The sequence below is a fragment of the Microcoleus sp. A003_D6 genome (assembly GCF_036702825.1).
Taxonomy (GTDB): Bacteria; Cyanobacteriota; Cyanobacteriia; order Cyanobacteriales; family Microcoleaceae; genus Microcoleus.
Genome location: NZ_JAUBWA010000031.1, coordinates 1 through 57083, shown reverse-complemented (window position 1 = coordinate 57083; position 57083 = coordinate 1). Strand labels below are relative to the sequence as shown.

Here is a 57083-nt window from a genome sequence, read left to right as displayed (position 1 = left end):
GCTCGGAATTATTGACGATAGAGCAATTTGGTCTGGGGAACCCGGATTTATCCGCAGTCGTAATTCTCAAATCTAAAATCTAAAATCTAAAATCGATTGACGCGGGCAGGCAAGCATGAAATTACAAAACTTTCTCAACTCTAAAACTAGGTACGATGCTAAAGCGATCGCTGCCGACAACGAACTCAGCCGCCAAATTCAAAGCCGTCTCATTGACCTGGGTTTACTGAAACCTCCAGTAGACGGCATTTTCGGCCCACTTTCTACCGCCGCCCTCCACCGATTTCAAACCTTGATGAAGTGCGGCGAACCGGGTTTTTTGGGAGCAATTACAGCCAAAAAGCTGATCGAAACCAAACCGGCGGACATTCCCACACCTCGCCCGATCCTGAAAACGACCAGAGACACTATTTTTAAGTCAAAACCCCTAGCGTCTTCTCAACTTCAGGACTCAGAAAAGCAAGTAATCCCAGCGGGAAAAGAGTTTGAACTGCTGGCTTTTGTGCCAATTCGCGGTCACATTAGGGTTGCTCTCCGCAACGAATCTTTCAAAGGTTCAGGGATTTGGTATGTTTACGGAGGACACGCTCAAGTTACTCTAGACGGCGTTTTGCTTTATCCTAAACCAAACCCGCCCACTGTCCGACTTGGCATTCCTTATCGATCGCAAATGGATAACTTTTATAATCCTACAGGTGCTTGTAATGTAACTTCCATAGCGATGTGTCTGGACTTTTTGAGAGTGCCGCGGCGCAATAGAAGCGGACAATATGAAGATGAACTCTACGAATATGCGATCGCCAAAGGTTATAGTCGCTGGGACCCCTATGATTTAGCAAAGATTGTTAGAGATTATGGAGCTCAAGATTACTATACCGAGAATGCAACGATTGATGACGTTCAAGATTGGCTAGCCAGCGGAAATCCCGCTGTGATACACGGCTACTTCACGTCTTTCGGTCACATTATAGTTGCCGCTGGCTACGACAGCGAAGGATTCTTCGTTCACGATCCCTATGGCGAGTGGTTCCCCACCGGTTACGACACAAGTGTCAGCGGTGCCTACTTGCACTATTCCTATCGCTTAATCCGCAGCGTGTGTATGGCTGACGGGAATTTTTGGGTTCATTTTATTTCTAAGTAATTGTTAAGAGTCATTAGTCATTAGTCATTAGTCATTAGTCATTAGTCATTAGTCAGTTGATAGTAGTCAGTTGATAGTTGATAGTTGACAACGGTAAACGGGAGTATCTCATTTTTATAAAAAGCATTTGTTTTATTATAGTGCGAGCGTCCCCGCTCGCGAGTACAATACGCGAGCGGGGACGCTCGCACTATAAATACAAAACTGAGATGCTCCAACTGTCAACTGCCAACTGCCAACTGCCAACTGCCAACTGTCAACTGCCAACTGCCAACTGCCAACTGCCAACTGTCAACTGCCAACTGCCAACTGCCAACTGTCAACTGATTTTCATGCTCAAATCCAGCCAAGTCGATCGCGTAATCGGAGCGCTAGTTGAAATATAATCAACTCCAGTTTCTGCTACACTTCTAATTGTTTCTAACGTCACATTCCCAGAAGCTTCGATTTTTACCCGATCGCTCTTTTCGCGAATTATTGCCACAGCCTGCCGCATCAAATCGAAGGACATATTATCTAACATGATAATATCGGCTTTGTGCTGCAAAGCTGTCTCTACTTCGGCGAGAGTTTCGGTTTCAACTTCGATTGTCAGCGGATAGGGGATAGAATTGCGAATTAGGGCGATCGCCTCTGCAATTCCTCCAGCCGCCACAATGTGATTGTCTTTAATCATCACCGCGTCATCTAATCCCATCCGGTGATTGCAAGCACCGCCGACTTGAGTCGCGTATTTTTCCAACAATCTCAATCCCGGCGTCGTCTTGCGGGTATCTACCAATTGCACCGGCAAGTCGGCAATTTTGTCAACATATTTCTGAGTTAAAGTAGCGATGCCGCTCAAACGCATTGCCAAATTTAATGCTACTCTTTCTCCGGTTAGCAGCGCATCGAAATTGCCGGAAATCTCGGCGATTACTTCTCCTTTTTCGCACAGTTTCCCTTCCGGTACTTGTGGGACGAAACTGAGGCCGCTGTCTAAAAGTTTAAATGTGCGATCGGCAATTGGCAATCCAGCAACGACTCCCGCTTCTTTGACAATCCATTTAGCTGTACCCTGGATGCTATTTGCGGGAAATAAAGCCGATGTTGTGCGATCGCCCCTACCGATATCTTCTAGTAGCCAGTTGTGCAATAGGGAGTCTAAAACAATCCAAGGCGGCAATATTGCATTCATATTTTCTTTGTTATTCCTGCTACTAGGAACGATAGTCGATCGGGCGATTTTAGGCAAGTTGCAGAATGATGGTGGTGTGAGTGCGATTTTGGGCGATCGCGATTTGGGTAGAAAGGGAGGGCGATCGGGCTAGATGATGGGGTATTCTGTTGCTGACATTGGGTTTTGGTGCTTTAATGGAGTAGATGGGGCGATCGCGAGAATAAACAATGATACAGCCAGTCATTTTAGAAAAACTAGCAGAACTCCCTGAGTCTCTTCAGACAGAAGTGCTTCATTATATTGAGTTTTTGATAGAAAAGCAGGCTAAAAACTTAAGTCAAGAAAAGCCGACGAAGCGAGGCGGGCTTGGAATTTGGAAAAATAAAATCTGGATCTCTGATGATTTTGATGAACCTCTCGAAGGAAAGTAATTACCGTCGATAATAGTGTAGTATTATGATGGCGAGCCAAAGCGAATAAATCGCCATCGCTTTGATTGAGTATAGTTGTGGCAGGTATCCTATTGACAACGTTGAGTCTTAGTGATTAGATAGAAGCAATCTCAACTCTCATAAAAAATCAGGCTCTTGAAGCCAGTTCCTATGTCTCAGGTATTTGACCGTTTACAAATCAGTGGCTACCGCGCTCTTCAATTAGTAAATCTGTCTCAACTAGGACAGGTAAACATTTTTGTGGGCGATAACAATGCCGGAAAAACTAGCATTCTGGAAGCTATTTCGATTTTATGCAATCCACTCGATCCCTTTCAGTGGCTTGAGGTTTCACAACGCAGATTATATGTCGGTAGATCGTTAATCACACTTCGACCGAACATTGAGGCATTGAAATGGATTTTTTCTCAAAAAATAGGTGCTTCTAATGACGAAATTTACCAAGCTGAAATTCTGATAGAAGCAAATGGGACTACACCCATACATGAATTGAAAGCAAAGCTTGGAGAAATTTATGGTAGTGGAGTAGAAAAAAACAATCAAAAAAGCTTTGATCGAGATATATCTTCTCCAGAAGAAGAGGTGTCTTCTCCTGAAATTGACTCAGTTAGAGCCGGTCTAGAATTAGAAATTGCAGTCAATCTAGCTTCAGCACAACTTAATTTATTCCCCCCTGAAGCAGAACGTGAAATATTTCAGTTTTGGGAAAACGAGCGATTTGTCCAGCGCCGACGCAATAAACCCATCGTTAAAAATGCAACTATATTTCCTTCCTATTCTTCATCGGAACTTATTCTAGAGCGGCTATCACGAATCATCTTGCAAGAAGAAGATGGTAAAAATGAAGTATTAGAATTGATTCGCTCCTTTGACAATAATATTCTTGACATTCAAATACTTTCCCTGCCAACCGCTATAGCCACTCTTTACATAAAACATAAAGAGCTTGGCTTGGCTCCTCTATATGTATTTGGCGATGGATTTAAGCGAGCTTTAGTTATTGCTCTCACTTTGTTGACTACAGCTAATGGTGTACTTCTAGTTGATGAAATTGAGACATCTATCCATGTTTCAGCTCTTGGCAGTGTATTTTCTTGGCTGATTGAAAGCTGTCGCCACCGAGAAATACAGCTTTTTGTGACAACTCACAGTCTCGAAGCTATCGATGCAATGCTACAGCCTGAAATTGCTACAGACAATGTTGTAGCTTTTCGACTAAACCATAATGGACAAGCACCCCAGAGGTTTTCTGGTAATTTGTTGCATAGGTTGCGTTCAGAGCGTGGACTGGATGTGAGGTGATTATGGTTAGGTACTGTTACATCGTTGGAGAAGGCCATCAAGATATTGAATTCTTGATTTGCTTTCTCAAATCTTACGGTTTAAAGCGAGTTAATCTTTTATCTAACCTCGACTCATTTTGGGAGCCACTTGTACCTAAAACATTTCCGATAAATGATGATTTGAGCAAGCGTGTGCCTGTTCCAGTATTTTTACAAAATGCTGAGCTATCAGTTGCTTTGCATAGTGCTAATGGAATCACAGAGTTATCAAATACGATCGAGGAAAGCCTTGCTATAGTGCCATCTTCAGAAATTTTTGGTATTGGTATTTTTCTAGACGCTGATGATGCCGAAACGCCTCAACAAAGATTCGATAAACTAATTCCTCAGTTATCTCCACTTGGCTTGTCCTTACCTTCAACACTGGGCGAAGTGATGAAAGGTTCCCCTAGATGTGGAATTTTTATCGCTCCTAATAACAGTGACTCAGGAACTTTAGAAGATATTTTGTTGGAATGTGCAAAGTTAAACTATCCAAATCTACTATCTATGTCTACTAAGTATGTTTCTGGCATTGATACTAATCAATTAACAAACAAGGACTTGAAGCAGTTAAATAAACCAGCCGGCAAAAATAAAGCAGTGATTTCAAGCATCAGTAGCATACTAAGACCGGGCTATACTCTGCAAGTTTCAATACGCGATAATCGATGGATAGATGAGAAAACAATGGAATTGGATAGCATCAAGCTTGTCAAAAATTTTATTGATGAAGTTATTTTACCCTAACCCCCAAAACACTAAAGCTCTTTTCCGTCGTTGCTGGAAAAGAGCTTTAGTTTATTATTAACCTGGCACTGAGCTATTTTACCGGCAGTGACCCGCCGAGTATCTTCGCCATAGCAACGTTTAACAACCGAGTTCGGGATGGATCGGAGTGGTTCCATTACATCATAAGCGCGATGTTGTTATGATTGTGTTAAAATAATTGACGACTCAAAGAAGCAATTATTATGACTATTCCTGATATTACGATCGCCCTTATTGCAGCCACTTCCTGAATCATTCTTGCCAGAAGTCAGCGACTTCATCGACTTTGTGACGCACAAGCACCAAAATAGAATAGCTGAACCCAAACTCCCAGGCGATATTGCTAAAGCTTGGGCAAAATAGTTCAAGGAGGTCGATCGCTTGGAAGTAACGACTAATCAGCCTGAGAGCGAATATCAGCAACTCCTCTCAACAAGTATCGGCAACAAGGTTTAGAGCTATGATCCTATGCGATGCAGGAGTTTTACAACAAGCAATGGTAGGGTTTAAAATGAAGAGGCTATCAACCTATCCCGTATGAGTGAAACCCTCTACATTGAAACCAGCATCTTGGGCTACCTAACAGCTCGATCGACCAAAAACCTAATCCTGGCTGCCAATATCGAGGTCACAAAAGATTGGTGGGAGTATCGCCGCAGTGCTTTCACACTGTATGTCTCACAGGCTGTCCTAAACGAGGTAGCACAAGGAGACGCAGAGATTGCGGTTCAACGTATGGAACTCCTTCGCGGTGTTCCATCACTAGAATTAAATCGAGCTGTCCGAGACTTAGCCGCACAATTTCTTGCACGCAGCAATCTTCCCCCTAAAGCACATATTGATGCAATTCACATTGCAGCAGCAACCGTTCACGGCTTGGATTACCTGTTAACCTGGAACTGTAAGCATATCGCAAACGCTCAAATCCAGGGAAAACTTGCAGACATCAGTTTTGATTTCGGGTACGAATTACCGATTCTTTGTACGCCTTATGAATTACTAGGAAATTAATTTATGCTGACAGATGAAATCGTAGAAGAAATTCACAAAATTCGTGAAGAGTATGCCAAGTCTTTCAATTATGACTTGGACGCAATATTTGCAGACTTGCAGAAGAAACAAGCTGAAAGTGGCAGAGAAGTTGTGAAATTGCCGCCCAAGCGCCTTCTAGCAGGGCGTTGGAGCAGACGGGGCAAAAATATTGTGTGAGCGTCGTGCAATTTAAAATGGGCGCAGCCTGGTAACGAGTAAGGATTCGCTTACTTTTGTGCTCAAACAGGCTGCGATCGCACTTAAAGAAAAAAACTCCTATCAACTTGGAAAAAATCCGCTAATTTCCTGGCTTCATCTATTTCGATCGCCCTTCCGCTAACAAAAACTTTATCAACCTCTGTTTCCGTTCCCAAAACAGGAATCAAATCGGATTTGTCCAAGTTTCTCGCATCCATTAAATGTTGCAACATTGAGGCTGAATTGCCTGCGGGAATTGGATAATTTTCAGATTAAAATTTTTCAATCAGCGTTATCAAAACCTCCAGAAATAGCTCGGACTCCAGCGATCGCACAGGGCGGTGTTCCAGCTCGCAAGCGACAGCGCTCGCGGCCTCGTTTTCTGCTTCATTTGCGATCGGTTTTGGCTGATACCGAACAAGTAAATCTGTATAAGATTTTGCATCAAAAGTACGGATCATTTTTCCACTCATCCTTAGATTTCCACAGGTAGCGATCGCTATTTATATTTAAGCTACAGTAAAAGCTATATTTTCTAGCACTACATTAGGTATATTTCCACTACCTAAAACCTGCGTAGCATCTAAAACTTCTATCCCTACCAATAACTCATTTTCCCCAATATTTAAAGCAATTTCGTCTGTCAACTGTAAAGTGCGACACTGATGTTTGCCTTCTACAAGTCTGATGTATAGAGCATCTACTTCCGAATCATAACTAATCTTCATAAACTTTTACCTCAAAAATAAAAAGTATATACTGTGATAACGACTAACTCAGTATCAGTCTCAGCAACAATCGGTACTACTTTTTTGAGAGAGTAGAACTTATCCTGCCAATCATTATTATACTGAAAAGTAGCTTGATATTTGTACCTACCATTTTTAGCAGGTTGTCGATTACCTGTTATAATGGTATCAATAATTTCTGATTCATTAGTACCTCTTTCAATCGCTTGTTCCTGGGCATGATTAGTTAATCTAATAGGTTTCACTATATCTTGTCCAATAAATTAAAAGTTTAAATTCCTGATTAACATGGATATTTACAGTTTTCATGCTCTTAAAAAACTAAGTGCATAAACTAATTTTAGTCCAAGGCGGATCGTGGTGCAAGGGCTAGTTCATGAGCGATGCTTTGCTTGGGTAGCGTGAAGCGTCGCTATCGAGTAGGGAATCGCTACTGTTACCATAGAGTTAGTGAATCAGGTTTCGTAATGAAGTACCCACTGCATACAGTTTCTCAACCAGTCTCAGGTAGCGAAGTTAAAAAACTTGCTCATGCCATCAAGAGTGGCGGTGATGTTGCAAATCAAGCTGCTTTGGCTTTAGCTACAAGAATCATCGCTCGTCGCGATCGCCAAAAAGATGATAACTCATAAATCCCCAAAAAACTAAAGCTCTTTTCCGTTGTTGCGGGAAAAGAGCTTTAATTTATTATTAACCTGGCACTGAGCTATTTTACCGGGCAGTGACCCGCCGAGTATCTTCGCCATAGCAACGTTTAACAACCGAGTTCGGGATGGATCGGAGTGGTTCCATTACATCATAAGCACCAGGAAAGCTTTGAAAACTTTTAATCCTGTGTCTGCGTTATGCTTAACATTAAGCTTGATGCACTGCATCTCTTTCGCTCGACTTAATTACATTAGCAAGCTTTCCCCAGTTTGTCAACCCCTTTGTCAAAAGTTTTTTTGCTGAGAAGTTGCACCTTTCTCGCTGAACAGGCAAGATGCCTGTTCCACAAAGAGTAAATTCTCTTGTGGGGTGGGCATCCTGCCCGCCCATCAGCCCAATCACAAATCCAAAAACGCCGCATCCACACCCTGTTCTCTGCGAATCTTCCCGTCCTTTACAAACCACGCCACGACCTGCTTAACTGTTAATTGTTCGATCGCACCTCCAGCTTCCACAGCAATTTGCCTCAACGGTCGCAAAGACGCAACCACCAAATTAGTAAAAAAGTTTTCAAAACTAGCATCAACTTGAATCGACTGTTGAATGCTCCGATCATTCTTAATCCAATCCATCACCTGCTGGTTAGACACATCAGCCACCGGCAAACCAGTCTCCTCAGCAATTTGCTTGAGCACCCTCAAACCATAAATTGCCAATCGAGTCGAAAACTTTTCCTTCGACGACAGAAGCGCCATATCAACTTCGGCGCACTCTTCCGGCTTTAAAAAATCTGCTAGCGGTTCCATATAAAAAAATTGGTAATGAGTAATTGATAATCGGTAATTAGTAATTGATAATTGTTACTACTGTCAACTGCCAACTGTCAACTGTCAACTGTCAACTGACTTCTTCTTAGCAATAGAATAACCGCAGCGATGTTCCCCATCAATAATCCAGTGAGTCCGCTCCACAATACAATCCGGCAAAACCGCCGCAAACATTTCCAACTCATTGCCGCACACGCTCGGAAAAGTTTCCGCAACATTAGAAATCGCGCAGTTGTGTTCCATCAACACAAATCGATCGCCCAAACCAGCGCGATCGTACATTCCCACTTCTACAGATTCTACAGGATAACACTCAGCCATATAACCTTCAGCCCTGCGGAGTTCCATTAACTTAGTCACCCGCTCTTGCAGCGAACCCGAACCCACAAACCTGCGATAGTCCGTAGCCTTGCGCTGCCACTGTTTTCGCAGGATACTAATCACTTGCTCGCGGCCGACGGTTTCCGCCAAAGTATCCAGGAAAGAGACTGCAAAATCGCCGTAACGATTTGGGAAGCGATCGCGCCCCAGACTGGTAAGCTCATAAATATGCTGCGGCCGCCCCATACCAGCCTGAACCGACTGATACTGAATCAGCCCCTCCGCCTCCAAATCCTTCAAGTGACGCCGAATCGCCTGCGGGCTGATATCCAAAGACTCCGCCAACTCAAGAGCCGTCCCCTGACCCCCCTTGAGCAAAAACTGCAAGATATCTTGTTTAGTGGAAGTCTGCTGAGTTTGCATCATCTTCACAAAAAAATATTAATTTGACTTTGACAAGATCGCTATTGTTAATGTAGCTTAAAATATAGTAAAGCAACAAACCTGTTGTTTAACTTAACCGAGCAGTCCAGCAGAACTCGCTCAAGCCCAGACAACCATTGCCCCGTCTGCCATCTTTGAGAGCATTATCTAGAACACTGAACACCCAAAATAATGACTTCTACTTCAGTCAAAACCTTAGTCAACCAGCCCTACAAATACGGTTTCGTCACCGACATCGAGTCAGACACCATCGCCCGCGGCTTGAGCGAAGATGTAGTCCGCCTGATTTCCTCCAAGAAAAACGAACCGGAATTCATGCTGCAATTCCGCCTCAAAGCATACCGCAAGTGGCTGACAATGACCGAGCCCACCTGGCCCCACGTCAACTATCCCGCGATCGACTACCAACAAATTATCTACTACTCCGCGCCAAAACAAAAGCCCAAAAAGCTCAACAGTTTGGATGAAGTTGACCCGACACTGCTAGAAACCTTCGAGAAACTGGGAATTCCCCTCTCCGAACAAAAACGGCTCGGAAATGTTGCCGTTGACGCCGTTTTTGACAGCGTTTCAATTGCGACAACCTTTAGAGAAAAGCTAGCCAAAGATGGCGTTATTTTCTGTTCCATCTCAGAAGCCGTCAAAGATTATCCCGAACTCATAGAAAAATATCTTGGCAGCGTCGTACCAGTCGGCGACAACTTTTTCGCAGCCCTCAACTCCGCCGTATTCAGCGACGGTTCCTTCGTTTACATTCCCAAAGGCGTCAAATGCCCGATGGAACTGTCAACCTATTTCCGCATCAACAACGGAGATTCCGGCCAGTTCGAGCGCACCCTAATTGTTGCAGAAGAAAACAGTTCTGTGTCTTACCTAGAAGGCTGCACCGCGCCGATGTTTGACACCAACCAACTGCACGCCGCCGTCGTGGAATTGGTAACAATGGACAATGCCGATATCAAATACTCCACAGTGCAAAACTGGTACGCGGGCGATGCGAATGGCAAAGGCGGGATTTACAACTTTGTAACTAAGCGCGGTTTGTGTCAGGGAGTCAATTCTAAGATTTCTTGGACACAAGTAGAAACCGGTTCCGCGATTACTTGGAAATATCCCAGTTGCGTGTTAGTCGGCGACAACTCGGTGGGTGAATTCTATTCAGTAGCGCTGACAAATAACAAGCAGCAAGCTGACACCGGCACCAAAATGATCCACGTTGGCAAAAATACTCGCAGCACGATTATTTCTAAGGGAATTTCTGCGGGAAATTCATCCAACAGCTATCGCGGCTTGGTGAAAATGGGGCCGAACGCTAAAGGCTCTCGCAATTACTCTCAGTGCGATTCCATGCTGATTGGGGATAACGCTCAAGCGAATACTTTCCCTTACATTCAAGTGCAGAACCACACTGCTAAAGTGGAACACGAAGCTTCTACTTCTAAGATTGGGGAAGAGCAATTGTTCTTCTTCGCACAGCGGGGAATTTCCGCAGAAAATGCTATTTCGATGATGATTAGCGGTTTCTGTAAAGATGTTTTCAATCAGTTACCGATGGAATTTGCGGCGGAAGCTGATAAGCTGTTGAGTCTGAAACTCGAAGGAAGCGTCGGATAGAAGGAAGAAGGAAGTTCGGCAACGGATTATGTAACGGATGTAACGGATGGAAGAGGGATGTTCGGCAACGAATTATGTAACGGATGTAACGGATTGAAGAAGGAAGAGGAAAGAAAATTTCTCGAAGTTTATTTCTTTTTCTTGACTCCCAAATTCTCACTTCCCATTGATAATTTCGTTTCTATTTAAGGAATCTAAGTCCTTATCCCTTTTCCCAAATTCAATACAATCCTAAAATCATCTGCGTTTATCCGTGTTTATCTGCCTAACATCTGCGGTTCCTTCATCAATTCAGGAGTTAGGCAAAAGTTAAATCGCAACCAGACCAAAAAATCAGAGGAGTTAGGAAAAAAAGAGATGATTGTTGAAAATAGTCAAGTGGTGCTATCCGTCCGCGATTTAACTGCGAATGTGGAAGATACCCAAATCCTGAAGGGTTTGAATCTGGAAATTAAATCGGGTGAAATTCACGCGATTATGGGCCCAAACGGTTCGGGAAAAAGCACTTTATCCAAGATATTAGCTGGCCATCCTGCTTATACGGTAACGGGCGGAGAAGTTACTTTTCTGGGTCAAAATTTGCTGGAATTAGCGCCGGAAGAACGCTCTCTGGCTGGCGTGTTCCTAGCTTTCCAATATCCTTTAGAAATTCCCGGCGTTAGCAATCTGGATTTCTTGCGCGTGGCTTACAATTCTCACCGCAAACATCGCGGCTTGGAAGAATTGGATGCTTTTGATTTCCAAGATTTAATCGAGGACAAGCTGGATATTGTCAAGATGAATGATTCTTTTTTAGGCCGCAGCGTGAATGAGGGTTTTTCCGGCGGCGAGAAAAAGCGGAATGAAATTTTGCAAATGGCGCTGTTGGAACCGAAGTTAGCTATTTTGGATGAGACTGATTCTGGTTTGGATATCGATGCTCTCAAGATTGTCGCCGGCGGTGTGAATCAGTTGTCAAATGCTGAAAATTCGATGTTGGTGATTACTCACTATCAGCGGTTGCTGAATTACATTATTCCTGATTTTATTCATGTCATGGAAGCGGGCAGAATTATCTTGACTGGCCCGAAAGAGTTGGCGCTGGAATTGGAAGAGCGCGGTTATGATTGGGTTGTGGAAGAGGAAGCAGCAGGAGTGGGCGCGCGATGATGAATACGCAAGTTGCTACTAGGGAAATGTTTTTGGCTGATTTGGTGAATCAGTGCGGTAAGTTAGAAGTTGCTAATAGCAAAACTTCGGCTTACGGTTTGCAGGATTTGCGGGATGCTGCGACTGAATACGTGCTTGCTTCGAGTTTTCCGACGGTGCGGGATGAGGAATGGCGCTTTACTGATTTGTCGCCGGTGTTGCAAATTCCTTTTCATATACCCCAGAGCAATCAGTCAACGGTTAAGCTGGCTGATATTATTATGCCTGTGAAAAATCGGGATGATTTACCATTAAGATTGGTATTTGTCAACGGTTTTTATGCGCCGGATTTGTCAACGGTGGAGTCGGCGGTTTTTCCGAATTTGCCACTCGACTTTTACGCAGGTAATCTATCTAATGTACCCGAAAAATATCGATCGCGCATCACCGATGTTTTGAGCAAGCACAAACAGCAAACAGAGGTGTTTACCGCGCTGAATATGGCGGGTTTAGCGGATTCTGCGGTGGTGTTCGTGCCGGCCAATATGTCGATCGACCTTCCGATTCACTTGCTGTTCCTGACAGCGCCAGGTGCATCTCCCACGATGTGTCAGCCGCACTGCTTGGTCATAGCTGAGCCTGGAAGCAATGTCACGCTGGTTGAGGATTACGCAACTATCGGTAATGTCGCTGCATTTACGAATGCTGTAACGGATGTTGTTGTCGGCGAAAACGCCACTGTGAATCACGTTCGGCTTCAGCGGGAAGGTGGAGAGGTTGTTCATATCGGCAAAAGTGCGATCGAGCAATCCCGCAATAGCCGTTATACTTGTCATGCTATCAGCTTGGGAGGCAAAATATCGCGGCACAATTTAGAAGTATTTCAGCGCGGCGAAGCCACTGAAACAACTCTAAATGGTTTAACCGTAGCCTTTGGCGAACAGTTATCTGACACTCACAGTTTAATCGATTTTAATCACCCCCACGGTACAAGCCGCCAATTGCACAAGTGCATTATCGGCAACAAAGCTCGCGCTGTATTTAACGGCAAAGTTTTCGTTCGCAAAGCCGCACAATTGACAGATGCCGGACAATTGAGCCGGAATTTGTTGCTGTCGCCGAGAGCTCGCGTAGACACTAAACCGCAGTTAGAAATTGTCGCCGACAACGTTAAATGTTCCCACGGTGCAACTGTCAGTCAATTAGAAGACGATGAACTTTTCTACTTGCAAAGTCGCGGTTTGGATTTAGAAAGAAGCCGCTATTTGCTAATCGATGCTTTTGCAGCAGAAATACTCAATCAGTTGCCAATTATTGGCGTGGCGAAAATGCTTTCTACCTGCGTGGCTATTCAAGAATAAAAGAATTAGCAACAGGCTAGAAGCCTGTTCCACAACAATCCAGAATTAGCAACAGGCTAGAAGCCTGTTCCACAAAGATCAATATTCATGCTTGTGGGGTGGGCTTCTAGCCCGCCAAAAATCAACAACAGGCTAGAAGCCTGTTCCACAAAGATCAATATTCATGCTTGTGGGGTGGGCTTCTAGCCCGCCAAAAATCAACAACAGGCTAGAAGCCTGTTCGCACAAAGATCAATATTAATTCTTGTGGGGTGGGCTTCTAGCCCGCCCAAAATTAGCAACAGGCTAGAAGCCTGTTCCACAAACATTAAATGTTCTTGTGGGGTGGGCTTCTAGCCCGCCCAAAATCAGCAACTAGCCCGCCAAAAATCATTATTAACTTCAAAAAATATGACACTTATTCAAGAAAAAACACTTGCCTCAAAAGCTCGCGGCGACTTCCCTATTTTGAATGAAAAAGTCAACGGCAAACCGCTAATTTATCTAGACAATGCAGCTACTTCTCAAAAACCCCTAGCTGTGCTCAACGCTTGGCGCGATTACTACGAACAATATAATGCAAACGTGCACCGCGGCGCTCACACTCTCAGCGCCAAAGCGACTGATGCTTACGAAGGTGCTAGAGACAAAGTAGCAGCGTTTATCAATGCGGCTTCGCGGCAAGAAATTGTTTACACTCGCAACGCCACCGAAGCGATTAATTTGGTTGCTTATTCTTGGGGTTTGAGCAATCTGCAAGCCGGAGATGAAATTATTCTGTCGGTGATGGAACACCACAGCAATCTCGTTCCCTGGCAAATGATGGCTCAAAGAACCGGTGCGGTGCTGAAGTTTGTTGAGTTAACGGAAACGAACGAGTTTGATGTGGAACAGTTTAAAACGCTGATTTCCCATAAAACTAAATTGGTGTCAACCGTTCACGTTTCTAATACTTTAGGCTGCATTAGTCCTGTCAAAGAAATCTGCGAAATTGCCCACAGTTTCGGCGCAAAAGTTTTAATAGATGCTTGCCAAAGCGTGCCGCACATGATAGTAGACGTGCAAGCAATAGATTGCGATTGGCTGGTTGCTTCCGGTCACAAAATGTGCGCTCCGACTGGCATCGGTTTTCTGTACGGTAAACTGGACTTGCTGAGAGAAATGCCTCCGTTTTTCGGCGGTGGCGAGATGATTGCTGAGGTGTTTCTAGATTATTCCACCTATGCCGATTTGCCGCACAAATTTGAGGCTGGCACCCCTGCAATCGGCGAGGCGATCGCCCTCGGTGCCGCAATCGACTATCTTAGTAACATTGGCATGGATAAGATTCACGCTGCCGAAGCAGAATTGACCGCTTATATGTTCCAACAATTGCGGCAAATTCCCGAAATCAAAATTTACGGGCCGCAGCCAGACAGCAATGGCGAAGGTAGGGCTGCTTTGGCGGCATTTACTGCGGGAGAAATTCACCCTCAAGACTTGTCTACGATGTTAGATCAGGAGGGAGTCGCGATTCGTTCCGGGCATCACTGCACGCAAGCTTTGCACCGCTATTTGAACGTTTCATCTACGGCGCGGGCGAGTTTGTATTTTTACAATACTCGCGAGGAGATTGATGTGTTTGTGAAAGCGTTGAAAGAGACGATCGACTTTTTTGCTGGGATTATGGGGTAAGTTAATTAGTGATTGAAATGGCTTTTTTTGAACCGCAGATGTCGGCCGATGAACACGGATGAACGCGGATAAAACAATAAAGAAGCAAGAGGAAAAAGTAAAGCTTTGTGAAGAGAGATCGCCCTTTCATCCATCCGCGTTCATCCGCGTCTATCCGCCTGCATCTGCGGTTGCTAAAAAAGCACCCCCTTTTTGATAGTATCTGGGCCTGTGGTAAAATAAAACTAGAGTTTTCTCAGCTCAAGGAGATTTTGAGATGATTGCTACTACTTCAAGTTTAGCCGAACAGAGAACACTGTTAGAAAATATTAGCTGGTCAACCTTTGAAACGCTGCTCAAAGAAATAGGCGATAAGCGAGGTTATCGCATAGCTTACGATGAAGGGAGACTGGAAATTATGAGTCCTTTATACGAACATGAAAATCCCAAGATTAAGTTTGATCGCTTCATTTTCATTTTGGCAGAAGAACTCGGCATTGAAATCAAAAGTGCTGGCTCAATGACTCTTAAGCGAAAACGGGTTCAAAAGGGCATAGAACCTGACAATTGCTATTATATCCAAAGTGAACCAGCAGTCAGAGACAGGGAAGAACTGGATTTAGAAACAGCCCCACCGCCCGACTTAGCAATTGAAATAGATATTACCAGCAGTTCAGTTGATAAGTTTGCCATTTATTCAGCACTTGGAGTCCCGGAACTGTGGCTGTATAACGGGCGAGTTTTGAAATTTTATCAGTTAGTAGAGACTGAATACATTGAGCGCGACTTTAGTATAGCTTTTCCCTTTGTATCGGTAGCGGAAATGGCTGGGTTTTTCACTCGCACTACGATGGGGGAAATGGCTTTGCTGAAATCCTTTAGAACTTGGGTTAAGGGTAAAATATAATATTATGTATATAAGACGGCGGTTTCAACCGCCCACTCTTCTATTAAAGCTCCCTAATTTCAGGATGAACAAACTGATAGCCAGCCGCCTTAATCTTGAGATTCGACACCCTCGCATTATAAGGCCGCACGCTAGGACTTCCATCCCAGGAAACTTTAGGTAGATTGTGAGTTTCAAAAATGCGATCGAGCAATTCACCACTGGATAGCGACACATCCCCGACTAAATTGTAAATTCCCTGCAAGCGATTTTCCAAAGCAAAGGTTAACCCCCCAACAATATCATCTCGATGCACCCAATTAGTAGCATCTTCCCCCCTACCGGGACGAGTGCTCCCGGCCCAGCCTCCAAAGATTTTAACTAATTCTCGCCCCGGCCCATAAATTCCTCCCAAACGGAGAATGCAGACGTGAAGATTTGGACTAGATGCTGCTAATAAAACCCGTTCAGTTTCTGCCATAATTTCACTGTTTGGATTAGCTGGTGCGACGGGCGATTCTTCATTTACCAATTCACCTTGGCGATCGCCATACACAGAATAAGTACCCGTATAAATAACCTGCTTTACTGTCGGTATCTGCTGTAAAACCGATACTAAAGTTGTCGCAGTCTCTAAATAACTCTCCCGATAAGCCTGAGAATTTGGAGCACCTACGCACAGCATAACAGCATCTTGTTCTTGCAATACAGCCGTCATTGCCTCTCTGTCATTTCCCTCGAGCACGGCTACCCGCTGGGCGACACCCTCCAGTTCAACTACTCGGCTCGCCGTCGTAGTTGTCGCCGTCACAGTACAATCAGATGTGTCGCGTAAATGTTGGGCTGTCGCAGTACCCACATAGCCGCAGCCGACGATCGCAACTTTCATAAAAAATTCTCCATTGTGTCATGTTCTCTCAAATTATTGCCTGTTTCTGAAATCATGGCGCGCTGAGTTTTGTGGTAAAATGCAAAGGGTCGTTATCAATCCCAGTAGCATCGTGTCCGAGAGAGATATTTTTGCCACATCCTCAGAAAGCGAACTTTTAGCTTTTTATGGTTCTTTGTTTGCGATCGCAGCCGCCGATGGTTCAGTTGATATTGACGAACTAGATTTGTTGTTTAAAACCATCAATTTAGACAAATTTTCTGACTCTGCAAAGACTCAAATCCAATCATACACAGCCAGTCCCCCATCCCTGGGCGACTGTTTGCAAACACTCAGCGAGTCAGAAGAACCGCTGCGTTTGGGAGTCATGTATTTTTTAATTAACATTGCTGGGGCTAATAAGACGCTGCATCCCGCAGAAAGCGAGGCGATCCAATCCGCAAAAAAACTGCTGGCGGTTTCCGACTTGCAAATCCAAGCCATGCAGGAATTTATCGCAGACATGAAACAAATACGGGAGGCCGCGCCAAATAAAAATCTGGCATCAGCATCCTTCAATTCTGCTGTTTCCCAGCTTAAAACTAATGGCATCCCTCTCGATTTGCTCGACCCAAAAGGAACCACAACAAACCTCAGCAACCCCAAAATTAACTATTCAGATGAAAGTTTTTGGACTAAACTTAAAAACTTTGCTTTAACCGCAGGAAGAGAAGTAGTTGAAAAAGCTTTGATTCTATACTATACGGCTCAGAACCCAAACGTGCCTGCTTGGGCAAAAGGAGTTGTAGTTGGAGCTTTGACTTATTTTATATCTCCTGTCGATGCCATTCCCGATATATTAGCCAGCATCGGATTTACAGACGATTTGGGAGTATTGCTGGCGGCAATAGCTACTGTTTCAGTATACATTAATGCTGATACTAAAGAACAAGCCAAACAAAAAATGAAAGATTGGTTCGGTTAATAATATTATGTCCGCGCGATTAACCCTAATATCCCGGTCTGGCGGGTTTTTAAGATTATCAATTATTGGCAGGTATTGTTGGTGAACCCGCTCCTACAAAAATCGCGATCGCTCGACCGAACACGATCTGAATCGGAATAATATAATCTGAATAATATAGCAGTTGTCAATCGGATAAAATACAGGACACGGCACTGCCGTGTCCCTACCCAATATCTGTAATTCACTCAACTGAAAACTTGATTATTGTGGGTTCTCAGTCTTTAATCGGCTTGCCATCTCGATTGACAATACGGCTTTCACCATCCTTGGCGGTGACATTTTCATAAACCCCTTCATCCCGCTTCACGTACTTGCTGAAACCCGAATTTTTATAATCGGTGTCGGATGTCGGCTTCATCAATCTCGGAGCGCTCAGCAGTCGGCGTACCGGAGCATCTGCGGGAGTGTCCCCGGGTTCGCACTTAGCCAACTCGCACAGTTGGCCCCAAGTCGAAACTTCCAGGTTCATGCTGTGCGAAACTTCTAACTGCTGGTTGTTTTTGGGACAAAAATAATCGTATACAGGCATACTAAGAATCTCGTTTGCAACTACTAAAATTACTAATTGCACTGTTGTTTAGAGTATTATAGCTCAACCTTACTAACAATTCAAGGCAAAAAATCAAACTTTACTATTTTTAACGATTGTTAAAACACTAAATCAGCTATATTATTAACCCAGTGTGCTTGCTCCCGGATGCGATCGAGACAAAGCCCAAAAGTAAGCTACCCTGAAATCCTCTGACTCGATCGCACGATCGCTCGTTTGAGCCCTAGCAACTGCCCGCAAGACTTCCGTGAATGCCGTCAAAGGATCGTCATTTTCAGACTGCACCCAAATCACAGATTCTAAGTTTCAATTTTATTTATTTACTCACCAGCGAGGATTTACCGATGAGCGATTTCAAAGTTACGCCAGAAGTAGAGCTGAACACAGCTCAAATGTTGGAGCGATACCAACTGCAAGATGAGACAAATCTGCGGCGTTGGGCCAAACTGCACGCCATCAACAGCAGTCGCGGTTTCTTCTATCCCAGTGAAGTAGATTTGATGGATCACGCTCACCACCATCTTTACAATTTGGGAATGAGCATTGCTGAGTACCAAAGTCTTTTAGACCGGCGCCGCAGCCATTCCCCGACATCAGGCGACCAAAATAAAACAGTAGCAAGTCAAGTTGCTGACGAAGCATACGATGCCATAGAAACGCTGACAGATCAGTATGCTGAAGCTATTGATTTAATGGGAGAACGTATCGCAGACCATTTCATCGATGAACTCGATTTATCTGTGATGCGGCACCTTTCTCAAAAGGTACAAGACCGCCGCAGTCTCAACGGTCAAGCTAAAAAGCCTAACCGTTTTCTCCAAGTGATTAAAGCCGTGTTGCAACCGAGCAGCGAAAATACGCTTCTGGTTCCCAAAAAAGATGATGACTCTAGTTTAGAATTAGAACAGCATCACCGCCTCGGCTAGCTGCCGATTTTTTTGAAAGACTAAGCGCTACTTAGGAATGAAAAATAAATAAGGTGACTAATAGAGCAATAGTTTACCTTGGATCAAGGCTTCTGGGGTTTAATTGTGCAAGTTATTGATTTTTCATTCCTTATAGAGGTAAGGTGCGCAGTGCGCACCCTACATAATTAGGTTCAGCCCCCAGGAGTATCAAGGCAATAAATTTGCGGTTTTCAATCAGTCTAAGTAACCTGTAAATTATAAATTTCAGACTGGATGCAGATGTATTTTCCGTCGGAATTACCTAAAATATATATTTAATCTCAGCCGTCAATCTAACAAAAGGTAGAGAAATGATTAAATCCTGGATGGTAATTGGAGGCGTCGCCTTTGTAGTAGCTTTAGCCGCTAACATAATCGCGCCCAGCGACATCAAGTGGTTCAACCGCTTGCAGCGTCCGAGATGGCTAGTAATTGAAAAAGCAATTCCCGTAATTTGGACAGTAATTTTTATTTGTGCAGCTTGGTCAGCAGTGATTGTTTGGGAAAAAGAACCGGGTATTCAGGAAACTTGGCTGAGAATGGGTTTGTACCTGCTTTTAGAAATAGTGACTATTTCTTACACGCCCGTTATGTGCAAATTGCGTAGCCTGAAAGTCGGGACAATTATCGGCGGAACGGGGGCTATTTTAAGCGTGCTGCTAGCTTTAAGCGTCTTGCAAGTTTCGCAGCCTGCGGCCCTGTTATTGCTGCCTTACATACTTTGGAGTCCGATCGGCACTTACACCACTTGGGCAATGATGCACTTGAATGCGGCGGATGTTTAGCCTCTCATGGAATTAGTCATTTTAATGGGATTGCAAGCATCGGGAAAAAGCACATTTTTCCGCGACTATTTAGCTGCCACGCACGTTTTGGTCAGCAAAGATTTAATGCGAAACAATAAAAATAAATCGCGCAGACAAATTCAATTAATTGAAAATGCACTGAAAGCAGGTCATTCAGTAGCTGTTGACAATACCAATCCCGAAGTTCTCGATCGCAGGCCGCTGATTGATATCGGTCGCACCTATAATGCCCAAATCATCGGTTACTACTTGGAATCAACAGTCAGCGACTGTTTAGCTCGAAATCAAAAGCGATCGGGCAAATCTCAAGTTCCAGATATAGCAATTTATGCTACTCTAAAAAAAATGGTAGTGCCCAGTTACGGCGAAGGGTTCGATCGGCTGTTTTTTGCCCGCCTATCAGACAACTTTACCTTTGAAGTAAAAACCTTGCCCGCAGAGGAAGTTATTCATGGACAATCAAATATTTGAAAAAAAAATGCGCGAGCTTGAATATTTTCACAGCCTGCGTTTATTGCCGGGAACTCACACAGTAATTCGCGCCGACGGTCGCAATTTTTCAAAATTTACTTCCTCAAGTTTTGAGAAGCCTTTCGACTTAAAATTTCACGAATTAATGGTGGAAACTGCCAAAGCGCTGCTGTCAGAACTAGACGGCATTTACGCTTACACCGAAAGCGACGAAATATCAGTTTTGTTCCCTCCAGATTGGGATTTATTCGATCGCAGCTTAGAAAAAATTGTCTCTATTTCTGCCAGTATTGCCAGCGCAACTTTCACTCGCGCCGCCCAAACAGCAGTCACTTTTGACAGCCGCATTTGTTCCGCAGCCAACAAATCGCAAGTAGTAGATTATTTTCTATGGCGCCAAGCAGATGCAGCGCGGTGCGCTTTGAATGGCTGGAGTTATTGGATGCTGCGAAAAAATGGCGAAACGGGTGAAAATGCAGCAGTTATATTAGACAAACAATCGGTGGCTTTCAAAAACGAATTGCTGTTTCAAAACGGAATTAATTTTAACGAACTGCCGGCTTGGCAGCGCCGGGGAACGGGATTGTATTGGGAAAAATACGATAAACCAGGTTATAACCCGATCGAACGCAAAGAAGTTGTGGCAGTGCGGCGGCGGCTCAAAGTCGATGAAGAGCTGCCAATGAAAGAGGAATACAAAGAATTTATTTACCAATTTTTAAATGTTGGCGATTAACCATTAAGGATATCTTGTCAAATCCGGTGGCAATTGATGAATAGACCTCTTGCAAAAATAACTAGGACGGGCTCTGGGGCCCATCCCACAAAATTTTTTTTCTTGTGGAATGGGCCCCAGAGCCCGTTCCAGAATTTGATTAAAAGGATTTTTGCAAGAGGTCTAATGCTCAGTCGGTTTTAACCGAATGCAAGCTTTGAGACGGGGGTTTAAACCCCCCGCCCAAAGTCGGGCAAGCGAGTTAACCTAGCGACTGCCAGAGCTAGTCGGAGGCTCAGTTTCCGGGGGTTCTGGAGGGGGAGATTCAGCATCGGGAGGATTCAGCGACTCCTCCCAAACTTTGATTTGCGATCGAGCTTGCTCAAAAGCCCGAGTGCCCGAAGGAATTTTCTTCAAAGTCGCGATCGCCCCAGCCAGATCCGACGACGACTGTTCCACACCAAGCGCCAAAATCCGCTGGCTCCACTCATCAATCGCCTCACTCGCCTGCCACCGGAGCGAACTCGACTGCGGCACCTGACTTGCCAGGGAAATTGCCGTTTGCAAAGCGTCAGCAGTACCCGATCGGGCGACCTGACGGGCGCTCTGCAAACCTTGCTCGCCCTGAAATTGAGCCTCCCAAGTCCGAATGTTCGATCGAGCTTGCTCGTAAAGCACCCGTCCCGATCGAATCCGGCGGGCCATCTCAATTGCCCCCGCCAAATTGCCGGCCGCCGCTAGCTGCTGAGCTCTGTCCAAAAACGGCTGGTCAACAAGCCGCTGTCTCCTCTCGATCCAAGCTTGAATTTTGCCCTGAGCTTCCACGTAAAGCGCCCTACCTCTACCGATCCGAGAAGCTTGAGCAACGGCGGCCTCCAGAGAATTCGGATCGCCCGTCCTCGCCAAATCGTTCGCTCTTTGCAAATACGGACTGTCTTCCAGCAGCTCGATTTGACGGCTCAAGCGGCTAATTTGACGGAGAGCTTGCTCAGAGCGGGGATTTGATTCCGGGACTGTTTGCAATTGCGCGATCGCAGCCCTCAAATTATTTACCCCTCCCGGCGCCGCCAGCCTGCTTGCCAAATCCAAAACTTTCACATCAGCGATTTCTTGCTGCCAGCGGCCGACTAAATCTTGAGCTTGTTGGTACAAAGGGCGGCCCGACTTCAACTTTTGAGCGGACTCGATCGCCTTAGACAAACCATCAACAGAGCCAGTCAAAGCCTGAGAAGTAGCATTAGCCAACTCGTTAAAATCCTGAACTTGTTCCTTTAAATTTGCCGACTCTGGAATCTTGTTAGCCATTGCGGTCGCCTGCTGCCAATCGCCTGCTTGCAAGCGTTTTTGGGCGATATCCATCATTTTCTTGCTAAATTCCGCGATCAGCTTATTAGCAGCTTGATACAAATAACTGTTTTGACCAATTCCCTCAGCCAGCTTAATCCCCGTCACCAGATTGTCGAACCCTCCCTCCGAGGCTTTATTCCGGGCTTTTACCAACTTATTGCCCTCAGCCCGAGTCGCCTGAATTGCCTCAGTCAATTCCTCGTACTTAGCCGATTCCCAGAAAGTATTTCCCGAATCCAACAGCAGAGTAGCTTCGCGGAAAGCCAGCGCCCACTCTTCCTGACGCAAGTGGTCTTCGGCCGTGCGGTAAATTTTCTCTGAATCGCTCCATATCGACTGCCACTTTTCAATCTGCTTTTCCACCGTCGGGTAAGCGGGAACGTTTTGAGGAACCTTGCGAGCTATCGCAATCGCCTCCTCCAGCTTCCCTTCTTGGAAGCTAGCATTTCCCAACCTGAGAATATCCTCCGACCACCGATCGATTTGACCGTTAATTCTCGGTCGCAGCGGGTGGTCTGGCGGCAAAGCATTCACTAATTCGATCGCCAAAAGCAAATCATCCACCGTCCGCTTGCTAGCTGCTTCTTGAGCGCAAAAAAAGCGATCGTTAGCAGAAGCCGTCGGCCAAAAAATCTTTGAGCAGTTCGACTGCGAGGTCAGGTTGAGCAAAGACGCAATTGCCACAAACCCCATACCCACAGACAGCATCAAACTCACCGCCAGCCAAAACTGCCACTTATTCGACCAGCTCCGCCACAACGGATTGTGTTCCGGCGGCTGCGAGTTTTCCCCAGACAAATTCGGCGGTAGTTCCAGATGCCCTCCCGGCAGTTTTCCCAAAGTAACCAGCTCTCGGAGCTCTTTAAGTCGCTCAGCCCGGTTTTTCCTTGCTGGAAGTGGCACCAGCGATGAAGTATCCTTTGTTGACTCCAATGATTCTGATGCAGACCAAGGGCCTGATGTTTTGCGATCTTGACTCATATCATGCTCACCACCAACAACAACCAGCGAGTCTTAAGTATTTCAAAACGGAGAGCGATACTATCAACTGCTCTATAAAATGTATTCATCACTTTTACATACTCCCGCCGGCCCAAGACTGCAAGAGCCGATCGCCTGCGCCGCCAAAATCAAAATTTCGCAATTAGGTAATTGATAATGCGTAATTGGCAATTGGTCAAGGCCCTCATCCCTAACTCGCACTCAATAGAGCCAATTACACATTATCGTCTCAAGAACCGGAGTTCGAGCGCAAATCGCCAATTAGTTCCGCAAGCTGATCGGTGTTAGCTTTGTAAACCTCGTTGCAGAAATGGCACGTAGCCTCAGCCCCGCCATCTTTTTCAATCATGTCTTGGAGTTCGGCTTCGCCCAACATTTTCAGAGCTCCCAAAACTCGATCGAACGAACAGCCGCAGTGAAAGCGCACCATCTGAGTTTCCGGGAAAATTTCGGGCCCCATATCTCCCAATAACTCTTCCAGAATCTCGTGCAGCGTTTTGCCCGATCGCAGCAGCGGCGTAAAGCCCGACAGTGCAGCAACTCTAGATTCTAGAGTTTGCACTAATTTTTCGTCCGTTGCCGCCTTCGGCAGAACCTGCAACAGCACGCCCCCAGACGCTTGCACCCCCCCAGCCCCCACAAATACCCCCAAAACCAAAGCCGAAGGCGTCTGCTCCGAGGTTGCCAAATAGTGAGTCAGATCGTCGCCAATTTCGCCGGAAACCAATTCTACCGTACTTGAGTAAGGGAAACCGTATCCAACGTCCCGCACCACGTACAAATAACCGTTGCCTATTGCCCCGCCGACATCGAGTTTGCCGATCGCATTGGGCGGCAGTTCCACTCCGGGATTGTCCACATAACCTCGAACCGTTCCATCCAGTCCCGCATCAATTAGAAGTCCGCCCAGCGGCCCATCTCCTTTGATGCGAATGTTGACTCTCGATTCGGGGCGTTTCATGCTGGAGGCGAGTAACAGCCCCGCCGACATCGTGCGGCCCAGAGCGGCTGTAGCCACGTAGGAGAGCTTGTGCCGCCGTCTTGCTTCTTCGGTGAGGCGGGTGGTAATGACGCCTACAGCGCGAATTCCGCCCTCTGCGGCTGTAGCGCGAATTAATTGATCGGCCATGAAAAACCTTACTTTTTTCTTTTGATACCTTCTTGAACTATTTTAGAAGTTCTTGAAGGTTGTGGCAGCAGATAGCAGCAGTTGACTGGGCGGGTCTGGGAGTGCGATCGAACTTCACAACTCCCCTATTTTTTCTATAAAACCTTGATTAACCGACTATTTATTAACAAATAGTCTGATTGATTTTTGAACATAAATATTTATTTGAAAAACCCAGAATAACGAGTGCATTTATTTTTCCAAAGGCAGCTTATCCTCAGCCATGTTATAACAACTCACAACTATAGTCCTGGACGCACTCCCCCACAAATAAACCTGGTTTTTCAACCGAAATTGAGGATTTTAAGCCCGTGTATTTAAGCTAAAAAACCTGGTTTCTGGCTACCCGTGCATAAGTCCTAAACTAATGATTAATGACTGATGACTAATGACTGATGACTAATGACTGATGACTAATGACTGATGACTAATGACTAATGACTGATGACTAATGACTGATGACTAATGACTAACAACTAATGACTAATGACTAATGACTGATGACTAATGACTAAAGCTTATCTTGCCGCTAACCTGACGATTACCAAACCTTTACCTTGGTAAGCTAAAGTCAGATGCGTAGGTCTGACACTAATGTTTTTTAGCTGGAAATAACGGATATGCCACCAACATCCAAAGCACTTTTAGCGGAAGTCCAGCATAACACGGGAGCAACTCGAAACTTGCATTTTTATGCCAAGGGCGAAACCATTCCTTTGATGTCGCAAGGCCTTTGGCGAGTCTGTCAAGGTCTAGCACAACTGAGTACGCTTTATCCAAACGGGGAAGAAGGACTTTTGGGTTGGGTGGGGCCTTCGATGTGCTTCGGTTTGTGGTTGACAAGCTTGCGGACTTACCGAGCTACGGCGACATCAGATGTTTATTTGATGTGGTATTCTATGGTGGAAATCGAAGCTTCTCCTCAATTGGGTCACGAGTTGCTACCTCAAATGGTAAGGCGGCTGCGGCAAATGGAAGCAATTTTGGCGATCGCCGGACAGCGCCGAGTAGAAGACCGTTTGTATCAGCTACTGTTATTATTGCAACAAGATTTCGGTCAGCCTGTGGTTGAGGGGACTCGTTTGAACATCCGCTTGACACATCAAGATATTGCTAACGCTATTTGCACGACTCGGGTAACGGTAACGCGAATGCTGGGAAAATTGCAGCAGCAAGGGTTAATCAGTCGAGATGGCGATCGGCATTTAATTCTTAACAAAGATGTTTTTGCGTCCGCATCCGATTTATTTGGCTGCAACCCTCAAGCAGTGTAGCAAGCGACAGGAATTTGCATCTACATAACCCTGTCTAATATTAATTTTCAAAATTCAGGCAACAGTATTTGTAGTATTTGTAGGGTGTGTCGCCATCAACCATCCCCAAAAAAAGATAGAAAATCTCATAGCGACGCACCAATCGACAATATTTGAAGAAAAAAACATAACATTTGTTGTGTAGCAATACTTTTGAAAATTGGTAGAATATTAAAGCGGAAATAGATCGGACGGCGGTTGAAACCGCGTCTATACAAACAAAGTCCGCCTCCGCGGACTGAAGAAATGAAGAAAATAAGGTAATTTTCACATCCCCGTCTTCAACCCGCGGAGGCGGGTTTTGTCTGTGTAGACGCGGTTTCAACCGCCCTGTCTTCTTGACAAATTACTCGGTTTGTGAAGTGCCGTTGGTCGATCGTAACTTCTGCTTTCCGGGCATCTGTCGGAGGCCATCCAAAGAAACCACCTCAGCCTCAGAACTCTCCCTAGCCACCCGAATCAGCAACCCCGACAACAGCAAACTCGCCACCATCGAAGAACCGCCGTAACTAAAAAACGGCAGCGGCAAACCCGTAGTCGGCAAAACCCCCGTCGCCACCCCAATATTCAGCAGCGACTGTCCCACCATCACCACCATCACCCCAATCGCCACCAACTGAGACTCAATATTCCGGGCCCGCGTCGCCACCCTCAAAGCCACCGTACCGTAAGCCGCCAACATCAGCAACAGCGCGAAACCTCCCACCAAACCAAACTCCTCAGCAAACACAGCAAAAATAAAATCGCTGTACTGAATCGGCAAATAAAATAACTTTTGCTGCGACATCCCCAAACCAACACCCCAAATGCCCCCAGAACCCACAGCCAGCAGACTTTGAATCAACTGATAGCCATCCTGCATCGGATCGGCCCAAGGATTCAGAAAAGACATAATCCGGCGGCGCTGATATTCCCGAAAACTAATACTTAAAACCGCCAACAGCATTCCGCCGATCGCCGTTGCGCCCAACTGCAAGTAAGGCAAGCCCGCCGCCAAAGCCACCAACCACAAAGTCATGCCGCACAAAGCCGTGGTGCTTAAATTTGGCTGCAACAAAATTCCCAACAGCATTGCGCCGAAAATTAACAGCCAAGTAAAGCGAACTTTATTTGTCAACCGGGGCCAGTTGCCGAAAATGCGGGCGCTTTGGAGAACAAAAAACGGCTTGATCAACTCAGAAGGTTGAATAATCGGAACCGGGCCCAGAGATATCCAGCGAGTCGCCCCGTTGACGGTGGTTCCCACTCCCGGAATTAAGGTCAACCACAGCAATCCCAGCAGCAAGAGGACTCCTAACTGAGATGTTTTCAGCAGGTAGCGCAGGGGGGAGTATACCATCAAGTTAAAACCGGCCAGCCCGATCGCCACTGCGATTAGCTGCCGTTTAAAATAATAAAGGCCGTCTCCAAATTCTGAATTTGCGATCGGATAGGAAGCCGAAAACAATGCTGTCAGTCCTACAAACAGCCATAGAAAAGTCAGCCACCTCAGCCAGCGGGCCTCAGCGGCCCATTGAGACGCGCTGGGGTCAAAAAATGGAATGAAGCGTCGAATGTCATTAGTCATAGGATTTAAAAATGATCTCAATAAACTCTAACAAACATGGCTAAAATACCAGATTGGTTAATTTACGCATTAATTTGTTCGCTATTATATGGTTTGTGGGGATTTTTTGGCAATTTAGCGACTAAATATATTGACTACCAAACTGCTTTTCTTTATGAAGCAATTGGCGCTATTTTAATGACTTTATTTATCCTTGTCCAAACTAAGAGTTTTAGTTTTGAGGGAGATGTGAGGGGAATTTTGTTTGCCGTATTAGTTGGCGTTTGCGGCACTGTGGCGTCATTAGTATTTTTTATTGCCCTTGGCAAAGGTGAAGTTGCCAATGTAGTGAGTGTTACGTCTATCTATCCGCTGATTACTATATTATTATCGTCTTTATTCTTGAAAGAGGCTATTACATTACCACAAATGCTTGCTGTTTTGTTAGCGATTATCGCAGTTATACTTTCGGCTTATTGAAATACAGCAGATTCCACATTTATGAAGTACACCCGCCTATCGTGAGCTTCCCCCGTAGGGACTTAGGCACTCGCGGTGTCCCTACACTTCACAAACCTGGAATACGCTGTATTTGTCAATGATTAGATTAACAACGCTGGACATTCTTCCTTCTTCCTTCTGCTATAACAACAAAAAAGAGGTCGCCTTCGACCTCTTACCCCTCTACTAATCCAGCTTCGGATGTTAAAGTAGACCTGTATTAGCTCCGGGCTTACCCGTAGCCAGTTGCACTTTAATAATTCTGCCGCCCATTTTCATAATTCTTTGCTGTTCCCGGAACCAATTGTCGTAGGGAACCAGCTTAGTAAAATAGGTATTTTGCAATTCGCGCTGAGTGCGGATGCGTGTTTGGCTGGGGACGCAAGCAGTCACCTTAAACATTCTCATGGGAAACAAACTCCTGAGTAGGTTTACAGATTATTAGATGGATTTTTTAAAGATTGAAGGCAGGGAGTTAGGAGTCAAAACTAGCTCGTTAAAACTCGTCGGGCTTTCTCGACCAGCCTTTGACGGTCTAGCAATCACTCTCAACTTCCCTGACCTCTTTTCAAAGCCAAAGGTAACAAGTCCAAAGTTAAAAGTTAAAAGAGGCAAGAAATAAATCTTCTTCCTTCTTCCGACTTTCATCGGACTGAAATCTGTTACATCCGTTACATCCGTTACATCCGTTACAGAATCCGTTGCCGAACTTTCTTCTTCCGACTTTCATCGGACTGAAATCTGTTACATCCGTTACATCCGTTACAGAATCCGTTACAGAATCCGTTGCCGAACTTCCTTTTTCCTTATTCCTTTTTCCTGAGTCTTAGCTCAAGCCAGAGGAGATGTAGTCGAAATAGACGCCCATTTCTTTACCAGCGTCAGAACCGACCAAACCGGCGGTGACTTCTTTCATTGCTTGGATTGCTTGTACGGTAGAACCGATGGGCACGCCCAAGGAGTTGTAGGTTTCTTTCAAACCGTTGAGCACGCGCTCGTCGAGGATGGAAGGGTCGCCAGCTAGCATGGCGTAGGTGGCGTAGCGGAGGTAGTAGTCCAAGTCGCGGATGCAAGCTGCATAGCGACGGGTGGTGTACATATTGCCGCCAGGACGAGTTACGTCAGAGTACAACAGAGACTTAGCAACTGCTTCTTTGACGATTGTGGCTGCATTGGCGCTGATGGCGGTAGCGGCGCGGACGCGCAGTTCGCCAGAAGCAAAGTAGTTCTTGAGTTTGTCTAGAGCGCTGATGTCGAGGTACTTACCTTGAACGTCAGAGGAATTGATAACGGCGGTAATTGCGTCTTGCATGGTTGTCTTGTTTCCTTGAAAGTGGCTGAGTCAGTCCAATTTTGGAGCTAGAATTTGGGACTTGGGATTTGGGATTTGAGATTTTCAAGTGGTCGGTTATCTGCAAAAGCTTTTAGCTTGTTACCAGCAACCCCCAATTATTCAATCTAAAATCTATAATCTAAAATCGAAATTCCTTACTGCATCGCACCGATAACGTAGTCGAAGTAAGAGGAAGCTTCGGAAGCGTCTTCTCCAGACAGCAGCGCACCTGCTGCATTTTTCATAGCGCGAACGCCTTCGGCGACGGCTTCAATCGGGGTGCCGAGAGATCTGTACATTTCGCGGACGCCGACAATACCGATTTCTTCGATCGGAGTAATGTCGCCAGCTACGATTCCGTAGGTGATCAAACGCAGGTAGTAATCTAAGTCGCGCAAGCAAGTTGCGGTCATTTCTTCGCCGTAAGCGTTGCCGCCGGGAGAAACAACATCAGGGCGCTTTTGGAAAAGTTGGTCGCCTGCTGTCTTGACGATACGTTCGCGGGATTCGCTCAAAATTTGGGCGATGCGGACGCGGCGTTCACCAGAGGTGACGAAGCTCTTGATCCGATCTAATTCACCTGGGCTCAAGTAGCGAGCTTCGGCGTCTGCGTTGACGATTGATTTGGTGACGATACTCATCTTGTGTGTACCCGCTGGATATTTTGCTATTGCGAACTGCTCTGCGCTGAGCTAGCGACGGCGGGCGCTTGCATCCCTTACCTTTCATGCTCAGGCAGGAGCTTTGACGGGGAAGGGCGGACTCTCCACAGCCAGCAACTGTTGAAGTTGTTGGCGGGTGACTGCCTTCGGTGCTTGACGGCGCTGGTTCTTCACGCCGGTGCGGTTGTGAGTGCTCGCACTAAGCCTGTCGCTTACAATACCACAAATGACTGATGCGATCTTTAATCTACGATCGAGATTGCAGCAGGCCACTTAGTGGCGATCGAGTGACTGTCGGGCAGTTAGTAAGGATATTATTGCTCCTCTGACACAACTACCTCTCGCAAGTATTTTGAGGCATTATGTTCACATTCTGAGTGTTACTGTAATAGTTTGTAATATTCCTTTTCATATTTGGGCCCTCGCTTGGGTCTTCTATGTGAAAATTTAACAGATAAAAAAGTCGCTATAATTACCTCGCAGCAAGGGTTGCAGGCGATCGAACCCTGAGAGGGATTTGTGGCGGGCGAGGGCGCGAAGCTCAAAGACTTTTCCCTGAGAGGGAGGGAAGCGGGAGATAGGGGGAGACAGCGGGGAGACAGGGGGGAGATGTGCGATCGGAAATCAGGACTTTCGAGCTTGTAGCTAAATTTGGCTCTCGTCCAAAAACGGATACTTGCTGGCCGACACTCGTCGCCAGCAACCCAAAATTTTAGACCAAAGTTTAAGCTCCCAGACTCATCTGTGGAATAAATCTAAAATCTAAAATCCAAAATCTAAAATCGATCGACTCTCACTTTTAACCTGGTGTGCCGTGAAAAGAAATCTATCAGCCCTTAAAAAAGCTTTGCAGTTTGGGATTAGCGGTGCTGTCGGGGGCTTCGCCGGCAATCTCATCACCGAACCTTTCATGCAGGGACTCACTGGTTCGGAATCTTTTTTTGACAGTGTATTTTCCACAGCTCGCTGGTTTGGATTGGTAGGCGGTGGCATTGCTACTGCGATTATGTTCGGCTATTATTACTATATCAAAGGCAAGCCTCAAATTAACCAAGCTTTAAAAAATGGCGGATTGTTTGGTTTAATTGCAGGAGCCATTTCTGGGGCGATCGCCGAAGGCATTTATAGCGGAATTGGCGATGGAAACAACGAATTATTGCGAGTAATTTGCTGGGGAATAGCTGGCAGTTTGTTAGGACTTGGACTTGCACAGCGGATTCCTAATTTGGGAGCGCTTCGCGGCACCGGAGGCGGCGGTGTTGGGGGTGTCTTGGGAGGCTGTTTGTTTATTCTGTTTGCTTACAATTTATCCGGTACGGCGGGCCGTTTAGCTGGTTGTGCTGCGATCGGTTTTTGGATTGGAATTATGTTGGTTGTAGCTGAAACTTTGTTCAACAAAGCTTGGCTGGTAATTAGTTACGATACTGGAGCAAATCGCACTCTCACTCTGGGTTCGGAACCGATAACTTTTGGCAGCGATGAAAATTTGTCTATTATCTGCATTCCTAATGTTTCGCCCTTGGCCATGCGGTTTCAATTGGAAGCAGGTCAAATTGTTTGCGAGAATGTTGATAGCGGGGCGGTGAGTTATTTGCGATCGGGCGACCAAAAGAGAATCGGCAACTGTACAATTACCGTCGGAAACTCTGACTTGCCCGCTGCAACTTCTACTCAGGTTCCGCCTAGTATTATATCACAAAAATCCCCAGCAGATTCTTTTACCAGCGGTCAATTATTCCTGAAATTAGGCAGTCGAGTCATTTCTCTGAGTGCGGGAACTCAATTATTCACCTCTGACATACCGAGTTTAACAGCCGCAGCATCTAACGGTCTTGTAGCTATAGTCACTTCTCGATCGCGAAACGAGCTTTCGTTAGGATTGACCAATTTGTGCGATCGGGCTTGGTGGGCCACAGACATTCAAGGCGACATAAAAATGATTGAACCTGAAAGCACCCTAACTTTAGCCTTGGGAACTAAAATCGAATTCGGTGAAATCGAGGGCGAGATTGTCGGAAGCTGACATCGCGACGAATACGGCTATTTTTGAGGCGAGGCGTTGCACAGACAAGATTGCACTCACTCACCTTTCTATCTTAAAATCATCTGCGTTTATCTCCGTTAATCTGCCTGACATCTGCGGTTGCTCCACGATCATTACTCAAAAGGTTTGAAACACTTGTCAAAAAGATACGTAGCAGCGATCGACCAAGGAACCAGCAGCACCCGATTTATCGTATTCGATCGCCTGGGACAGATAATTTGCAGCAACCAACAAGAACACCAGCAAATCTATCCGCAACCGGGATGGGTGGAACACAATCCCGAGGAAATTTGGCAGCGAACCCAAGGCGTGATTAAAAATGCCCTCGAAATCGGCAATATCGATCCCAAAGATATTGCTGCTCTAGGTATTACCAACCAACGAGAAACTGCAATTGTTTGGGACAAAAACACTGGGAAACCTTACGGTAATGCGATTGTTTGGCAAGATACCCGCACTCACCAAATTTGCGAAAAATTAGCTGAAGTTGAGGGCAAAAATCGATTTCAAAAAAGATGCGGTTTGCCGCTGGCTACTTATTTCAGCGGACCGAAAATTAAGTGGATGTTGGACAATATTTCAGGACTGCGGGAAGCTGCAAATCAAGGGGATGCGATTTTTGGCAATGTCGATACTTTTCTGATTTGGCATCTGACTGGCGGGGCACACATTACCGATGTTACCAACGCCAGCCGCACGATGCTGATGGATTTGCAAACCCTCGATTGGGATGCTGAAACTTTGGAAATAATGGCAATTCCCCGCCAGATGCTGCCAGAAATCCGCCCTTCGAGTCAAGTTTTTGGAACTGCAAAAGGATTGCTTGCAGGTGTTCCGATTGCTGCTGCTTTGGGCGATCAGCAGGCCGCTCTCGTGGGGCAAACTTGTTTCAGTCCGGGGGAGGCGAAAAATACTTACGGTACGGGCTGTTTTATGCTGCTGAATACCGGTGAGACGATCGTCCGTTCAAAGCAAGGATTGCTGACAACAGTCGCCTACAAGATGGGGGAATCGCCCGCTGTGTATGCTTTGGAAGGCAGTATTGCGATCGCCGGAGCTTTAGTGCAGTGGCTGCGGGACAATTTGGGTATCATCAACACATCTGCGGAAGTAGAAACATTAGCAAATACAGTCGAAGATAGCGGTGGAGTTTACGTTGTCCCGGCTTTTTCTGGACTTTACGCACCTTATTGGAAAGACAGCGCCCGGGGAGTAATTGCAGGTTTAACTCGGTACGTGACTAAGGCACATATTGCCCGCGCAGTATTGGAAGCGACAGCGTGGCAAACGCGAGAAATATTGGACGCGATGAATCAGGATTCTGCTGTACCGCTTTTGTCTTTAAAAGTAGACGGAGGTATGGTGGGAAATCACACGCTGATGCAGTTTCAGAGCGATGTTTTGGGAGTGCCAGTGGTGCGGCCTGTGGTAGCAGAAACTACTGCACTCGGTGCGGCTTATGCGGCCGGTTTGGCGGTAGGTTTTTGGAGTCAGCTAGCCGAATTGCGGGACAATTGGGCGGTAGATTGTACTTGGGAACCGAAAATGTCGATCGCACTTCGCGAGCAAAAATACCGCTTTTGGAAAAAAGCAGTTTCCCGCACATTCGATTGGGAAGAATGAATATCAAGCATTCAGGGGCAGGCTAGAAGCCCACCTCACAAGTAGAAAAAAAATTCACTCTTTGTGGAACAGGCATCTTGCCTGTTCCGGCTATGTATTTAGTGCGGGCTAGAAGCCCACCTCACAAGTAGAAAAAAAATTCACTCTTTGTAGAACAGGCATCTTGCCTGTTCCGGCTATGTATTTAGTGCTATCATCAAATCTAGCACTATTTTTCAACCTGCAAATAAATGATTTCCCTAAATAACTTAAAAAAATTTCTCACCGCATTTCTATTAATACTGACACTGGCATTTGTAGAAATCGCCACTAATTCCCAAAGTGCGATCGCAGATACAGCTACAAATCCCGCAACCGCAGCCGAAGTCTTCAGCGCCAACTGTGCAGGTTGTCACATCAACGGCAGCAACATTATCAGGCGCGGCAAAAACTTGAAACAAAAAGCATTAAAAAAATATAAGATGGACTCGATTGCCAATATTTCAAATTTAGTAACCAACGGCAAAGGTATTATGCCCGCTTACAAAGATCGTTTGTCGGAACAACAAATTATCGATGTTTCAGCTTACGTGCTATCCCAAGCCGAAACCGATTGGAAATAGCACCTCGGTAGATTATTTATAGCCTAGGCAATCTTGCCGCAGACATCAGATATTTCTTTACCGCAGGTTGAAGCGCGAACAGAGTTTCAGTTTCTGCTGGGACTGTTTCAATTAGCGATCGCCTGAAAAGCGATTCCAACGTCTTAAAAAAATCTGAGTTCCGATCTTGCTGAATATCTAAGCACAATTTTTCAATCTCAACAGGCTTGACTTCTTTCGCCATGCAGTGTAATAGCTGGATTTCTAAGGATGATAAGCGATTAAACTGCCGAGATAACGTATCGCTATAATCTCCCAGAAACAGCCCATTTCTTAAAAAGTTAGCAATGCTGCCGCCAAACATATCCTTAATAGTTGTTGTTACTATTTTTAACGCCAAAGGATTGCCACTGTAGGCCTCTATTAGTTCTGAGTATTCACCTTCTTCAGACAAACCCTTGTTTTTAAGGATTTCCACAGCCGCCTCTCCCAAACCACCCAATTTAAATGACCGTACAGATTGATTATCACCTTCTAACGCTGCAATTTCTTTAGGTTTTTCACAGCTAGTCAACAGCAAGCAACTTTGATGCTGCGATTTTGCTACTTGTTTCAGCAATTCCCCATACACTTGATATCCTTCCCGATAATTTCCTGTTAACTGATCGGTGCTGAAAACAGCTTCCCACTCATCTAAAATTATCAAACATTTACGCTTTTTTAAACACTGAATCAGCCGCTGGATACCATCAGCGATGATTGTCTGTTCTATTGCAGTTGTCGAAGCGATTAGGTTTTCTAGATAAAATTCAAGTTGCGATCGCTCTCCGAGAGCGATCGCAGCTTGAAGAAAAACTTTTTTATCCTGACTAATTAACCGCAACTTATCTAAATCGTTTAGCGGTTTATCTGATAAAAATTCGATTAAAGTTACGAGAGTATCTGCCAACAGAGGTGCATGAGTGAGGTTTAGCCAAATCAATCTATCAAACGAGTATTTTATCATATCTGTTAGCTTAGATGCTAAAGCAGTTTTGCCCATGCCATCCATACCCAATATAGCAACTAAGCGACAGTTTTCTTGTAAAATCCATTGCTCTAAGTTAGCAAGTTCTGTTGTGCGCCCGTAGAAAATAGACATATCAGCCAACATCCCCGATTCAGTTTGATTTTCAATAGAAGTTTCGGGAGTTTGGATATAATTTATCAATGTAGAATGCAACGTTTCTACATTCCCCTTTTGTTTATAACCAAATATTTCTAGGATAGTGGGGATTTCTTTCCAGTCTTTGGGTTGTTGCAGCGTTAAAACTTCTATATAGCGAGACAGCCCTCTCGATAAGTCTACTCTAATACCGGCGCATTCGCGATGGAGTGCGACGGCGATTTCCGGCGGACTATAATTGCAAAGCAATCCTCGCAGGTACGTTTTTTCTAAAGGGGTGAGTTGCTGCTTTCTACTGGTAACATATTCTTGCTTGGCCGCTGTCAAGTCTGCATATAACTGTTCGAGATTCCAGCAAGCCTCAGCCTCTATAAACTTCTGTGCTGGTGGTATTTGTAAAGGTTTATTTCGCTGTGTCATGTATATTCATAATAAGTAAACACCCCGTCAACTCGATACAGCTACTTTGTCAGCCGGAAAAAGTTAGATGCACCTGATGCAACCTTGTAAGCGACTTTTTTCCCAGGAAGACGGAATTTTCCCGTTTTCATTAAAGTTGATTCGATCTCAATTACAATTCGGCAAATAGTTGATTCAGATACTCCCCAATTTGTCGCAATATGAAAATATGTTCGATATTCTCGCCAATATTCCAATGCAACTAAGACCTGTTCTTCAAGAGTTAGGATAGTCCCACGCCCTCTTCTGTCTTTATGATTCTCTGACCGGAATTCTTCCCAGGCTTTAACCATTACTTTTAAGGTTTGAATTTAGACACCAAATCTACGTTGAAATTGATGAGAAGTCTCTCTTTAGATAAGATTGATTTTTCATGATTTACTGATTGTGTAACAACCAATATAAGTTTCTAGTATTTGCTCCTGTTTCTAGCAAGGCAAGAGTAAAAATCAGTTAAGAGTTGGGATTCAATCCAGTAAAGCAAAACTTTTCATTAGATCGTAAAATTATTTTGCAAGAGGTCTACTTAGTACCGAAACCCCGATCGAACTCGCCCAGCAGACATTCTTGGGATTAAAGAAGTTTCGATAATCAGTCCAGCATTGAGTTCCGGTGGTTTTCTCAACAGAGAATGTATCCATTGGGTAAGTGTATTCTGTCCGACCATAATTTCGCTGTCGAGGTGCACCCTCGTAAGTGCGAAATCGCTTATTCTCTACACATCTCTCGATCGCGCGCGCCACCACTGGAACAAAGATCGGCAGCTTTATCAGGCGAAACGCCTTGGCGGACAAAGTCACTCAGACATTCTCGAATCGAACTCTGCGCGATCGCGCCTTGGCTCATTAACAGTGGTGAAACTAGCATCGTGGCGATCGCGCCTGCCATCGCCAATGCTTGGTGATTTAGACTCATGGCTCTCTTTCAAATGATGGAAAGTTGTCTTAGCGTGCGTTTTGGCAAGCCTGAACCGCAGCCGCTTCACTAATTTCAGTTCTGACTCTGACGGTTCTACAGTTCACATCATTCGCAACACAAATCCAGCCTGAAAATGGTTTCTGTACTTCTGTTCGATACAGCAAATTCTCCATACACTGCTGAATCGCCTGCGGAGAACCACCAATTTGCGGTTGCTGCTGGTAAATTACGGGAGGTTGCTGCTGATAAATGACCGGGGGCTGCGCTGCTGGAGAGGCAGCAGGAGTTGGCGAAGCCGGACATCCAAAAGGAGTGCAAGGAGCCGCACCCGGATTTGGGCAACCAAACGGATTACAGGCACTGGCACCGGGTTGAGAACAGCCGAAGACATTGCACGTTTGCGCTACTGAAGGCTCTATTTGCACAAATAAAGGTAGACTGGCGCTGAGGATGCCTATCGTTAGCACTTTATTAATAGTTCCTGAAAGAAAACCGTTCTTCGGTAAGCGAGAGAGCAATCGATTCATCTTGATTTCCATTCCTTGTTGTTGAAAGCGTTGAGTAGATGCTCACTTCGCTGAAGGTTGCTAGTAATCTTCCGGCAAGCCAACTTTCACCTTCGGTTCCTACGCACTCAAGTAGCGTCGTGCAGTTGAGGTTGTTTCATCCAAAGTAAATTCAGCAGACTCATTTAGAGAAGCAGCACCGATTAGACCAAGATTCTTGGACATGGCGTTTCCTTAAGATTCTTAAAAGAATTAATCCAGTAACGTTGAGGTTTGTAATGCGATGCCGCTTTACACCCCAACTAACACAACTGCGATCTGCCTTTGGCAACAGCGTTTCGCTATCGCCGCTGATTGAGGCTTTTCATCTGTGATTGATACACTTTAACTGCCTAAGCCCACCTCTGAGAGTCGGTAAAGGTCAGAAGAAGATGTAAAGAACTCCTAAAAAAGTCAGAAAAAAGTCAGATCTATGAAAAAATCATCCTACAGGGTGATGTGAGATAGCTGTATAGAAACCTAAGAGTCTCTTTTCAGCTCGAACTTCAGTTAGCTTTGCCTCATCTTTCAGGTAAGGGTGCAGCAGCTATAGAAGGCAAAAGCCCCTACCTTACGGGTAGTTCGTAGCTTCTCAACGAAGCAGGACTCTCCCGTTTGACTTGTTGAACAATCATCACTGCTCAAACCCAACGCTCAACAATGACCATAGAAGAAGCGCTAGAGCTTGTAGAAAAAGCTCTCGACAACGGATGCTTGAATAACGTTCAGGAACTCGTGTTCCGTAAATCTTGGGAAGGGCAGTCTTACGATCAAATTGCCGAAGCCTCTAGTTATGACCCTGGCTACATCAAAGATGTTGGCTCTAAATTGTGGCAGTCGCTTTCACTAGCTTTGGGTGAAAAAGTCACGAAACATAGCGTTCAAAAGGTTTTGAGGCGAGTAGCAAAACATAGGAACCAGCAATTAGAACAGGAGAGCAGTTGTGGACTTGCCACTCTATCTCAACAGAATTGGGGAGAAGCGATCGATGTTTCCATCTTCTACGGACGCAATCAGGAACTCGCGCTGTTTAACCAGTGGGTTCTGCAAGATCGCTGCCGACTTGTGGCAATTCTGGGTATGGGCGGCATGGGGAAAACCACGCTCTCAGTGAAGCTAGCAGAACAGGTTCAGAACGAATTTGAGTTTTTGTTGTGGCGATCGCTCTCGCAGGCTCCTCCTTTTGAGGAGCTTATAACCGAGTTAATTCAGTTTCTCTCCAATCAGCAAGAAGTCAACCTTCCAGATACTGTAGAGGGAAAAACAGCACGCCTGTTGCACTATCTTCGCTCCTCTCGCTGTCTTCTTATTTTTGACAACTTCGAGGCCATTCTTCAAGGCGGCAGCCAGACGGGACAATACCTCAAGGACTACGAATGCTATGGTTACTTGTTAAAGTCTGTGGGAGAAGTTCGCCACCAAAGCTGCGTCATTCTAACCAGTCGAGAAAAACCCAAGGAGATTGGGTTACTAGAAGGGGTAACTTCCCCTGTGCGATCGCTTCAGCTACAAGGACTGACACCCGTAGAAGGACAGGCTATCTTTACAGATAAAGGCTGTTTTAGTTGCGATAGCCAAGATTGGTTAGAGATATTTGAACACTATGCAGGCAATCCCCTGGCATTAAAAATGGTTGCCTCCGGAGTGCGAGAACTATTTGATGGCGATGTCGCGGAGTTACTTCCGTATTTAAGACAGGGAAAGCTTGGGTTTGCAGATATTAACGAACTGCTAGGGCGACAGTTCGATCGCTTGTCAGAAGCAGAGCAACAAGTAATGAACTGGTTAGCCGTGAATCGAGAACCCGTTTCACTGCCCGAATTAGAAACCGATGTGGTATCAGAGGCAATTACCAAGCAATTACTAGGGGCATTGCGATCGCTAAATCAACGCTCCCTAATAGAACGTGCTGAGAAACGCTGGTTATTGCAGCCCGTAATCTTAGAGTATGCAACAACCCAATTAGTCACCGCAATCTGTGAAGATATTATCGCTCAGCGACAGGAACTTTTAAGGAACTATGCTTTAATCAAAGCCCAGAGTAAAGACTATATCAGGCAGGCACAAATTCGTTTCATCCTACGGCCAGTCATCGACAAATTGTTGCTATCTCTAGGCAACCACAATAAAATTCAACAGCAACTCAAAGCAATTGTAAGCAAGTTAAGAGCAGAAACTCCCCTCCAACCTGGATATGCAGGAGGCAATATCCTCAATCTGCTGGTGCAAATGCAAACTAACTTGAGCAGTTATGATTTCTCATACTTAATCATCAATCAGGCATATCTACAAGATGCTAATTTATACGATGTCAATTTTGCTTATTGCCATTTTTATAACTCGGTATTTTCCCAGTCCTTCGGAGGGGTTTTGGCGATCGCCTTTAGTCCGGACGGTCAACTGTTAGCAACAGGTAACGCCAATTGTGAAGTTCATCTCTGGCGAGTTAACGATTCCCCAAGCCGGAGCTTTAGTGAGGACAGCGCCAAAGGCGATCGCCAGCGCTTACTTACCTTGCAAGGACACACGGGTTGGGTTCGCAAGATTGCCTTTAGTCCAGATGGTCAAACCCTTGCCAGTGCTAGTGAAGATGGAACGATTAAACTGTGGAATTTATTCGCTGGGGAATGCCAATCCACGCTGTGCAAATATACTGATCGCGTATATGGAGTTACTTTCAGCCCGGATGGACGATTACTCGCCAATGGTGGTAACGACTGCACGATTAGGATTTGGAGCGCAGTTAATGGCAATTGCTTGCAAGTCTTAACAGGGCATACGGGTGGTGTTCTATCTGTTGACTTCAGCCCTGATGGAAGATGTCTTGCTAGCAGCGGCTTTGACAACACGATCCGAATTTGGGATTGGGAGACAGGAGAGTGTTTGCAAACCATTACAGCCCACAACAACTGGGTCGGGTCGGTTCAGTTTAGTCCTGATGGAGAACGACTACTCAGCGCTAGCTGCGATCGCACGGTCAGAATTTGGCGTCTTCCAGATGGGAAATGTCTTTGTGTCCTTAGAGGTCATACCCAATGGATTTGGAAAGCCTTTTGGAGTCCAGATGGCAGACGAGTTGCCAGTTGTGGAGAAGACCAAATGATTAGAATTTGGGATGTCGAAACCCGTACCTGTCTCCATACCCTGCTAGGACATAGCAATAGAGTTTGGGGCATATCCTTCAGTCCCGACGGTCAAACTCTAGCCAGTGGCAGTGAAGACCAAACCATCCGCTTATGGCAAGTGAGTAACGGTCGGTGCATTGCTAATATTCAGGGATACACGAATTGGGTGAAGACAGTTGTTTTCAGTCCCAACGGTCAGACAATTGCTACCGGACACAAAGACCGAACGCTACGAGTCTGGGATGTGAGTAGTGGGAAGTGTCTTAGGGAGATAAAGGCACACACCAAAGGTTTACCAGCAGTCGCCTTCCATCCCAATGGGGGAATGCTTGCTAGTGGTAGTGAGGATACAACCATCAAAATCTGGAACCTCAGTGATGGTAGCTGCATTCGCGTCCTTAAGGAACATACTAATGAGGTCTGGTCGCTCAATTTCAGCCCCGATGGAACGACTCTCGCCAGCAGTAGTTTTGACCACACAATCAAGCTTTGGGATGTGGGTACTGGCGACTGCCGCCAAACACTAGAGGGGCATAGCGATCGCGTAGCCGCAGTCAGCTTCAATCCTCAAGGAACCCTTTTAGCAAGTGGTAGTGACGACCATACCATTAAACTCTGGGATATACGTCGCGGTGAGTGCATCAAGACATTGAACGAACACTCAGCTAGAGTGGGTGCGATCGCTTTTAGTCCTGATGGTCGCTTGCTTGCCAGTGCCAGTCTGGATGGAACGATCAAGATTTGGGATATCACAAAAGGCAAGTGTATTCGCACGCTAGAGGGACATACAGGTTGGGTAATGTCTGTAGCTTTTTACCCAGACGGGCGCAAGATTGCCAGCGGTAGCTGCGACCAAACAGTAAAAATATGGGATAGTTTTGAGGGAACTTGCTTGAATACGTTGAGAGGACATACCAATTGGATCTGGACAGTTGCCCTTAGTCCTGATGGTTTAAAGCTTGCCAGCGCTAGTGAAGATGAAACGATCCGGATTTGGAGTACGCAAACACAGACTTGCCTAGCAACACAGAGAGCTAGAAGACCTTATGAGGGAATGAGAGTTGAAAGCGCTACAGGTTTAACTCCAGCTCAGAAAGCAATGTTAACAGTCTTAGGCGCAGTTGAAGAGTTTTAAATGCAAATAACCCAATAACCCCTTGTTGCTCAGCTATTAAGGCATCAGCTTCGTTTGCGCTTGTTAGCAATAAAATTTTCAGCTACTTCTGACCTCGATCTGACTTTGATCTGACCTTTTCCGACTCTCAAGCTTTGTACGCAGCAGCTAAGTTGATACTGATGAGCAATCAATAAACCATTCTTTCCGGATGGGTAAATGGTATGGTGTATCTATCTTACATTCGTCTTAGATGACCACTGAGTAAATTTATAGACACTTCTCTAATGGCTAATTCGCATTCTCAAAACCACCACATTCCCACATCAGTTATTAAAACTAGCCGCGAAGAACTGGATATTTCAGAGCTTCAAATTCACCACCAGGAGAATAAGAATACACAACCTGTTCCTGTCGATAAGCTGCCAAAAGATTTACATGGCTATGCTTTTATTGTTGGAGCTTTATTTCAAGCAGAGAATCGACCCCAAGAAGATGGAACGCTACTGTATACAGGCGATGGCATGATCTATCGCCTGGGTTTTGAGGATGGCAAAGCAACACTGAAAACGAGAATTGCTAAAACCCCTTGTTACTACGCAGATTTACCAACGCAATTATATTTAGCAGAAAAGGCAATAGAACCTAAAGCACAGTTCGCTAAAGACAATCGGATTTTTTCTTATTTTAGTGGATTTCGAGATGGGGGTCAGAGCAGATATAGCATTATTCTAGGTGCAAGAAACCAGTTAAACACTGCCTTTTTACGAACCCGCGATCATCTCTTAGTTACAATCGACGCTGGTCGTCCTTATGTAGTCGATCCCAATACTTTAGAACTCATAGAACCTACAGGTTCTACAAATGAGTGGAAAGGTATTTTCCCGGTGATGGCTAAGGTACTCAGAAATAATATTTTTGATATCTACATTAATTCAGCGCATCCGGTTGCTGATGTCAGGCACTTAGATGACAAGCTAGACGAGTTTTTTACAACAAATTACTCTACAGGATATAACGGAAAGTTTAGAAAACCTGTTAATTTTGTACTAGACCGTCTCAGCGTACTACTCAAACTTCTATTTACAAATAGAGTTTCCGATCGGGAGGACTTCGGACGTTTTACCTATTTAGTTTGCTATCAATTTGGTAACGAAGAAGCAGGTATAAAGCCCAAAATGAAGTCTTGGCGAATGGTTTTACCTGATAATAAACCAGTTTTGGTCGAACAATCACTTCATCAATTAGCCATTACAGAAAAATATTTAATTCTATCTGACATTACCTTCAGAATGGAGTTTTCCCAAATATTTTCTCCCTTCTTTCTTGGCTTTCTTCGACTAGGAAACTTTGGACAAAATAAATTTTATTCCTTCGGAGCTTGGCTTTACTCGGTTTTTATACGTCAATCTAAGCCGTTGCCATTTGGTAATCTATATATAGTGAAGCGCGAAGATCTAGACAAAAATACTGAGGCAGCACAAGTTACAGCCCAGAAGGTCACTATTCCGATCGAAATTTCTCACTTTGCGGCAGACTACGCGAATCCAGATAACAAAATCACCATTCATATTGGTCATAGTAATGGTTGGGATGTAACCGAGGGAATTACTCGCTACGACGAATCTGTACCCGGAAGACCGCTCCGGAAGGATTTGGAGGGTATGATGTCTGGTACGACAGATTTAGGTTCCCTCGGACGGTATGTAATTGATGGGGAGACTGGAGAAATCAAAAGTTCCAAGCTAATTCATGATACTGAATCAACTTGGTCGCTGTCTGTCTACACTCATCGAGACCTCTGCCGCGACAGTAATGAGACATCCTCCCAGACTGTAAAAAATATCTATTGGATGTCCTGGGGATTCACCTGGGAGTTAATCCCGCAACGGATCTACGAGGCTTACAAAGCTGATGGACATAGGGTTGTAGCAATTGAAGACCTGCCAGACCACAAACCCGCAACCCTGCTCCGCCTAGACACAGAAACAATGGAAATCGTTGACCGTTTCCACTTTCCCGATCGGCATTTTGCTTGCTCGCCACAATTCATTCCCAGTTCTGAACCCTGCCCAGAAGGAAAAGATGAGTCAACACAAGGTTATATAGTTTGTATAGTTCTAACAGACGAGCCAACGGGATTAGATGAAGCTAGAGACGAGTTTTGGATTTTCCACGCGGATGACTTCAACAACAAACCGATCTATCGATTGAGCGCTCCTGCAACTGAAGAACCTCTGAATCTGGCGCTAACCCTGCATTCAACTTGGCTTCGCGATCTTCATCAAGGACGACAGCACTCGGAGGATGAGCGACGCCAAAAACGAGAGGCTTCCATCAAGCTCGACTACGATCATTTATTGGAAGAAAAATGCCAAACAATCGACAACTTATTCCACAAAATTGTCTATCCTCACTTTATTAATCAAACGTTAGAAAATCAATTCGAGGAGATTTTGAAATCCAAAACTGAGTTGTAGAAGTCTCACAATCTCTGAGAAGAAGTTGCCCCGTATTCTTCATACCTCCCGATTTTTGGTCATCAACCATGTTGACTGAATTGGTAAGCTGTTACGCATTTAAAATAGTATTGTAGGGTGCGTCAGCCCTATCTTGTTTCCCTTGCTTAGTAAGTGTTCTAGCTGACGCACCCTACAGGCATCGTTAGCGGTTTAAATGTCGAACAGCTTATGGATGAAAATCAGACAGCTACAGGACTTCTGGGTGTTATGAGGTACAATAAGCAATAGTTCGGACAGTTTTTTAACAGCCCTGTAAGAAGCATTACGGAAGAAGTTCTGCCATTTTTAACGCATTTTAGGAAACTTAGGGCGCTTACTTAAACCTTGAAAAAATAGCCCACTCTATAGCCAGCAAGGGTTTCGGAGACTCGACTAGATATAAAACTGTCCGAAGTATTGTCGTCTCACTGTTTGTTTTAATGCTAATTTTTAAATTACAAACTACATGGATCTGTAACAACTTGCAACACCTCAGCATTAGTGCGATCGCCAATTTCATCGTTTGTTGGGGTATTGCCGAGATACAGGCAAAATAGGACACGACGTAAAATTTTGTAACGAAACGCCGAACCGAGGCTGAGTTATTGGCTCAAAACGTCAGCGCTATCTCCACATCCAACGCCTGGGGCATAGCAGCCGGAAATGCTGTATCTTGCGGATTCTAGCCCTCATCGTGTACTGAGGAAATGTTTGTCAATGATGTTCCCGGCTCAACGCCAGAACAGCGTCAATGGCACTTCTACTCGGCGAATCTTACTCCCGTCAATTAACCTGGAATGTGTTCCATCCGCTCAACAATCTCAGGCGATCGTGGTGCACAATGCCCCCAATAGACCTCTTGCAAAATAATTTTACGATCTAATGAAAAGTTTTGCTTTACTGGATTGAATCCCAACTCTTAACTTATTTTTACTCTTGCCTTGCTAGAAACAGGATCAAATACTAGAAACTTATATTGGTTGTTACACAATAAGTAAATCATGAAAAATCAATCTTATCTAAAGAGAGACTTCTCATCAATTTAAACGTAGATTTGGTGTCAAAATTAAAACCTTAAAAGTAATGGTTAAAGCCTGGGAAGAATTCCGGTCAGAGAATCATAAAGACAGAAGAGGCCGTGGGACTATCCTAACTCTTGAAGAACAGGTCTTAGTTGCATTGGAATATTGGCGAGAATATCGAACATATTTTCATATTGCGACAAATTGGGGAGTATCTGAATCAACTATTTGCCGAATTGTAATTGAGATCGAATCAACTTTAATGAAAACGGGAAAATTCCGTCTTCCTGGGAAAAAAGCATTACTCAAAAACTCTGATTATCCAGCATTTGTGGCGATTGATGTCACAGAAACAGCTATTGAGCGACCCCAAAAAAACAGAAACAATATTATTCAAGCAAGAAGAAATGTCATACCCTCAAAACTCAATTGGTCATCAATCAAGAGACAAGAGCAATTATTTGCACTGCTTTTGGGCAAGGACATTGCCACGATTTTAGCTTGTTTAAAAAAAGTAAAATTCCTGCATCATCCCGAAACAGATAGCTTACAAGATAGTGGGTATCAAGGCATAAAAGACGATCGTTCCAATAGTTATATTCCTAGAAAGAAACCTAAAAATGGGAAACTTTCTCTCTTAGAAAAAGACTACAATCGAACTCTAGCACAAGAACGAATTGTCATTGAACACGTTAACCGGAGTCTGAAAATTTTTAAAATCTTGTCGAGTCGTTATCGGAATCGTCGTCGCCGTTATGCAAAGCGTTGTAATTTGCGATCGGCAATTTATAATTATGAGTGAGCTTCGTGGGGCATTAAATTGAAAACCTTCTATTATAGCATAGATATTTTTTGCAAGAGGTCTAATAGCTTGCTTCAGTTTGTATTTTGACAAGCCGTCTTCATATTCCATCAGAATATGCTTACGGGTTGAGTAATATGTTAAGCAATGAGCCGCTAGAGCCGTCGCCATTGAATCCGCATAAAAGCAACTATTATTTGGATTGTTTTCCAATACTGCTGTCAGTGCTAAGATAATTTGCCAAACTAGCGGATCGAATTTTTTAAGCGTCAGATTAACTTCAACTCGATCTGGGTTTACTGACTCATAGGCGGTATGATTAAAAAATGTAGGCTCAAGGTAGCAGTGAGTGAGATCGGCTGCCTGACTCCACCTAGCCTTAATAGGTGCGTAAGCAGGAAGTATTTCAATGCAACCCGTTTCATCCCGGTCATGCTGCACTAAGTGACACTTACCATCTAAGGCTAATTCCATTTCTGTTGGCTGCTTCCAAAAGGCAAGACAAATTATATGTTGCAAACCAGATATTTCAGGAATTTCCATTGCAGGCAGTTGATAGTGTGCTAGATGAATATTTTTCCATCCCGCGTCATGACTGGAGTGAATGAGCGGGCGCGGAACAAACTTTGAAGTTGCATCTTGTTGAGAATAATCAACAGCTAAAGGTCTTTCTGTTAGCATCTTTTTCAGTCCTTCCAATACCTATGTATAAAATTTTTGCCCAGTAGCTACCTCATCGGTATAACTACGAGTTATACGAAAACTTTCTGTATAATATGCCAAATTGAGTACATAGGCGGACTAATTCTCTAATAACACTTAGGATAGTTTTCAATCGCTAACTATAGCGGTTCTCAGAAAGATGAGGTACGTAGTTGGGCTTCAGCCCTATACGTTTAGTGGTTATATAAGCTGTCAGCCATACCTCATTTTTTTGATAAAAGCTATATATAATCAGGGTTTCAAGCTTTCATCAAGCCCCGGTACAAACGGTAGAATGGCATTTTTAGGGTCTCATTCAAAAACTTTCCTAACGGGACTTAAACAAATTGCTGACTAAAATCGGCTTGTATTCCGCTGTGGGTAAAGAGTTTAGCTCGCTCCGGGTAATGGAGGCTCAAACCCAGTTGTAGTAACAGAATATCAAAAACGATCTGAAACCATTATAGCGACTGGGTTTGAGCCTATTTTTAATATAAATTTTGTTTAAGTCCCGCTAAGTATTATTAATTTAATTTAAGAAAATAATTTTAATCTGGTGTACTTCTCACAAAAATACCTAATAAAAATACTAATAGCTGTTAGGTAACTTATCTGTCTTGAGTGTTTTATAAATGTAGAAGGCAGTATTTTATAAAACCTGCTATCAGAAAAGTTAAGAGGACAGCTTAAATGGCATCAATTCAACTGACAAATCAGTTAACTGCAAGTGACCAGAATTTAATAACTCCTAATCCGTTCGATTCTGCTGGTGCAACAACTCCCGCTAAAGAATACATCTTAGAGGTAGAGTTAGTTAATGAGCCTATAACAATTGATCTTTTTAACAGTAGCACTAGCTACGACCCTTACGTGGAAGTCTTTCAGATACCCAAAGGCAGCAAGGGTGCGAATTTAGCTAGTACGGGTGTCTTTCGTGCTCTGGCTAATGATGGCGGCACGGGCCTCAACTCAAAAATACCGAGTTCTGATGCCGCTTTCGTCAATGGTCCTAGTTCCCTTACAAGTCTGCCTGGTGTGGACTATTTAATCCGCGTATTGAGCTATAGTACGTTACCATCAACTCCTCAGACTTTCACATTACAGGTTGCAACTCTCAATGGCAAGGTCGCCTTGAAAGACCCCATAACAGGTACGCCTTTAGATACACAAGGCAACCTCATGGGGGGCGGTTTCGGCGACCCTCTAACAGGCAATCTTCCCGTCCGGCGTTTCTTTGACAAGACGGCAGGATCGCATTTTTATACCACAGACCCGTCAGAGAAAGCTGACCGACTAAACAACCCTGCTCGTTACCTGGATGATGGCGATGACTTTATCGCTCCAGCCAACGGTAACGCAAAGGTTCAACGCTACTTCAATACAGCATCAGGAACCTATTTCTATACGAATAAACCTACTGACATACAGTTTATTCGCGACAACTTACCCCAGTTTCGTGCTGAGGGGGAGGTTTTCAATTCATATAACACGGCAGTTTCGGGTGCGGTACCCGTCTATCGTTTTACCAACCTGGCGAGGGAACGCGAAAATCCGCTAAATATTACACACTTTTTCACCGCAAACCCAAGCGATCGGGCGGCGGTACAGGCGAGGCCAGATTTCCGAGATGAGGGGGTTGCTTTTTATGCTCTTCGCGCCTAAGTAGGCAGTGGGATATATCTAGGTTTAAAATGAGTAGTAGGGTGCGCCGCACGCACTCTACTTTTTTATCTATTAAACTTCTGGGTAACAAGCGATATTTTGGTCATCCTATGAACAATCTCAGTACAAAACCTTCTCTATTCAAAGTTTTAACTATCATTAGCTTGTGCTTGTATCTAATCTTAGCTATCAGCGCGCCCGCTTTCGCCTCGATTCACAAATATCCAGAAGCGGGCGACAGAGTAATGTTTCGCTCCGTACAAAGCCTGCGCGATACAGACGAAAAAGCGTGGCAAGTTGTTTTGTACAAGCGAGTCAAGTCGGGAGTAGTAAACTCTTTTAACCTGAGATTGGTAGGATTTCCGGGAATAGAAATGCAGCACCCGGTTCCGCTGAAATTTGCGGCGGGAAATCGGGAAATTGGCACTGCAAAAGATATTTGGAACGAGTCGGGTTTGCCAATTAATGTCGGAGAATACGATGTCAAATCAATAATTACAAAATTGGACAGTAATCGACATTTGCGGTTGAATTTCCCCGTGAAAAATCAAAAAGAAACAGAGTTGCTGGTTCCTCCTTTTGCTGTGAGAGAATGGCGGCTGTTGTTAGACAGGAACTAAGTATACCCATTTAATCGCACTCTACATTTAAAATCCCTACAATTTCCAATGTCACAAATCGCTATGGTTAAATATGCCTTAACAATACTCCGGACAGTTTTTGAGACCGAGGCTGAAACCCTCATTCTACCGTTAGCATTTGACCTCACTGAGAAGGCTGAAACCAGCATTCTGCCGTTAGTGATTGAAAACTGTCCGGACTATTGCCTTAACGTAGATGTAAGGTATTTGAAGGATAATGTTGTATGACAAAAACTCAAGATACCAATTTAATCGCACTCGACATTTAAAATCGCTACAGTATCATCAATGTATCAAAAATAACTGTATTTACATAGACCTTAAGGTAGATTTAACCTATTTGAAGGGTAATTATGAAACAAACTAAAAGCTGATTTAGTCGGTTGACAAAACTTCAGTGTTTTAACGTACGTGTATTCAGGGTGAAGCTACTATGACTTTAATCAGTAAAATTGTCCGCAAAGCTTTGGCAACAGGTTACTTAACGGTTGAGGCAGAAGAACAGTTGCGACAGCAGTTGCAGATGACTAAGTACGGTTTAGAAGATTTTGAGGCTTTTATTAATTTGCAAAAAGAGGTGATGGAAGGTCGGGTGAAACAGCAAGCTTTGGAATTGTTACGATCGCGCAAATGTTCTGCGACGGCTTGAATCGAGTTCGATCGCCCTTTTGAAGATAATTAAGGGCGATCGTTGGCAGTCAGGACTTTACTCCTTATTGATGAGGACTCTTCGTCCTCACTACAAACCACGCGGTAAACCACAGGGTCGATCGCACTTTGGGAGAGCATCAATCGGCTACTTATTCAATGCTGTTCTTGCTTGTTAATTGATGGGCGCCGGTGGATCTGGAGTATTTACGTTATTAGGGTTTTTAGCTGCTAAAAGTTTCTCCAACTCTCTTATTCTGGTCTGCATTGCTTCTACTTCCGTTTCAGAATAGCGAATCGGAATATGCTGCGGACAGTTCCAATCCCAGCCTTCAATTTCAAATACGATCGCTCTTTCCACAGTTGCATCATAGTCTGTATCCCGAACTCGGGCAAGTATTACTGGATCGTCTTCCACAACGCGGGCGCGACCGAGAATCTTGAGGCGCCGGCGATGACGATAATCCATTAGGAACAAAAATGCTTTATCATTTTCAGCAAGATTTCCCACAGAGATATATTGCACGTTGCCACGAAAATCCGCAAATCCCAAAGTTCTCGGATCGAGAATCTTTAAAAATCCTGCTTTCCCGCCGCGAAACTGAATGTAGGGATAGCCATTAGAACTCACAGTGCCTAGATAAAATCCTTCCATACTGGAAATAAATTGCTCTAGATCGGGATTGATGGAATTATTATCTGCACCTTTAGCCACAAAGCGTTCATAGTTCTCGCGGGAACCCATTTTTTCTTGCATGGCTTTCACTGCGGGAGTAAAAGCGATCGTACCAAATTGACGAGGCATAAAATCTAACTCCTTGTCTACTTATTTAACTCGGCGATGTTCAAAATGCCTAGATTCCCAACATGGGAATATAACCAGAGAGTTGCTTCACCCGATCGATCCAATTCAAAACATTGGGATAAGCATCGAGTTCAATCTTGCCATCTCTCGCTAAAGCGATATAGGGATAGATGGCCGCATCTGCGATCGTGGGATGCTCAAACTCTAGCCAAGTGCGCGTACTCAAATGCCGGTCAAGTTGCGTCAGAATAAATTCGGCTTTTTGGGTTGCCCGTTCAATATTGATGTTAGTTCCAGCCCCAAATAAATAGTAGAGACGAGCATTTTCTGGCCCTTGTCGCACTTCACCCGCAGCAGTTGACAACCAGCGAATTACTTGGGCCATCGGTAGTGCATCCAGAGGCAGCCACTGCTCACCACCGTATTGCCGCGCCAGATATACGAGAATGGCTTGAGCATCGGCAAGTTGTGTCTCTCCATCCACCAGCAAAGGCACTTGCCCAAAGGGATTCATGGCTAGGTATTCTGGCGACTTGTGTTTGCCCCCCATTAGATCGACTCCGATCCATTCATATTCAAGGTTGAGCAGGGACAGCATCAAACGTGCTTTGTAGCTGTTACCAGAGATTTCATGACCGTAGAGCTTAATCATGGTGTTCCTGTTTTGATTGCGAATGTGAAAGGTTAGCCTTTTTTGTACCGTTCGTTCGGTACAGTCATTGTAGCGAACGAACGGTACAATTGTCAATAGATAAATTCCACGACATTGCCCATGTCTAAACAAACCTATATCCCATCTTTGCTCAAACTGTTTTGCCAATTTGGTTATGAGGGTGTCACACTCTCCAAAATTTCCCAAGCCACGGGGTTGGGGAAAGCCAGTCTCTACCATCACTTCCCTGGTGGGAAGGCCCAGATGGCTGAGGCTGCCCTTGTTGAGGTTAATCATTGGCTAGAGACGAATATTTTGCAGCTTGTCGATGGCCCAGAAATGCCGATCGCCAAATTTCAGTCCATGTGCGAGGAAGTGAGTCAGTTTTTCGATCGGGGACAAAATTCTTGTCTTTGGGCAGTTTTGGTAATGCAACAATCGAGTGACGATCTCTTTCACCCACAAATTAGTTGGGGATTTTCTCAGTGGATTGAGGCGATCGCTAAAGTTCTGATTTCAGCAGGATTGGATGAAACCTTGGCAAAGGAACGCGGAGAAGATGCGATCGTTGCCATTCAGGGGGCCTTAATTTTGTCCCGCGGATTGAAAGATTTTGCTCCCTTTGAGCGAATTTTAAAGCAATTACCGCAACAACTCTGTCATGGCATTTGAAGCTGACAGAATTATTGTGCTTGTGCAAAATCAAAAATGCGCTGTCTAACGGTATGGATGGCGACCTGCTATCGCGCCGCCATCCGATGTTTGGGACTCCTATTTATTGGCATTGCTAGAGTTTTTAGCTGCGATCGCGATTAAAGCTATCAAAACTTTCTGTTTTCAAACTAATAATTAAAAAAGATTGAGTTCCCTTTCCCTTGACAAAACTCCAACAATCCGCAATAATGATAGATTGTCTGTCTAAATCCGGCTCGGATCAGGTTAAGACATTCCAAAAGCTGGAGAGCAGTCAGCCGTCAAAAGTCCGCAACGACCAATGACCAATGACTCATCAGCTACCTGTACGGCAATCTCAACAACCATCCCATGACTTACGCAATCATTGAAACAGGCGGCAAACAATTTCGGGTAGAACCAGGCCGCTTCTACGACATCGAACTGCTTCACGTCGAAGCTGAATCCAAAGTCACCATAGACAAAGTATTTCTGATCCAGCACGAAGACGACGTTCACATCGGCCAGCCTCTAGTAGAAAATGCCACAGTAGAAGGAACGGTTCTGCGGCATTTCCGGGGCCGCAAAGTCCTCGTCTACAAGATGAAGCCGAAAAAGAAAACTCGGAAGAAAAAAGGGCACCGCCAAGAAACAACTCGCTTTATGATTGACTCCATCAGCGTCAACGGTGTTGTTTTGGCAGCGAGAGACTTAACTGAACCAGTTGTTGAAACCCCCCAAACCGACGAATCTGAATCAGAATAAACAATAGTAAATACAGTTGAGGATACTATGGCCCACAAGAAAGGTACAGGCAGTACACGTAACGGACGCGACTCTAATTCTCAGCGTCTGGGTGTCAAAAAGTACGGCGGTCAAGTTGTCAAAGCTGGCAACATTTTGATCCGCCAACGCGGCACTAAAGTTCACCCCGGTAACAATGTTGGTATCGGCAGAGATGACACTTTGTTTGCTTTGGTTGACGGTGTGGTGACTTTTGAAAGAAAAGGCAAAACTCGCAAGAAAGTCAGCATTTATCCTGTTGTAGCAGCACCTGTGGCTGAGCCCGCGGCTGAAGCTGTCGCTGTTTAATTGCGCTATTTTGCGGCGTTGCTTAAGTCTCTTTTGTTTGTCTCAAAGTCTCGATCCCCCCTAGCCCCCCTTAATAAGGGGGGGACAAGATTTTTCTCAAAGTCCCTGTTAATTAACTGGATTTAGGGCAAGATTTTTCTCAAAGTCCCCCTTAATTAAGGGGGATTTAGGGGGATCTAGACTTGACGACAAGCGACATTCCTAGGTTCGGCCAATTGGTTGGTGACAATTTAAGGTTTAATTTGTCACCCATTTGTGGCTAGCCTCCTCCGACAATTGTGACAACTTCTAAGATGTCGCCCTCTTTGATGTGTGTGGTTTCCCAAAATTGTTTGTGCAGAATTTCGCCGTTGTACTCCACAGCCACCAAGCGCGGGTTTAATCCCAATTGTTTTAGTAATTCTGGTAACGGTGTGTCGATCGCACAATTGCGGGTTTCTCCGTTAACTTGCAGCGCAATTTGATTTATCATAAGTAAAATATCAGTTTTCAGGGCGGGTTTGGTAACAAAATTATATTTTATGCACAGATTTCCTGTGCTAAACCCGCCCTACGAATCGCAAATAAACCTAGCTTTTCCCGTGCAAAGCTTTCTGAGCTTTCAGACTCTGCATCCGAATCAACTGCGAGATGAAAAACTGCGTGACTAAAGTAGGCTGTTCTGCTTCCATAATCGCGCGTACTATGGCAACCCTTTGAGCTCCGGCATTCAATACTTCATCGAGGTTGTTGATATCAATTCCGCCGATCGCAAACCAAGGAATCGGCGACTTATCAGCAGCATACCGCACATAGTCCAAACCCGCCGCCTGCTTATCAGGTTTAGTAGGAGTGGAGTAAACCGGCCCAACTCCAATATAGTCGGCTCCCGCATTAACGGCTCGCTGCATTTCCTCACCATTCGTAGTCGAACAACCGATGATGCGTCCCGGGCCGAGCAACTTGCGGGCTTCCGCCACAGGCAAATCTCCCTGTCCTAAGTGTACGCCATCGGCATCCGCTGCGATCGCCAAATCCACGCGATCGTTCACAATCAGCAAAGCATCGTAGCGGTGACAAAGTTCGCAAAGCTTACGCGCGTTGGCCAACTTTACGCCGTCGTCTGAGGTTTTGTCGCGGTACTGCACCAAAGTCAGTCCGCCTTGCAAAGCAGCTTCCACGACTCCCATCAAGTTGTCTCTCGGCGAAGTTACGAGGTATAACTGCGATCGAAGTAACTGCTGGTAGCGCCGGTAAGCCAGCAAATCGCTTTCGAGAGTATAAACCCGATAGCGCATCTGCTTAAAAGCCGCGCCCATATTCCGATCGTAAATTTTGCCGTACTCTTCAAGTACCCGCAGAGCTTCTTCCACCCGACAGAAATTCGCCTCCAGTAGCTGCTGAATGCTCGAACGCTGCTCTTCCTGCGGGTGAGTCAACTCCGTACCCGGATCGGCCGGCGTATCCCTAGCACTGCGAAGTTCTGCGACGTGCCAAGCAGCCAATTCCTGGCGCAGTTGCTTGCACTCTCCAGCCAAATCGGCGCTGTTGAGACCAAACCTGCACCATTCTTCAATAATTCTCAACCCTTCGCGCGATCGATCTAAATTTGCATCTAAAATCCGGCAGAGGGCTGGCTGTGCCGGTAAAGTTCTGTTTTGTTTGTCGGTCATTCAGAACCACCCTAATTGTGATATTACTCCGCCCTAAAAGGGCAAAGCTTCTAAACCTCACGATTTAGATTTTCTGGTTGTTTCCTTACGGTTTTTCACCCACTATCTAGATATGTAGTTACCCGCATATCCCCGACGCTCTGATTGCCCAGACAGTTTCCTTTCCCGACCATCCATCGGTACAAATGCCAACCAGTTTATATCGTTTGGAGGCCCCGGCTTATGCCTGACTTTTACTCTCAAGATATCCGTTGTTTGCTTTCGGTATACACACTCTAACACAAAGCCGTCCTCAATGACGGGGTTTTCAACCCAATTTTCTGATAATTAATTTTACCAGTCAAACCGCTACATTGTCCCACGCCGTCAATCGATTGCGCGATTTTAAATTTTAGATTTTAGATTGACCCACGGATAAATGGGGGGCTTGAGGATTTTAGATTTGAGATGCTTTCGATTGATTCCACGGATCGAGACGGGGGCTTGTACCACCTTTGAAATTCTCGGTCAAGATCGTAGCAAAGCGATCGGCCTAATTTTTACTTCAACCGATTTAATTTAGACAAATTTTTAAGTTTTATTGAATTTGAGAAAAACGAAGCATAATAGATCAAACTTGATGAGAGTGAAATCGTTAAGCTGCATACCACACTTGGGAGGAGAGCCGTGAGGTTAGCAGAACAACACCAAAGATTAAGGGAGAACAACCCAAACAGGCGGGCGTATTTAAACTTCGATCGCGAAAACCCGACACGAAAAACCAGAGGCGAAACTCGACTCACAGATAAGTTGCGTTTTTTTATGCTGATTTACTCACAACAGACCTGGTGCAAAGAAAATCGATCGCAAAAATCTTGTTTGAGTTCTTGCCTTTTGCTCGTCTTTGCGATGACCGCCCTTTGCAACCATCAACCGTCAGTTATCGCTGCCGGGATACCCGGAGTGCAGCTACTTTCTCAGACCCTGGAGAGCGACCTTAACATACTGTACGTCAGCTCGATCGGGGGCAGCGACACAGGGGGCAACGGTAGCGATCGAGCTCCGTTCAAAACCCTTACCTACGCCTTAAGCGTGGCCCCGCCCAAAACTGCGATTTTGCTAGCGCCCGGTACTTACAGCGAGCAAACCGGCGAACAATTTCCATTAATGCTCAGGCCCAGCGTGACAGTTCAGGGAAATCCCAACACTCGCGGTCAGAATATTGTCATCAAAGGCGGAGGATACTTTATCAGTCCGACTTCGGCGGGTCAAAATATTGCGATTTTAGGCGCAGATGGGGCGGGACTCAGCGGGGTGACGGTGACGAATACCAACTATCGGGGTTACGCTTTGTGGATCGAATCGAGTTCTCCGACGGTTGTCAACAATACTTTTTCTGGCAGCACTCACGACGGCATTTCAGTAGTGGGTACTTCCAGGCCGACGATTGGCGGGAATGTTTTCTCTAAAAATGGAGCTAACGGGATCACGATTTTTGGCAGTTCCCAGCCGGAAGTTCGAGATAATGTGTTTGAAAACACGGGATTTGGGGTGAATGTAGCGCAGAACGCTTCGCCTCTGCTGATCGGTAACAAAATTACTCGCAATAAAGATGGCGTGGTGGTGCAAGCTGATGCTAGACCTGTGCTGCGTAACAATTATATCGAGAGCAACCAGCGGGACGGAATTGTGGCGATATCGAGAGCTCTGCCGGATTTGGGAACTTCGGCCGAACCGGGAGGTAATGTCATTCGCAACAACGGCCAGTACGATGTCAACAATGCGGCGAAAGGTCAAGTAATCCCAGCTTACGGCAATCAATTGTCGAGCAGCCGGACGACGGGATCGGTTGATGTGGCGGGAAATTTTACCCCTGGGCCAATGGGGGGAAGTGCTTTGCAGCTAACTGTCGATCGACCTCCCAGCATCGGCGGCCCAGAAACTTCTCTCCCTGCTTACACTCCCGGGCGGCTAAGTCCCAGAGTAGAAATAGCGCCAATTTCTCCACCTGCGCCCGTTTCCAGGCGACCTGTGCCAAATGGACCCGCACCGCGAAGCCCTCAGTTGCGGCAAGAGCTTTCTCCGAGGAATGTCGAACCTTCACCCGCAGTCCCCGGGGCGATCGCAATTCCCGTGCCCGAGCCTAATTCTCGATCGGGAACGGAAATTTCGGTACAGCAACCAATTATTCCTCCCAATTTTGATAGTTCGAGTTCGGTTTCTTCTGAGGGTAGATTGCCGGTTCCGGCCCGCAACATTCCGATAGGAAGGGGCGGCTATGTACCCGCTGCTTTAGGGGGGAATTCTTTGCCCGATTCCCGGGAGAATGCGCCGTCATTCGATCGAGCCAGAGCTTTGGGTTTCCGGTATCGAGTTGTGGTGGATACCGACAGGCCGGGCGATCGACAAAAAATGTTATCCCTGGTTCCCGGTGCTTTTCGCTCTTTTTCCAGCGGGCGACCGGTGATGCAAGCCGGTGCTTTTCGGGAACGCGAAAAAGCTGAGGAATTGCTACAAATGCTCAGCGCTAACGGTTTGAATGCTCGAATTGAGGACATTAAATAAAATGGTCATTAGTCATTAGTCATTAGTCATTAGTCATCAGTCATTAGTCATTAGTCATCAGTCATTAGTCATCAGTCATTAGTCATTAGTCATTAGCTGACGGGGTGACAGGTTGCCTGAAAACCAGACAGCCCGGCAATCCTAGACAAATCGCCTCAAAAAAGATAGAG

The 57083-nt window shown here is 45.2% G+C and carries 56 protein-coding genes, 2 rRNA genes and 2 pseudogenes; 33 read left to right on the top strand and 27 right to left on the bottom strand.

From position 1 onward, the window contains the following. Positions 1-115: 115 nt before the first annotated feature. Positions 116-1144 carry a C39 family peptidase gene (locus tag QUB70_RS11400; protein ID WP_332980369.1) on the top strand — a complete coding sequence of 343 codons (1029 nt, stop codon included), beginning with the start codon at positions 116-118 and terminating at the stop codon, positions 1142-1144. A 319-nt stretch (positions 1145-1463) separates the two neighbouring features. On the opposite strand, the gene nadC is transcribed toward QUB70_RS11400, so the two are convergent. Further along, on the bottom strand, positions 1464-2321 hold the full coding sequence (gene nadC, locus QUB70_RS11395; RefSeq protein WP_332980367.1) for a carboxylating nicotinate-nucleotide diphosphorylase: 858 nt from the start codon (positions 2319-2321) through the stop codon (positions 1464-1466). A gap of 7 nt (positions 2322-2328) precedes the next feature. On the opposite strand from nadC, the gene QUB70_RS11390 reads away from it, so the two are divergent. From QUB70_RS11390 to QUB70_RS11375, 4 genes are all read left to right on the top strand, one after another. Further along, positions 2329-2454 (top strand): hypothetical protein, encoded by a 126-nt coding sequence (locus QUB70_RS11390; RefSeq protein WP_332980365.1) that lies wholly within the window; start codon positions 2329-2331, stop codon positions 2452-2454. Positions 2455-2530: 76 nt separating this feature from the next. Then, entirely contained in the window at positions 2531-2734 is a 204-nt protein-coding gene (vapB, locus tag QUB70_RS11385) for a type II toxin-antitoxin system VapB family antitoxin (protein WP_332980363.1), read from the top strand. A 171-nt stretch (positions 2735-2905) separates the two neighbouring features. After that, positions 2906-4057, top strand: coding sequence for an AAA family ATPase (locus tag QUB70_RS11380; RefSeq protein WP_332980362.1), 1152 nt, complete (start codon positions 2906-2908; stop codon positions 4055-4057). Positions 4058-4059: 2 nt separating this feature from the next. Continuing rightward, a complete protein-coding gene (locus QUB70_RS11375) occupies positions 4060-4827 on the top strand; it encodes a DUF3226 domain-containing protein (RefSeq protein ID WP_332980360.1) in 768 nt (255 codons plus the stop codon). A gap of 60 nt (positions 4828-4887) precedes the next feature. Here QUB70_RS11375 and rrf (QUB70_RS11370) read toward each other — a convergent pair. Beyond that, positions 4888-5003 (bottom strand): 5S ribosomal RNA (gene rrf / locus QUB70_RS11370). Between the two features lie 382 nt (positions 5004-5385). Here rrf (QUB70_RS11370) and QUB70_RS11365 point away from each other — a divergent pair. Together QUB70_RS11365 and QUB70_RS11360 are read left to right on the top strand one after the other, a co-directional pair. Then, on the top strand, positions 5386-5859 hold the full coding sequence (locus QUB70_RS11365; RefSeq protein WP_332980359.1) for a type II toxin-antitoxin system VapC family toxin: 474 nt from the start codon (positions 5386-5388) through the stop codon (positions 5857-5859). A 3-nt stretch (positions 5860-5862) separates the two neighbouring features. Beyond that, complete coding sequence (locus QUB70_RS11360; protein WP_332980357.1) at positions 5863-6057, top strand: hypothetical protein; 195 nt, start codon at positions 5863-5865, stop codon at positions 6055-6057. Between the two features lie 83 nt (positions 6058-6140). Here QUB70_RS11360 and QUB70_RS11355 read toward each other — a convergent pair whose 3' ends face one another. Genes QUB70_RS11355 through QUB70_RS11340 form a run of 4 tightly spaced genes read right to left on the bottom strand, consistent with a single transcriptional unit; the run spans position 6141 to position 7072 of the window. Next, positions 6141-6311 carry a hypothetical protein gene (locus QUB70_RS11355; RefSeq protein ID WP_332980355.1) on the bottom strand — a complete coding sequence of 57 codons (171 nt, stop codon included), beginning with the start codon at positions 6309-6311 and terminating at the stop codon, positions 6141-6143. A 39-nt stretch (positions 6312-6350) separates the two neighbouring features. Beyond that, a complete protein-coding gene (locus QUB70_RS11350; protein ID WP_332980354.1) occupies positions 6351-6551 on the bottom strand; it encodes a hypothetical protein in 201 nt (66 codons plus the stop codon). Between the two features lie 36 nt (positions 6552-6587). Further along, positions 6588-6806: a DUF2283 domain-containing protein gene (locus tag QUB70_RS11345; RefSeq protein WP_332980353.1), complete on the bottom strand. Its 219-nt coding sequence runs from the start codon at positions 6804-6806 to the stop codon at positions 6588-6590. Between the two features lie 11 nt (positions 6807-6817). Continuing rightward, on the bottom strand, positions 6818-7072 hold the full coding sequence (locus QUB70_RS11340) for a DUF4258 domain-containing protein (protein ID WP_332980351.1): 255 nt from the start codon (positions 7070-7072) through the stop codon (positions 6818-6820). 222 nt (positions 7073-7294) lie between these two features. Between QUB70_RS11340 and QUB70_RS11335 the strand changes: the two genes are divergently transcribed. Continuing rightward, positions 7295-7459, top strand: coding sequence for a hypothetical protein (locus QUB70_RS11335; RefSeq protein WP_332980350.1), 165 nt, complete (start codon positions 7295-7297; stop codon positions 7457-7459). Positions 7460-7520: 61 nt separating this feature from the next. Here the strand turns inward: QUB70_RS11335 and rrf (QUB70_RS11330) are convergent. From rrf (QUB70_RS11330) to sufR, 3 genes are all read right to left on the bottom strand, one after another. Beyond that, positions 7521-7637: ribosomal RNA gene (gene rrf, locus QUB70_RS11330) — 5S ribosomal RNA — on the bottom strand. A 236-nt stretch (positions 7638-7873) separates the two neighbouring features. Beyond that, a complete protein-coding gene (locus QUB70_RS11325) occupies positions 7874-8281 on the bottom strand; it encodes a hypothetical protein (protein ID WP_332980349.1) in 408 nt (135 codons plus the stop codon). Between the two features lie 84 nt (positions 8282-8365). Beyond that, complete coding sequence (gene sufR / locus QUB70_RS11320) at positions 8366-9049, bottom strand: iron-sulfur cluster biosynthesis transcriptional regulator SufR (RefSeq protein ID WP_332980347.1); 684 nt, start codon at positions 9047-9049, stop codon at positions 8366-8368. A gap of 189 nt (positions 9050-9238) precedes the next feature. Between sufR and sufB the strand changes: the two genes are divergently transcribed. From sufB to QUB70_RS11295, 5 genes are all read left to right on the top strand, one after another. After that, on the top strand, positions 9239-10681 hold the full coding sequence (sufB, locus tag QUB70_RS11315; protein WP_332980346.1) for a Fe-S cluster assembly protein SufB: 1443 nt from the start codon (positions 9239-9241) through the stop codon (positions 10679-10681). 357 nt (positions 10682-11038) lie between these two features. Beyond that, positions 11039-11830 (top strand): Fe-S cluster assembly ATPase SufC, encoded by a 792-nt coding sequence (gene sufC, locus QUB70_RS11310; RefSeq protein WP_332980345.1) that lies wholly within the window; start codon positions 11039-11041, stop codon positions 11828-11830. Next, positions 11827-13170: a Fe-S cluster assembly protein SufD gene (gene sufD, locus QUB70_RS11305; protein WP_332980343.1), complete on the top strand. Its 1344-nt coding sequence runs from the start codon at positions 11827-11829 to the stop codon at positions 13168-13170. Before sufC ends, sufD begins: the two co-directional genes overlap by 4 nt. A gap of 390 nt (positions 13171-13560) precedes the next feature. Further along, positions 13561-14823, top strand: a complete 1263-nt coding sequence (locus QUB70_RS11300; protein WP_332980341.1) for a SufS family cysteine desulfurase — start codon at positions 13561-13563, stop codon at positions 14821-14823. A gap of 256 nt (positions 14824-15079) precedes the next feature. After that, positions 15080-15709, top strand: a complete 630-nt coding sequence (locus tag QUB70_RS11295) for a Uma2 family endonuclease (protein WP_332980340.1) — start codon at positions 15080-15082, stop codon at positions 15707-15709. Between the two features lie 43 nt (positions 15710-15752). On the opposite strand, the gene QUB70_RS11290 is transcribed toward QUB70_RS11295, so the two are convergent. Beyond that, entirely contained in the window at positions 15753-16577 is an 825-nt protein-coding gene (locus QUB70_RS11290; protein ID WP_332980338.1) for an NAD-dependent epimerase/dehydratase family protein, read from the bottom strand. A 79-nt stretch (positions 16578-16656) separates the two neighbouring features. Between QUB70_RS11290 and QUB70_RS11285 the strand changes: the two genes are divergently transcribed. Continuing rightward, positions 16657-17541 (top strand): DUF1232 domain-containing protein, encoded by an 885-nt coding sequence (locus QUB70_RS11285; protein ID WP_332980336.1) that lies wholly within the window; start codon positions 16657-16659, stop codon positions 17539-17541. Between the two features lie 256 nt (positions 17542-17797). Here QUB70_RS11285 and QUB70_RS11280 read toward each other — a convergent pair whose 3' ends face one another. Further along, positions 17798-18112, bottom strand: coding sequence for a hypothetical protein (locus QUB70_RS11280; protein ID WP_039887678.1), 315 nt, complete (start codon positions 18110-18112; stop codon positions 17798-17800). 144 nt (positions 18113-18256) lie between these two features. Continuing rightward, entirely contained in the window at positions 18257-18418 is a 162-nt protein-coding gene (locus QUB70_RS11275) for a hypothetical protein (RefSeq protein WP_332980334.1), read from the bottom strand. Positions 18419-18477: 59 nt separating this feature from the next. Here QUB70_RS11275 and QUB70_RS11270 point away from each other — a divergent pair, with 59 nt between their 5' ends. From QUB70_RS11270 to QUB70_RS11255, 4 genes are all read left to right on the top strand, one after another. Then, the gene (locus tag QUB70_RS11270; RefSeq protein WP_332980333.1) at positions 18478-19059 is read left to right on the top strand and encodes a hypothetical protein; all 582 of its coding nucleotides are present in this window, start codon (positions 18478-18480) and stop codon (positions 19057-19059) included. 332 nt (positions 19060-19391) lie between these two features. Continuing rightward, positions 19392-19865: a TspO/MBR family protein gene (locus QUB70_RS11265; RefSeq protein ID WP_332980332.1), complete on the top strand. Its 474-nt coding sequence runs from the start codon at positions 19392-19394 to the stop codon at positions 19863-19865. Positions 19866-19871: 6 nt separating this feature from the next. Further along, positions 19872-20357 carry an AAA family ATPase gene (locus tag QUB70_RS11260; RefSeq protein WP_332980331.1) on the top strand — a complete coding sequence of 162 codons (486 nt, stop codon included), beginning with the start codon at positions 19872-19874 and terminating at the stop codon, positions 20355-20357. Then, positions 20338-21093, top strand: coding sequence for a tRNA(His) guanylyltransferase Thg1 family protein (locus QUB70_RS11255; RefSeq protein ID WP_332980330.1), 756 nt, complete (start codon positions 20338-20340; stop codon positions 21091-21093). Before QUB70_RS11260 ends, QUB70_RS11255 begins: the two co-directional genes overlap by 20 nt. Before the next feature lie 246 nt (positions 21094-21339). Here QUB70_RS11255 and QUB70_RS11250 read toward each other — a convergent pair whose 3' ends face one another. Further along, positions 21340-23400 carry a hypothetical protein gene (locus tag QUB70_RS11250; RefSeq protein ID WP_332980329.1) on the bottom strand — a complete coding sequence of 687 codons (2061 nt, stop codon included), beginning with the start codon at positions 23398-23400 and terminating at the stop codon, positions 21340-21342. Positions 23401-23650: 250 nt separating this feature from the next. Then, entirely contained in the window at positions 23651-24550 is a 900-nt protein-coding gene (gene hslO, locus QUB70_RS11245) for an Hsp33 family molecular chaperone HslO (protein ID WP_332980327.1), read from the bottom strand. 659 nt (positions 24551-25209) lie between these two features. Between hslO and QUB70_RS11240 the strand changes: the two genes are divergently transcribed. Next, positions 25210-25863 carry a Crp/Fnr family transcriptional regulator gene (locus QUB70_RS11240; RefSeq protein ID WP_332980326.1) on the top strand — a complete coding sequence of 218 codons (654 nt, stop codon included), beginning with the start codon at positions 25210-25212 and terminating at the stop codon, positions 25861-25863. Between the two features lie 385 nt (positions 25864-26248). Here the strand turns inward: QUB70_RS11240 and QUB70_RS11235 are convergent, their stop codons facing one another. Beyond that, complete coding sequence (locus QUB70_RS11235) at positions 26249-27469, bottom strand: FtsW/RodA/SpoVE family cell cycle protein (protein ID WP_332980325.1); 1221 nt, start codon at positions 27467-27469, stop codon at positions 26249-26251. Positions 27470-27505: 36 nt separating this feature from the next. Between QUB70_RS11235 and QUB70_RS11230 the strand changes: the two genes are divergently transcribed. Further along, positions 27506-27928: an EamA family transporter gene (locus tag QUB70_RS11230; protein ID WP_332980324.1), complete on the top strand. Its 423-nt coding sequence runs from the start codon at positions 27506-27508 to the stop codon at positions 27926-27928. A gap of 225 nt (positions 27929-28153) precedes the next feature. Here QUB70_RS11230 and QUB70_RS11225 read toward each other — a convergent pair whose 3' ends face one another. The 4 genes from QUB70_RS11225 to QUB70_RS11210 all read right to left on the bottom strand — a co-directional run bounded on the left by QUB70_RS11225 (position 28154) and on the right by QUB70_RS11210 (position 30217). Then, on the bottom strand, positions 28154-28357 hold the full coding sequence (locus QUB70_RS11225; RefSeq protein ID WP_006634929.1) for a phycobilisome linker polypeptide: 204 nt from the start codon (positions 28355-28357) through the stop codon (positions 28154-28156). Between the two features lie 418 nt (positions 28358-28775). After that, positions 28776-29261, bottom strand: coding sequence for an allophycocyanin subunit beta (gene apcB / locus QUB70_RS11220; RefSeq protein WP_096829559.1), 486 nt, complete (start codon positions 29259-29261; stop codon positions 28776-28778). A gap of 176 nt (positions 29262-29437) precedes the next feature. Beyond that, on the bottom strand, positions 29438-29923 hold the full coding sequence (gene apcA, locus QUB70_RS11215; protein WP_332980323.1) for an allophycocyanin subunit alpha: 486 nt from the start codon (positions 29921-29923) through the stop codon (positions 29438-29440). Between the two features lie 90 nt (positions 29924-30013). After that, on the bottom strand, positions 30014-30217 hold the full coding sequence (locus QUB70_RS11210) for a hypothetical protein (protein WP_332980322.1): 204 nt from the start codon (positions 30215-30217) through the stop codon (positions 30014-30016). Between the two features lie 541 nt (positions 30218-30758). On the opposite strand from QUB70_RS11210, the gene QUB70_RS11205 reads away from it, so the two are divergent. From QUB70_RS11205 to QUB70_RS11195, 3 genes are all read left to right on the top strand, one after another. Next, positions 30759-31967 (top strand): hypothetical protein, encoded by a 1209-nt coding sequence (locus QUB70_RS11205; protein ID WP_332980321.1) that lies wholly within the window; start codon positions 30759-30761, stop codon positions 31965-31967. Positions 31968-32123: 156 nt separating this feature from the next. Beyond that, complete coding sequence (gene glpK, locus QUB70_RS11200) at positions 32124-33611, top strand: glycerol kinase GlpK (protein WP_332980320.1); 1488 nt, start codon at positions 32124-32126, stop codon at positions 33609-33611. A gap of 230 nt (positions 33612-33841) precedes the next feature. Continuing rightward, on the top strand, positions 33842-34213 hold the full coding sequence (locus QUB70_RS11195; protein ID WP_332980319.1) for a c-type cytochrome: 372 nt from the start codon (positions 33842-33844) through the stop codon (positions 34211-34213). A gap of 16 nt (positions 34214-34229) precedes the next feature. On the opposite strand, the gene QUB70_RS11190 is transcribed toward QUB70_RS11195, so the two are convergent. The 4 genes and pseudogenes from QUB70_RS11190 to QUB70_RS11175 form a co-directional block, all read right to left on the bottom strand. Further along, positions 34230-35777 carry an NB-ARC domain-containing protein gene (locus tag QUB70_RS11190; RefSeq protein ID WP_332980318.1) on the bottom strand — a complete coding sequence of 516 codons (1548 nt, stop codon included), beginning with the start codon at positions 35775-35777 and terminating at the stop codon, positions 34230-34232. 95 nt (positions 35778-35872) lie between these two features. Then, a pseudogene (locus QUB70_RS11185) lies at positions 35873-36151 on the bottom strand (helix-turn-helix domain-containing protein); the annotation flags it as partial. A gap of 373 nt (positions 36152-36524) precedes the next feature. Beyond that, on the bottom strand, positions 36525-36731 hold the full coding sequence (locus QUB70_RS11180; RefSeq protein ID WP_332980317.1) for a hypothetical protein: 207 nt from the start codon (positions 36729-36731) through the stop codon (positions 36525-36527). 29 nt (positions 36732-36760) lie between these two features. After that, a complete protein-coding gene (locus QUB70_RS11175) occupies positions 36761-37261 on the bottom strand; it encodes a hypothetical protein (protein WP_332980316.1) in 501 nt (166 codons plus the stop codon). A gap of 678 nt (positions 37262-37939) precedes the next feature. On the opposite strand from QUB70_RS11175, the gene QUB70_RS11170 reads away from it, so the two are divergent. From QUB70_RS11170 to QUB70_RS11145, 6 genes and pseudogenes are all read left to right on the top strand, one after another. Then, on the top strand, positions 37940-41539 hold the full coding sequence (locus tag QUB70_RS11170) for an eIF2A-related protein (RefSeq protein WP_332980315.1): 3600 nt from the start codon (positions 37940-37942) through the stop codon (positions 41537-41539). Positions 41540-41805: 266 nt separating this feature from the next. After that, positions 41806-43998, top strand: a complete 2193-nt coding sequence (locus QUB70_RS11165) for a carotenoid oxygenase family protein (protein ID WP_332980314.1) — start codon at positions 41806-41808, stop codon at positions 43996-43998. A gap of 1062 nt (positions 43999-45060) precedes the next feature. Further along, positions 45061-45843: pseudogene (locus QUB70_RS11160) on the top strand (IS5 family transposase); the annotation flags it as partial. Between the two features lie 1392 nt (positions 45844-47235). Beyond that, a complete protein-coding gene (locus QUB70_RS11155) occupies positions 47236-48207 on the top strand; it encodes a hypothetical protein (protein ID WP_332980313.1) in 972 nt (323 codons plus the stop codon). A 110-nt stretch (positions 48208-48317) separates the two neighbouring features. Beyond that, complete coding sequence (locus QUB70_RS11150; RefSeq protein ID WP_332980312.1) at positions 48318-48827, top strand: DUF3122 domain-containing protein; 510 nt, start codon at positions 48318-48320, stop codon at positions 48825-48827. Positions 48828-49281: 454 nt separating this feature from the next. Further along, entirely contained in the window at positions 49282-49497 is a 216-nt protein-coding gene (locus QUB70_RS11145; protein ID WP_015176895.1) for a hypothetical protein, read from the top strand. Between the two features lie 174 nt (positions 49498-49671). Here QUB70_RS11145 and QUB70_RS11140 read toward each other — a convergent pair whose 3' ends face one another. After that, positions 49672-50301: a pyridoxamine 5'-phosphate oxidase family protein gene (locus tag QUB70_RS11140; RefSeq protein ID WP_332980310.1), complete on the bottom strand. Its 630-nt coding sequence runs from the start codon at positions 50299-50301 to the stop codon at positions 49672-49674. A gap of 49 nt (positions 50302-50350) precedes the next feature. After that, positions 50351-50953, bottom strand: a complete 603-nt coding sequence (locus QUB70_RS11135) for a glutathione S-transferase family protein (RefSeq protein ID WP_332980309.1) — start codon at positions 50951-50953, stop codon at positions 50351-50353. Positions 50954-51073: 120 nt separating this feature from the next. Here QUB70_RS11135 and QUB70_RS11130 point away from each other — a divergent pair, with 120 nt between their 5' ends. From QUB70_RS11130 to rpmA, 3 genes are all read left to right on the top strand, one after another. Continuing rightward, positions 51074-51625 (top strand): TetR/AcrR family transcriptional regulator, encoded by a 552-nt coding sequence (locus tag QUB70_RS11130; RefSeq protein WP_332980308.1) that lies wholly within the window; start codon positions 51074-51076, stop codon positions 51623-51625. A gap of 372 nt (positions 51626-51997) precedes the next feature. Then, a complete protein-coding gene (gene rplU / locus QUB70_RS11125; protein WP_332980306.1) occupies positions 51998-52390 on the top strand; it encodes a 50S ribosomal protein L21 in 393 nt (130 codons plus the stop codon). A 27-nt stretch (positions 52391-52417) separates the two neighbouring features. Next, a complete protein-coding gene (gene rpmA, locus QUB70_RS11120) occupies positions 52418-52717 on the top strand; it encodes a 50S ribosomal protein L27 (protein WP_332980305.1) in 300 nt (99 codons plus the stop codon). Between the two features lie 259 nt (positions 52718-52976). Here the strand turns inward: rpmA and thiS are convergent, their stop codons facing one another. Then, positions 52977-53189, bottom strand: a complete 213-nt coding sequence (gene thiS / locus QUB70_RS11115) for a sulfur carrier protein ThiS (protein WP_332980304.1) — start codon at positions 53187-53189, stop codon at positions 52977-52979. A gap of 97 nt (positions 53190-53286) precedes the next feature. After that, the gene (locus QUB70_RS11110; RefSeq protein ID WP_332980303.1) at positions 53287-54369 is read right to left on the bottom strand and encodes a thiamine phosphate synthase; all 1083 of its coding nucleotides are present in this window, start codon (positions 54367-54369) and stop codon (positions 53287-53289) included. A gap of 666 nt (positions 54370-55035) precedes the next feature. Here QUB70_RS11110 and QUB70_RS11105 point away from each other — a divergent pair. Beyond that, the gene (locus QUB70_RS11105; protein ID WP_332980301.1) at positions 55036-56913 is read left to right on the top strand and encodes a DUF1565 domain-containing protein; all 1878 of its coding nucleotides are present in this window, start codon (positions 55036-55038) and stop codon (positions 56911-56913) included. Positions 56914-57083: the final 170 nt, after the last annotated feature.

Excerpts from the sequence above, each read along its gene's own strand:
- QUB70_RS11400 (WP_332980369.1), top strand. The coding sequence starts at position 116 with ATGAAATTACAAAACTTTCTCAACTCTAAAACTAGGTACGATGCTAAA.
- nadC (WP_332980367.1), bottom strand. The coding sequence starts at position 2,321 with ATGAATGCAATATTGCCGCCTTGGATTGTTTTAGACTCCCTATTGCAC.
- vapB (WP_332980363.1), top strand. The coding sequence starts at position 2,531 with ATGATACAGCCAGTCATTTTAGAAAAACTAGCAGAACTCCCTGAGTCT.
- QUB70_RS11380 (WP_332980362.1), top strand. The coding sequence starts at position 2,906 with ATGTCTCAGGTATTTGACCGTTTACAAATCAGTGGCTACCGCGCTCTT.
- QUB70_RS11375 (WP_332980360.1), top strand. The coding sequence starts at position 4,060 with ATGGTTAGGTACTGTTACATCGTTGGAGAAGGCCATCAAGATATTGAA.
- QUB70_RS11365 (WP_332980359.1), top strand. The coding sequence starts at position 5,386 with ATGAGTGAAACCCTCTACATTGAAACCAGCATCTTGGGCTACCTAACA.
- QUB70_RS11360 (WP_332980357.1), top strand. The coding sequence starts at position 5,863 with ATGCTGACAGATGAAATCGTAGAAGAAATTCACAAAATTCGTGAAGAG.
- QUB70_RS11355 (WP_332980355.1), bottom strand. The coding sequence starts at position 6,311 with ATGTTGCAACATTTAATGGATGCGAGAAACTTGGACAAATCCGATTTG.
- QUB70_RS11350 (WP_332980354.1), bottom strand. The coding sequence starts at position 6,551 with ATGAGTGGAAAAATGATCCGTACTTTTGATGCAAAATCTTATACAGAT.
- QUB70_RS11345 (WP_332980353.1), bottom strand. The coding sequence starts at position 6,806 with ATGAAGATTAGTTATGATTCGGAAGTAGATGCTCTATACATCAGACTT.
- QUB70_RS11335 (WP_332980350.1), top strand. The coding sequence starts at position 7,295 with ATGAAGTACCCACTGCATACAGTTTCTCAACCAGTCTCAGGTAGCGAA.
- QUB70_RS11325 (WP_332980349.1), bottom strand. The coding sequence starts at position 8,281 with ATGGAACCGCTAGCAGATTTTTTAAAGCCGGAAGAGTGCGCCGAAGTT.
- sufR (WP_332980347.1), bottom strand. The coding sequence starts at position 9,049 with ATGATGCAAACTCAGCAGACTTCCACTAAACAAGATATCTTGCAGTTT.
- sufB (WP_332980346.1), top strand. The coding sequence starts at position 9,239 with ATGACTTCTACTTCAGTCAAAACCTTAGTCAACCAGCCCTACAAATAC.
- sufC (WP_332980345.1), top strand. The coding sequence starts at position 11,039 with ATGATTGTTGAAAATAGTCAAGTGGTGCTATCCGTCCGCGATTTAACT.
- sufD (WP_332980343.1), top strand. The coding sequence starts at position 11,827 with ATGATGAATACGCAAGTTGCTACTAGGGAAATGTTTTTGGCTGATTTG.
- QUB70_RS11300 (WP_332980341.1), top strand. The coding sequence starts at position 13,561 with ATGACACTTATTCAAGAAAAAACACTTGCCTCAAAAGCTCGCGGCGAC.
- QUB70_RS11295 (WP_332980340.1), top strand. The coding sequence starts at position 15,080 with ATGATTGCTACTACTTCAAGTTTAGCCGAACAGAGAACACTGTTAGAA.
- QUB70_RS11290 (WP_332980338.1), bottom strand. The coding sequence starts at position 16,577 with ATGAAAGTTGCGATCGTCGGCTGCGGCTATGTGGGTACTGCGACAGCC.
- QUB70_RS11285 (WP_332980336.1), top strand. The coding sequence starts at position 16,657 with ATGCAAAGGGTCGTTATCAATCCCAGTAGCATCGTGTCCGAGAGAGAT.
- QUB70_RS11280 (WP_039887678.1), bottom strand. The coding sequence starts at position 18,112 with ATGCCTGTATACGATTATTTTTGTCCCAAAAACAACCAGCAGTTAGAA.
- QUB70_RS11270 (WP_332980333.1), top strand. The coding sequence starts at position 18,478 with ATGAGCGATTTCAAAGTTACGCCAGAAGTAGAGCTGAACACAGCTCAA.
- QUB70_RS11265 (WP_332980332.1), top strand. The coding sequence starts at position 19,392 with ATGATTAAATCCTGGATGGTAATTGGAGGCGTCGCCTTTGTAGTAGCT.
- QUB70_RS11260 (WP_332980331.1), top strand. The coding sequence starts at position 19,872 with ATGGAATTAGTCATTTTAATGGGATTGCAAGCATCGGGAAAAAGCACA.
- QUB70_RS11255 (WP_332980330.1), top strand. The coding sequence starts at position 20,338 with ATGGACAATCAAATATTTGAAAAAAAAATGCGCGAGCTTGAATATTTT.
- QUB70_RS11250 (WP_332980329.1), bottom strand. The coding sequence starts at position 23,400 with ATGAGTCAAGATCGCAAAACATCAGGCCCTTGGTCTGCATCAGAATCA.
- hslO (WP_332980327.1), bottom strand. The coding sequence starts at position 24,550 with ATGGCCGATCAATTAATTCGCGCTACAGCCGCAGAGGGCGGAATTCGC.
- QUB70_RS11240 (WP_332980326.1), top strand. The coding sequence starts at position 25,210 with ATGCCACCAACATCCAAAGCACTTTTAGCGGAAGTCCAGCATAACACG.
- QUB70_RS11235 (WP_332980325.1), bottom strand. The coding sequence starts at position 27,469 with ATGACTAATGACATTCGACGCTTCATTCCATTTTTTGACCCCAGCGCG.
- QUB70_RS11230 (WP_332980324.1), top strand. The coding sequence starts at position 27,506 with ATGGCTAAAATACCAGATTGGTTAATTTACGCATTAATTTGTTCGCTA.
- QUB70_RS11225 (WP_006634929.1), bottom strand. The coding sequence starts at position 28,357 with ATGAGAATGTTTAAGGTGACTGCTTGCGTCCCCAGCCAAACACGCATC.
- apcB (WP_096829559.1), bottom strand. The coding sequence starts at position 29,261 with ATGCAAGACGCAATTACCGCCGTTATCAATTCCTCTGACGTTCAAGGT.
- apcA (WP_332980323.1), bottom strand. The coding sequence starts at position 29,923 with ATGAGTATCGTCACCAAATCAATCGTCAACGCAGACGCCGAAGCTCGC.
- QUB70_RS11195 (WP_332980319.1), top strand. The coding sequence starts at position 33,842 with ATGATTTCCCTAAATAACTTAAAAAAATTTCTCACCGCATTTCTATTA.
- QUB70_RS11190 (WP_332980318.1), bottom strand. The coding sequence starts at position 35,777 with ATGACACAGCGAAATAAACCTTTACAAATACCACCAGCACAGAAGTTT.
- QUB70_RS11180 (WP_332980317.1), bottom strand. The coding sequence starts at position 36,731 with ATGAGTCTAAATCACCAAGCATTGGCGATGGCAGGCGCGATCGCCACG.
- QUB70_RS11175 (WP_332980316.1), bottom strand. The coding sequence starts at position 37,261 with ATGAATCGATTGCTCTCTCGCTTACCGAAGAACGGTTTTCTTTCAGGA.
- QUB70_RS11170 (WP_332980315.1), top strand. The coding sequence starts at position 37,940 with ATGACCATAGAAGAAGCGCTAGAGCTTGTAGAAAAAGCTCTCGACAAC.
- QUB70_RS11165 (WP_332980314.1), top strand. The coding sequence starts at position 41,806 with ATGGCTAATTCGCATTCTCAAAACCACCACATTCCCACATCAGTTATT.
- QUB70_RS11155 (WP_332980313.1), top strand. The coding sequence starts at position 47,236 with ATGGCATCAATTCAACTGACAAATCAGTTAACTGCAAGTGACCAGAAT.
- QUB70_RS11150 (WP_332980312.1), top strand. The coding sequence starts at position 48,318 with ATGAACAATCTCAGTACAAAACCTTCTCTATTCAAAGTTTTAACTATC.
- QUB70_RS11145 (WP_015176895.1), top strand. The coding sequence starts at position 49,282 with ATGACTTTAATCAGTAAAATTGTCCGCAAAGCTTTGGCAACAGGTTAC.
- QUB70_RS11140 (WP_332980310.1), bottom strand. The coding sequence starts at position 50,301 with ATGCCTCGTCAATTTGGTACGATCGCTTTTACTCCCGCAGTGAAAGCC.
- QUB70_RS11135 (WP_332980309.1), bottom strand. The coding sequence starts at position 50,953 with ATGATTAAGCTCTACGGTCATGAAATCTCTGGTAACAGCTACAAAGCA.
- QUB70_RS11130 (WP_332980308.1), top strand. The coding sequence starts at position 51,074 with ATGTCTAAACAAACCTATATCCCATCTTTGCTCAAACTGTTTTGCCAA.
- rplU (WP_332980306.1), top strand. The coding sequence starts at position 51,998 with ATGACTTACGCAATCATTGAAACAGGCGGCAAACAATTTCGGGTAGAA.
- rpmA (WP_332980305.1), top strand. The coding sequence starts at position 52,418 with ATGGCCCACAAGAAAGGTACAGGCAGTACACGTAACGGACGCGACTCT.
- thiS (WP_332980304.1), bottom strand. The coding sequence starts at position 53,189 with ATGATAAATCAAATTGCGCTGCAAGTTAACGGAGAAACCCGCAATTGT.
- QUB70_RS11110 (WP_332980303.1), bottom strand. The coding sequence starts at position 54,369 with ATGACCGACAAACAAAACAGAACTTTACCGGCACAGCCAGCCCTCTGC.